The following is a 55401-nucleotide window of genomic DNA, read 5'->3' as shown; positions in this document are numbered from 1 at the left end:
CGCAGGCAGGTGGCGTGGTCCACCCGCAGTGTCATCTCCTCGACCACCACCTCCACGCCGCCGCGCAGGGACGTGCGGACGGGGATCCGCACCTCCAGGTCGCCCTCCGGCACACGCTCCCGGTCCCGTACGGCCTCCTCGATCACCCGGGCCATGCGCGGATCGCCCTTCACGACGGCGGTGGCCGGCCCGTCCTCGGCCTCGGCCCGCACCCCGGGGTGGAGCCCGCCCAGGCTGGTGAGCACCACCTGGGTCTCGCCCAGCGCCGGGAGCACCTGGCCGATGTACCGGGAGAAGGTCGCGTTGGGCGCGACGACGAGGATGCCGCGCCGTTCCAGCGTGTCGCGGTGCGTGTAGAGCAGGTACGCCGCGCGGTGCAGCGCGGCGACGGTCTTGCCGGTGCCCGGCCCGCCCTGCACGACCAGCGCCCCCGCGAGGCCCGAACGGATCACCCGGTCCTGCTCCCGCTGGATCGTCGCGACGACCTCGCCCATGCGTCCGGTGCGCCCCCGCCGCAGCGCCGCGAGCAGGGCGGCCTCGCCGACGAGCGTACGGCGGTCGGCGTCGGCCATCCGGTCGAGGTCGAAGACCTCGTCGTCGATTCCCACGACCCTGCGGTCCCGGGTGTGCAGGTGACGGCGGCGTACGAGACCCCCGGGGTCGCCGGGGGTCGCGACGTAGAAGGGGCGCGCGGCCGGAGCCCGCCAGTCGACGAGCACGGACGTGTGGTCGTCGTCGCGGAGGCCGACGCGCCCGATGTAGAGGGCCTGGCCCTCGCCGTCGTCGACGCGGCCGAAGCAGAGGCCGCGTTCGACGGCCGACAACCGCGCGTGGCGGCGGGCGTGCTCGGCCGCCGTCACCTCCCGCTCCACGAGCGCCTGTCTGTTCCCCGAGGCGCCCCGGGCCAGTACGTCGCGCATCCCGCGGCCCGCCCGGTCGCGGGCGATGTCGAGGCGTTCGTACAGCATGGAGACGTACTCCTGTTCACGCCGCAGGGCCTCGGCGCGAGCGGGGTCTGTTTGACGATCACCCATTCCTGTGATAAACTCCTCACGAGGATATCTGTTTCTCAGATATACGCGAACCTCTCACTATAGGCCACGATCGGCCGTCTCCCCACATGTCTCCGGCTTTTCCGCCTCTTTTTTTCGGCTGCCGCTGAGACGAGTGTCAATTTCTGTGACGGATGTGAGTGAGGCCGGGCCTGTCCTGGGTAGCCGTCCTCCGAGCGGGGGAGTCGCCCGCGTCCCGTCCCGGATTCGTCCGGGCACCCGGTGAACCACCGCGCGCTGCGGGACGTCTTGGAAACAAGGAGGCCCGGATGGACGTCCTCGACAGCCTCGTGGACGAGGAGCTCCGGCTGGAGTTCGTCCTCATCGAGGCGCTGCACCAGGAGGCGGAACGGCTGGCCGCCCCAGCCGTACGCTGAGATCGCGCGCCCGCCGTCCCGTCACGGGGCGGCGGGTCGCTTTCACGCCTGCCCAGGCCGGCGACGGCTCAGATCCAGGGGCGGAACACGGCCCGCACGCAGCCGTCCTTCTTGTTCCTGAACAGGTCGTAGCCCCTGGGCCCCTCGTCGAGGGTCATCGTGTGCGTCGCGAGGTGGGACGGCTTGAGGTCTCCCCGGCCGATCAGTTCGAGCAGCTTCGGGATGTACCGTTGGCCGTGCTGCTGCGCGCCCCGCAGCGTGAGGCCCTTGTTCATCAGCGCGCCGAGCGGGAACCCGTCCACGAACCCGGCGAAGACGCCGAGCACGAAAACCGAGCCGCCCGTGCGGCAGGCGTGGATCGCCTCCCGTACGGCGGCCGGGCGGTCCTGCTCCAGGCGGAGCCGCTGCCTGACCCCGTCGTACACGCGCCGCAGGCCGGTGCTGTCCGCCTCCATGCCGACGGCCTCGATGCACACGTCCGGGCCGCGCCCGCCGGTGCGCTCGCGCAGTTCGGAGACGACGTCGGTGGCCGTGTAGTCGACCACCTCGCAGCCGACGTGGCGGCTGGTCATGGCCAGCCGTTCGGGGTGGCGGTCGATCGCGACGACCCGTTCGGCGCCGAGGAGCATCGCGGCTCTGGCGGCCATCTGGCCGACGCCGCCGCAGCCCCACACCGCGACCACGTCGCCCGGCCGTACGCCGCCGAGGTCGGCGCCCATCCATCCCGTCGGGACGGCGTCGGAGGCGAACACGGCGTCCATGTCGGAGACGCCCTCGGGCACGGCGAACGCGTTGTGGTCGGCGAAGGGCACCCGGACGTACTCGGCGTGGCTGCCCCGGAAGCCTCCCATCGCGTGGGAGTAGCCGAAGATCCCGGCCGTCGACCCGCCCCACATCAGGTCCGTGATGCCCGGGTTGGGGTTGCTGTTCTCGCACAGGGACCAGTCGCCGTGCCGGCACGACCAGCAGCGGCCGCAGCCGATGATCGAGCAGACCACCACCCGGTCGCCCGGCCGGTGCCGGGTCACCTCCGGGCCCGTCTCCACGATCTCGCCGAGGAACTCGTGCCCGATAACGTCACCCGCCCGCATCGCCGGGATGTGGCCGCCGAGCAGGTGCAGGTCGGAGCCGCAGGTGGTGCTGGCCGTCACCTTCACGATCGCGTCCTGGGCGTTGCGGATCGCGGGGTCCGGCACCCGCTCGACCGACAGCTCGTTCACGCCCTGCCAGCACACCGCCTTCACAGCCGTCCCCCTTCCGACGCCCGGCCGAGTGCCAGGTCCAGGACCTTTCCCGGCAGGGTGGGGCGGGTGGTGGCGACCTCCTCGTCCGACCGCAGCACGTCGCCCGTCTCCAGCAGGGACTTCGCCTCGCGCAGCGCCGTACGGACCGCCGTACGCGAGTCCTCGCCGCGCAGCCGGGTCAGGGCGCCCTCGGCGCGCGCCGTACGCTCCCGTGGGCGGGCGTAGAGCTCCGTGCCCCGGCCGCCCGGCGCCCGGTTCATCCGCACCTCCGCGTCCACGCGGGTCAGCGGCTCGGGCAGGCTCTCGCCGGGGGCGACCTCCTCGGGCGGCCGGTTGATCGTGACGCCGAGCCAGCGGCCGGCCCCGAGAGGGTCCTTCGCCGGGACGGGCGTCCGGGCGCGCGCCGCGGCCCAACGCGCCACTCCGAGGCCCGCGGCCGCGAACGCCGCCGCGCCTGCGATGAGACGTTTCATGGCCTCGCCCCCTCCAGGCTCCCGGCCCGGCCGTCCTGCCGGGGTGCTACCCGTGCCCTGCGGCTCTATCCCGCCCCTGGCGGCACGTGAGGAGGAGTTGGGGCTATTGGGGGTCTGCTATTGGGTGGCGTGCGGCGGAGCGGCGGCGAGGGCGGCCTCGACGGTGGGGAAGACCGGGACGTGGGACGCCAGGCCCGTGATCCACAGAGCGCGCGCCGCGCCCTTCTCCACCGCGACGAGAGCCAGCCAGCCCCCTTCGTCGAGTGCGCGCTTCCAGCAGCTCACCAGCAGGCCGGTCGCCCTGGAGTCCAGGAAGTCGAGCCCCAGAAGGTCCATCACCAGGTGCGGCCCGTACTGCGCGAAGGCCTTGTCGAAGAGCTCGGAGGCCGCCTCGTGGGTGATGAAGTCGAGCGTGCCCCGCACCGTCACCACTCCGAGGCTTCCGCTGCTCCCAGCGTCTCCGGCGTCGGGCGTGATCGGCTCTGTCGAGATATGGAGTTCGGACATCAGGACACTTCCAAAGCGTTCGGCATGATGCGCGCGACGAGGATGCAGGTGTCGTCGCCGGTGTTGCTCGGGGCGAGGACCTCCATGACGGCCGCCACCCTCTCGTCCGGAGGCGCTTTCGGCACGACCTCCGATATGGCCGCGCTGAGGATGTCCAAACCCTCGAACAGGTCCCGGCCCGGTCGTTCGATGAGGCCGTCGGTGAACATCAGGAGCAGGTCGTCCGGCTCCAGCCGGACCTGTGCGCACGTGTAGGTCTCGCTCTCGAAGACCCCGAGGAGGACGCCGGGATGCAGCAGCCGGTGCACCTTGTCACCCCGCACTAGCAGCATCGGGGGATGACCCGCGTGGGTCCACGTGAGCGTGCGGTCCGCGACCCGGTAGCGCGCGACCACCGCAGTGGCGAGCACGTCGGGCCGCATCCGCCGCAGCAGCCGGTTCAGCGCGACGAGGATCCGCGCCGGGTCGTGGTCGGCGAAGGCCAGCCCGGTGATCGCGTGCCGCAGCTTCGCCATGGCGGAGGCCGCGGCCAGGCCGTGCCCGGCGACGTCGCCGACGGCCAGCAGCGCCTCCTCGTTGTCGAGGTGGATGGCCTGGTACCAGTCGCCGCCCAGCGGGGCCGTCTCGGCGGGGAAGTACCGTACGCCGAGCTGCAGCCCGGGCACGGCGTCCTGCACCGGCAGGATGATGCTCTGCAGGCGCGCGGTGAGCTGTGACTCCTCCTCAAGCCGCTGGCTGACCTCCGCCAGTTCGTCGGCGGTCCTGCGCCAGTCGGTGACGTCCTGGACCACGCCGTGGATCTCGACGGGCCGCCCCGCGGCGTCTCTCGTGACCTCGGCCGTGGCCCTGATGTGCCGGTACTCCCGGCCGACGCGGATGCGCAGCTCGAACTCGTGCGGCCCGCCGCTCTCGACGAGCGTGGAGAGGGCGTGGTCGACGACGGGCACGTCGTCGGGGTGGGCGATCTCGCGGTAGTGCTCCAGCGGGAACGGGCCGTCGGCCACGTCGCGCCCGTGGATCACGTAGAGCTGGTCGGACCACTCGACCTCGCCGGTCACCAGGCTCCAGTGGCCCCATCCCAGGTGACCGAGGCGCTCGGTGTGCAGCAGCCGGGTGGACAGCCGCTCCTCCCTGTCGTGACGCACCCAGGACAGGAAGACGCCGCCCTGCAGCGCGGCCACGCGGACGCTGTAGGTGGACAGGTAGGGGACGCCGTCGTCGTCCTCCCTGTGGACGTAGGGAGAGACGTCCTCGGCCTCCCCGGTCGCCAGGACCCGCAGGCAGGCCTCCCACAGCGGCGAGCCTGCGACGCTCGGGTATCCCTCCAGCATGCGCAGGCCGACGAGCTCCTTGCCGACGCGGTCCTTGATGTCGCGCGCCTCCGGGCTCGCCGCGAGCACCTCGAAGTCGACCACGGCGCCGGCCGGGTCGCGGATCGGCAGCTGCCAGACGCCCTGGGCCGGCAACGCGTCGAGCGTGGCCTGCACGACGGCGGCGACGGCTTCCCGCGGGGGTTCGCCGGGCCCGTCGGGCGAACTGTTCACAGGGGTCAGCCGCAGAATGCGATCACCTCCGCCCATGAACCCGCCGTCCACCTTCCCCAGGACATGCACAAGAGCGGAATTCCGGAAGGATCGCTCTTGTCTTCCCGCCGAGACTACCCCTGCCTCCCAAGGATAGGCGCCGGACCCCACTTGGTCTCCCCGGGAAGCTCTCAGCACGTCAACCGAGGTGGACAGGGCGAATCCCCGGCGACTCCCGGCGACTCCCGGCGGCTTTCCGGCGGCGGCGCCGGGGCGATAAACGAGATGACGGACGGGTGCGGGAGCGGCACGATGGGCTGTCATCCTTTCGCGGCGTCCGCCCGTCCCCACGTCCCCTTTCTCCACGTCCACGCTTTCTCCACGTCCACGCTTTCTCCACGTCCACCCCGTCTCCCGGAGTTCTCACATGGCCGGTGTGCGCCGAGATCTCGGCCTGCTCGGGGATCGGCGGTTCGCCCTGCTGCTGGCGGCCCGGACGATCTCCGTGCTCGGCACCGCCTTCGCGCCGGTGGCCCTCGCCTTCGGCGTGCTCGGCCTCCCGGGCGCGACCGCCACGACACTGTCGGCCGTGCTCACCGCCGAGGCGCTGCCGATGGTGCTGTTCATCCTCGTCGGCGGCGTGATCGCCGACCGGCTGCCGCGCCACCGGGTCATGATGGTGGGCGAGTCGCTCAACGCGGCGGCGTACTTCTGCCTGGCCGCGATGATGCTCACCGGCTGGACGCCGCTCACCGCCCTCGTGGTCGCGAGCGCGGTGAGCGGCATCGCCGCCGCGGCCCTGTTCCCCGCGCTGACCGGCATCATCCCGGACGTGGTGCCCGCCGACCGGCTGCAGACCGCGAACGCGCTGCTGGGGCTGGGCCAGAACGTCTCCCGCGTCGCCGGCCTGGTGCTGAGCGGCGCCGCCGTGGTCCTGCTGGGGAGCGGCTGGGCGCTGACCGTCAGCGGGGCCATGTTCTCCGTGGCCGCCGTGCTGATCGCGCTGCTGCGGCTCACCCCGGCCGAGCGCGCGGCGGGCGGCGGGCACTCGGTGGCGGCCGAGCTGCGGGACGGCTGGCGCGAGTTCGTCTCCCGCCAGTGGCTGTGGGTGGTCGTCGCCCAGTTCTCGATCCTGGTCATGGCGCTGCAGGCCTCCCACGGCGTGCTCGGGCCGCTCGTCGCCAAGGAGTCGCTCGGCGGCGCGCCCGCCTGGTCGGCCGTCCTCGCGGGCGAGGCCGTCGGCATGATCGTGGGAGTGGTCGTCACGCTGCGCCTGCGCCCCCGGCGGCCCATCCTGGTCGCCACGCTGCTCACGCTGCCGACCGCCGCGCCGTACGTGCTGCTCGGCCTGGACGCGCCGCTGTGGACGGTCGTGGGCGGGGCGTTCGTGATGGGCGTGTGCTTCGACATCTTCGGCGTGCTGTGGCAGACCACGATGCAGCGCGAGATCCCGGCCGAGTCGCTGTCGCGGGTGAGTTCCTACGACGCGCTCGGGTCCCTGATGTTCGGGCCGCTCGGCCTGCTGCTGGCCGGGCCCGTGGCCATCGCGGTGGGTCCGCGGCCGGCGCTGGTCGCCTGCGGCGCGATCACCGTCCTGGTCACGCTGGCCGCCCTGCTGGCCCCCGGCGTACGCGGACTGCGGGTCGCCGACGAGGAGACCCCGGCCGTACCCGCCCCGTCCTGACGACGGGGCGGGCGCCCGGGGGGCCGGCCCTACGGGGCCGGTCTGGTCAGCCGGACCTCGACGCTGATGCCCTCCGTACGGATCTCACAGGTCCCGAACGCGCTCTCGGCGGCGAGGCGGGCGAACAGGTCGCGGGAGTAGGCGCGGCGGCGCAGCGCGAGCAGCGGCACCTTCGTCATGAGGGCGTTCAGCGGCGTGAGCCCCATGCCCCTGATCTCCTCGTCGACGGCGGCCCGGGTCGCCTCCCGGCTCATGTCGTGGATCACCGCCCGGCCGCCGGGGCGCAGCACCCGGTGCATCTCGTCGAGGGCGCGCACGGGCCGTCCGAAGTTCTTGAAGGCGGCCTGGCAGACGACCAGGTCGAAGGAGCGGTCGGGGAACGGGAGGTCGGCGGCATCGCCGTGCCGCACGTCGACGCGCACCCCAGCCCGGCGGGCGTTGCCGGTCGCGATCTCCACGAACGTGCGGCTGAGGTCGAGCCCGGTCACCGCGAACCCGAGCCGGGCCAGCTCGACGGCCAGATGACCCGGGCCGGGGGCCACCTCCAGGACGGCCGCCCCCGCGGGCAGCCCCGCCGTGACCTCGGCCGCGAACCGCCGTACGGCGGCCAGCTGGGGCGCGGAGGCGCGCTGGCGCGCGTACCACCGGGCCATCGCACCCTCCATGCCGGGCGCCTGCTTCTGCGTGATCTTCTCCATCGTCTTCTCCTGTGTCGGTTCGTACGGGTGTCCGAACCGGCCCGTGGAGGGAGCCCGGCTATCCTTGCGGTTGCCAACCTTGCGACCGGATCCGTCCGCGGGTTTCGGTTCGAGGGTCGCGACCCCGGCGGGGTGTTCCCGCACCACGCCGGGGTTCGCATATGGGGTTCAGTCCGAGGTGAGGCCCCTTTCGGCGAGTTCGGCCATCTCGGGCGGCATCCGTCCCGACTCGTGCCAGGCCCGCCACATGGGCAGGTCGGGGAAGGCCCCACTGGTCAGTTCCTCGACGAAGGACCGGATCCACGCCGCCTCCGCCGCACGGACGGCCAGGTCGTACTCCGCCTCGACGAGGAACAGCCGCGGCGTCTCCCGGCGCCACTCGGCGAGGGCCTCCCGCTGCGCGGCGACGTCCTCCTCCAGCAGGGCCAGCCGGCGCCGCAACAGGCCGGTCAGCTCGTCCGGCGGAAGCACTCCGCACACCGAGAGAGCGGCCTCGAACCTCGGCCGTTCGGGCTCGGGGTCCGCGATCAGGTCGCGGACCCAGTCGGCCAGCTCGGCCCGCCCGGCCTCGGTGATGCGGTAGATCGTGCGCTCGGGGTGCGCCCCTTCGCGCACGGTCCCCTCCACCTCCAGGAACCCGTGTTTCTCCAGGTTGCGCACGACTGTGTAGAGCGACCCCCACTTGACGCCCATGTCGCGGTCCTTGCCGCGGGCCCGCATCAGGGTGGCCATCTCGTACGGATGCATGGGGCGCTGGACGACCGTCGAAAGCACCGCCAGACCCAGCAGGTTGTTCACCTTCCGCCGTCCGGCCATCGGCCCTCACCTCACCTTGACTACTCGTCAGCGAGTATACGCACACGAGTAGCTTCCCTGTCGAGGCTCTATAGGTTGCATCCCTAACTAGATCGCCCTATCGTCTAGATCGTCACCTGACGTAGAAAGGGCGGCTGGTCATGACCGTTCCGACTTTCACGGTCCCGAGCCTGTTCCTGGCGGCGCCGCTGACGGCCTATCTGGCCTTCGTCTCCCCCTGGCTCGGCAGACGCCAGTACGACCGGCTGGAGCGACGCCGCGCCGTCGACCCCCGGGCGCTGGTCCGGGCGTACCGGATGTGGATCGGCGAGGAGTGGGCCTGGATCGCCGTGACGGCGCTGATCCTGGTGCTGTCGCCGGGGGCGGGCCTCGGCGACCTCGGCTTCACCCGGCCGGACGACCTCGGGAAGGTCGCGGCGATGGCGGGCGGCCTGGCCTGCGCCCTGGTGGCCGGCTCGGTGGTGCTCCGCCACGCCGCCCGGACCGGCCGCGCCGTACCGGGTCAGGCGGCCGTGGCGGCGCTGCTGCCGCGCACCCCCGCCGAGCGGTGGCACGCCGCCGCGATGGCGGTCACCGCGGGCGTCTGCGAGGAGGTCGTCTACCGCGGCCTGCTCATCGCGCTGGGCATCGGCGTCCTGGGCCTGAACCCGAGCGTGGCCGCGGTCCTCGCCCTGGCGGTGTTCGTGGCGGGCCACTACTACCAGGGCTGGAAGGGCATGGCCGCGGTGGCCCTCCTCGGGTTCTGGCTCACCGCCATGTACCTGGCCACCGGCAGCCTGCTACTGCCGATCGTGGCGCACGTCCTGATCGACCTCCGGGGCCTGGTGCTCGCGCCCGCGCCAGGACAGCAGCAGGTCGGCGAGCCGTCTAGATAGCACCGCTACCGTGCGAGGATGGGCGCATGGCGACCGACCGCCGGGCGAGCTGGCTCAAGGGAGTCCTCGATCTGCTGGTGCTGGCCAGCCTGACCGAGGGCGAGAACTACGGCTACGAGATCGCCAAGACGCTCGCCGCCTCGGGACTCGGCCAGATCAGGGGCGGCACGCTGTATCCCGTGCTCAACCGGCTGGAGGAGGCGGGCCTGGTGTCGGCCGAGTTCCGGGTGACCGAGCGCGGCCCCGGACGGCGCTACTACCGGCTGACGGAGCAGGGCCGGCGGACGCTCGCCGAGCAGGGCCGCCTGTGGCTGGCGTTCGACGAGTCCGTACGCTCCATGCTGGCCTCGGGAGGGCTGAAGTGACCGGCTACCTCGACGAGCTCACCGCGCTGCTGCGCGCGGGCGGCGTGCCGGACGAGCAGGCCGGGGCCATCGTCGCCGACCTCGCGTCGTACGCCGACGAGACCGGCGCGGGCCCGGAGGAGGAGTTCGGGCCGGTCGGCCGGTTCGCGGAGCAGCTGCTGGCGGCGCGCTCGCCCGAGGCGGACGCGGCGGACACGGCGGACACGGCGGACGCGACCGAATGGCGGTGGACCGCCGACGTCTTCGCCGACCGGCGGATGCTGGCCCGGCTCGGCGACCAGGGCTGGGAGGTCGACCGGGTCGACGCCCTCGGCAGGTTCGTCAGCCACCGCGACCCGGAGCGTCCGCAGCGGTGGGAGTACCGCAGGGAGCGGGTGACGCCGGGCGGCGCCCGGGCGCTGGCCGCGCGCCTCGCGCCCGAGGGCTGGGAGCCCTGCGGCACCTGGGTCTGCTTCGAATACTTCAAACGGCCCAGGGCCGCCACCGTGGGACCGGCCGCGCGGATCGACTCCCCGCCCGCGGCCCCGGCGCGGAGCGTCTTCCTCAGCCGTCAGTTCTATGTCGTGACGGCCGCGATCCTGATCGTCCTCGTCGCGCTGTGGCTTCTGGTGGGACGGTCCGAAGGCGAGGGGGCGGACTTCTTCGCGGGGCTGGCCGCCGGAGGCTGCGTCACGATCGCGATCCTGGCGCTCGTGCTGTGGTGGAACGCCCGCCGCCGCGGCTGAGCGGGGCACTAGCCTGGGGCGCGATGGAGCGCCTGACGACAGCGCGCGGGGACTTCGGCCTCGCCCGCTTCCCCGAGGATCCCCGCGACCCGCTGCGCGCGTGGGACGCCGCCGACGAATACCTGCTGCGTCATCTCGACGAACGCGAGGACGGGCCGGTGGACCTGTCGGGGAGCGTGGTCGTGCTGGGCGACCGGTGGGGCGCCCTGGTCACCGTGCTCGCCGGGCACCACCCGATCCAGATCAGTGACTCCTTCCTCGGCAGGCGGGCGACCCTCGCCAACCTGGAACGCAACGGCCTGCCCACCGACGCCGTACGGCTGCGCACGACCAGGGAGGCGCCGCCGGAGCGGATCGACGTGCTGCTGGTCCGGGTACCGAAGAGCCTCGCGCTCCTGGAGGACCAGTTGCACCGTCTCGCCCCGGCCGTGCGTCCCGGCACCGTGGTCCTCGGCGCGGGGATGGCCACCGAGATCCACACCTCGACGCTGCGGCTGTTCGAACGCCTCCTCGGGCCGACCAGGACCTCCCTGGCCGTGAAGAAGGCCCGGCTGATCTTCTGCGCACCGGAGCCCGGGCCGCTCCGGAAGGACGGTCCATGGCCGCGGAGCCTCCGCCTGCCCGCCGACGCCGGGGTGGTCTCCGGCCTGACCGTCGTCAGCCACGCCGGGGTCTTCAGCGCCGACCGTCTCGACGCGGGCACCGGCCTGCTCCTCCGCAACCTGCCCACGCGTACGGGGGCGGAGCACGTCGTCGACCTAGGCTGCGGCAACGGGGTGATCGGGCTCGCCGCGGCGCTGTCCAACCAGGATGCCGAGGTGACGTTCGTCGACGAGTCGTACCAGGCGCTGGCCTCGGCGGAGGCGACGTTCCTGGCGAACGCCCCGGCGGGCGTGGTCGCGCGGTTCACGGCGGCCGACGGCATGGCGGGCTTCCCGCCGGGCACGGCGGACCTGGTGCTCAACAACCCGCCGTTCCACAGCCACCGCGGCCGGACCGACGCGACCGCCTGGCGGATGTTCAACGGCGCCCGCGCGGGGTTGCGGCGGGGCGGCGAACTGTGGGTGGTGGGCAACCGCCACCTCGGCTATCACGTCAAGCTACGCCGGCTCTTCGGCAACTGCGAGGTCGTCGCGAGCGACCCGAAATTCGTCCTGCTGCGCGCCGTCAAGAAGTGATGCGGGGCGTCAGAAGTGATGCACGGCCGTCGGGAACGTGATGCGGCCGTCAGGAACGTGATGCGGCCGTCGAGAAATGATCAGAACAGGGTGAGCGGCTCGTCCTGAGCCGGCTCGCCGATTCGCCCGGCCAGCGGTTCCGGCAGTGGCTCGACGCCGGGCACCTCGGCCCGTACCTCGTCGTGGAACAGGCGGGCGAGCGCCGGCGCGTCGGCGTTGTCGGGGGTGTGCACGAACACCGTCGGCGAGCGGCCCTCGCGCAGCCACCCGGCGACGGTGTCCACCCAGTGGCGCCAGCCCTCGACCGTACGCGCCCGGTCGTCGCGGCCGAGATAGCGGACGACCGGCCGGTCGGTGAGGGCCGCGGCGCGCAGGGACACGCGTGGCTTCTTCGTCCAGGCGTCGCGCTCGGCGTCGCTGGTCGGCGGGCTCCTGAACAGCACGGTCGTGTCGAACGGGATCCACTCCGCGCCGGCGCCCGCCAGGACGGCCTCCAGTAGCCGTACGGCCCGGGGGTCGTCGAAGAACGCGCGGTGCCGCACCTCCACGCCGTACCGGTGGGAACGGGGAAGCCGGGCGAGGAAGGTCCCGAGGACCCCGGTGTCAGCGGGCCCGAACGAGCCGGGAAGCTGGATCCACAGGGTGTGGGCGCGCGGACCCAGCGGCTCGATCGCGTCGAAGAACGCGCGCACCTCGTCCTCGGCGCCGGTGAGGCGGCGTTCGTGGGTGATCGACCTGGGCAGCTTGACCACGAAGCGGAAGTCCGGGCCGGTCTGCCCGGCCCAGGTCTCCACCGTGGCCCGCGTGGGCGTCGCGTAGAAGGTGGTGTTGCCCTCGACCGCGTTGCACCAGGTCGCGTAGGCCCGCAGGCGCTCTCCGGGCGGGAGCGGATGCGGCAGGAGGCGCCCCTGCCACGGCTTGTGCGTCCACATCGCGCATCCCACATGAAGCCGCATGCCCCGACGCTATCCGAACACGACCATGACGGCGCGTGCGCCTGCAGACGGTGCGTGCGCGTGAGCCGATCAGCCGGCGTCGGGGACGTAGGACAGGTGCAGCACCCCGGTCGTGAACGTCTCGGACCTGACCAGCTTCAGCTTGTGCGCCGGGGCGTCCTCGAACAGCCGCCGGCCGCGGCCGACGACGATCGGGTGCACCAGCAGGTTCAACTCGTCGAGCAGTCCGTTGGCCAGCAGCCATCGCACGGTCGTCGCGCTGCCGGACATCTGGATGTCGCCTTCGGTGATCTGTTCCTTGAGTTCGCGCAGCCTGCCCGCGACGTCACCGGAGACGAGGGTGGTGTTGGACCAGTCGGCCCTCTCCAGGCTGTTCGACACGACCCACTTGCGGGCGTTGTTGAAGGTCGCCGCCACCTCGGGGTCCTGGTCGGTCGTCGTCCAGTAGGCCGACCACTCGTCGTACAACGCGCGGCCCATCAGGAAACCCGCGGCGTTCCGCATGCCCGTCTCGACGGCGGCGCCCATCTCGTCGCTCCAGTACGGGAAGTGCCACTGGTCCGGCGACTCGACCACGCCGTCCAGCGAGATGAAGAAACTCGAAACGATCTTCGCCATTGCTCCGTTCCCCTTTTCCTCGGCGGCGCCCGGTTCGCGCCGCTCGCCGTATCGACGGCGGCGAAGGGAAGGCTAGGAGGACGGCGGTGCTCAGGTCTTGTACAGAAGCGACAGCGGCTCCGCCGGATCCCGCTCACTCAACCGCGTGGCGGTCTGCCCGACGTAACGGGCCAGCGACCTCGCCAGATGCGGCTGGTCGAAGTAACCGAGCCGGTGGACCACCTCGACAGCGGGCACGCCGTCCCGGATCAGCACGGCCGCCCGCCGGGCACGGTCGATCTGCCGCACCGCGCCGCGGGTGAGGCCGGTCGCCGCGAGGAAGCGCCGCTGGAGGGTGCGCTCCGACAGGTCCGGGGACGCGCCGCCGAGCACCGCGGCGACGACCGGGTCACGTGCCAGAATGTCCTCGCGCACCATGCGGCGGACGAACATCTCGGCGTTGTCGTAGCTCGGAAGACACCAGGCGGACCCCTTGAGGTGGAACGTCCTGCGGGTCGCGTCGGGTATCTCCGCCATGGCGTCGACGAGGCGGTTCGCCGGAAGATGCGGCATCGAGGTGCCGAGCGCGAAGACGATCCCGAAGAACGTCGCGTCCTCGGGCACGGAGGCCCTGGCTGCCCTCGACTCCGGGCCCTGCACCGACACGCTGACCTGTCCGCGGTGCTCCCAGACGACCAGGTCCCAGTGCGCCGTCGCCACGGACGTCATCCGGCTGACGTCCTGGCTGGTGCTCCGCCACACCCGCTCGATGTACGGCGAGTCGGACGGCCGGCTCTCGATCTCCAGAGCCATCTCGCCTGTCCCCCTTGTCCTGTTCTGTCGCCGACGGCGCCGGGAGCCTACCGCAGATGAACGTTTCACCCCCGGCGGGACGGCGGGGACGCCGCAGCAGGGAGTCGGGCGGGACGGGTGGCCGGCCACTTGACGGTGCCCGAGATGTCATATTCGCTCCCTTCGGCGCCACCACCACCTGCCTCTCCACCGGGGAGGGTGCCGACACTGCGTGATGTTAACGCTAACACCGGACCCCGCTCCGGCTCGGCCGGGCACCCGCGCAGTGCGTGGAACGCCGCGCTTTCTCCAACTCGGTGAACCCCACCGACACGAGCACCTCAGAGACGAGGAGGCACGATGCGACTACGCGGACCCGTACGGCGACGCCGTTCCGACGACGCCGGGAGTGGTCACCCGGCCCCGGCGCCATCCCTCACCCGGCCCCTGTCGCGGCTGGTCGTCGCCGTACAGGTCGTGGTCCTCGCCCTGGCGTCGGTGGCGTGGGCCGTCCCGGCCGGCGCGGTGCGAACGGTCGCCGTGCCGGCCGCGGCCGTCGCGGCCGTCGCGACACCTCCCATGGGCTGGGCCTCCTGGAACACCTTCGCCGCCCAGATCAACTACAACGTGATCAAGAACCAGGTGGACGCGATGGTGTCCTCGGGGATGAAGGACGCCGGCTACGAGTACGTCAACATCGACGAGGGCTGGTGGCAGGGGACGCGGGACTCCTCCGGCAACATCACGGTCGACACCGCCGAGTGGCCCGGCGGAATGCAGGCCATCGCCGACTACATCCACAGCAAGGGCCTCAAGGCGGGTATCTACACCGACGCCGGACGTAACGGCTGCGGCTACTACTACCCGACCGGCCGGCCGGCGGCCCCGAACAGCGGCAGCGAGGGCCACTACGACCAGGACTTCCTGCAGTTCTCCCGCTGGGGCTTCGACTTCGTGAAGGTCGACTGGTGCGGCGGGCAGGCCGAGGGGCTCAACGCCCGCACCGCCTACCAGGCGATCAGCGCCGCGATCGACCGCGCCACCGCGCAGACCGGACGGCCGATGGTGCTGTCGGTCTGCAACTGGGGCGCGCAGAACCCGTGGGACTGGGCGCCGGCCATCTCCACCATGTGGCGCACCAGCGGGGACATCATCTACTGGGGCGAGAACGCCTCGATGGACCGGATGCTGGCCAACTTCGACTCCGCCCAGCACCCGAACGCGCAGACCCCCGGTCACTACAACGACCCCGACATGCTCATCGTCGGCATGAACGGCTTCTCCGCCGCGCAGAACCGTACGCACATGGGCCTGTGGGCGATCTCCGGGGCGCCGTTGCTGGCCGGGAACAACATCGCCACGATGAGCGCGGAGACCCGGGCGATCCTGACGAACCGGGAAGTGCTCGCGGTCGACCAGGATCCGCTCGGACGGCAGGGCGTGAAGGTCGCCGAGGACCAGAGCGGACGCCAGGTCTACAGCAAGGTGCTCTCCGGCACCGGCCGCCGGGCCGTGCTCCTGCTCAACCGGACCACCTCGTCCGCGTCCATGACCGTCCGCTGGTCGGACCTCGGCCTGAGCGGCGCGGCCACCGTACGGAATCTGTGGACGGGGACCGACGCCGGGACCTTCACCAACAGCTACGCCACCACCGTGCCCGCGCGGGAGGCGATCCTGATCACCGTCGCCGGGACCACCGCCTCACCCACGGCGACGCCCACGGCTACCCCCACCTCCACCCCCACGTCCACTCCTCCGGCCACGGGCGCGCTCAGAGGGGTCGCCTCGGGCCGGTGCCTGGATGTGAACGGCGCCTCCCAGTCCAACGGCGCGCAGGTGCTGATCTGGGACTGCAACGGGCAGAACAACCAGAAATGGGCCTCGACCAGCGCGTCTGAGTTGCGGGTGTACGGCAACAAGTGCCTGGACGTCAACAACGCCGGCACCGCCGACGGCAGCTCGGTGATCATCTGGGACTGCAACGGGCAGAACAACCAGAAATGGCGCCTCAACTCCGACGGCACGATCACCGCGGTCGGGGCGAACAAGTGCCTGGACGTGTCCGGGAGCGGCACCGCCAATGGCACGAAGGTGCAGATCTGGTCGTGCAACGGCCAGAACAACCAGAAGTGGACCCGCGTCTGAGCGACGCGGCGACGCGGCCGAGACGCCGACGCGCCACGCGCCTTCGCCGGAGACGACCACGTCCCGGCGAAGGCGTACGGGGGCCTGGGCTCACCGGTCTCCACGAGCCCGCAGGGCCCCGGTGTTCGGCGAGCCGATCGGCACCCGCGCGGCTTCCTGGGCCGGCGATGCCCCGGAAACTGTCGTAGGGGTTGCGTACTGTCGTCTCCCAGCGGCGGAGTGGACGTCGCGGAGGGAGCCGTCAATGCCGGAACTGCGTACGTGGCTTACGGGCCTCGGGCTGGTCGAGTCGCCACGCTGGCACGACGGCCGCCTCTACTTCTCCGACTGGACTGCCGGTGAGGTGATCGCGCTCGACCTGGACGGCAGGCACGAAGTGGTGGCCCGGGTGGACTCGCTACCGCTCTGCACGGACTGGCGGGCCGACGGACGGCTGATGATCGTCGACTCCGCGCGGGGGCTGCTGCTGCGACGGGAACCCGACGGCTCTCTAGTGACCGAGGCGGACCTCACCGGTCTCGGCCGCGGCTGGAACGAGATCGTCGTCGACGGCCGCGGCAACATCTATGTCAACCGGATCGGCTTCGACATGCTCGGCGGTGGCGCGTTCGCGCCGGGATACATCGTGCACGTCAGCCCCGACGGTTCGGCCCGCCAGGTGGCCGGCGACATCGCCTTCCCCAACGGCATGGCCGTGACGCGGGACGACTCGACGCTGATCGTCGCCGACTCGTACGGCAACAGCCTCACCGCCTTCGACATCGAGGCCGACGGCAGCCTGGCGGGCCGCCGGGTCTGGGCCGACAGCGGCGAGGACCACCCCGACGGCATCTGCGTCGACGCCGAGGGCGCCGTCTGGTACGCCGACGTCGGCAACAGGCGCTGCGTGCGGATCCGGGAGGGCGGAGAGATCCTGCAGACCGTCGAAGTCGACCGGGGATGCTTCGCCTGCACGCTCGGCGGCACTGACGGAAAGACGCTGTTCATCCTGGCGGCCGAGTGGCGCATGCCCGAGATGGTGCCGCCCGGAACCGGCCAGGTGCTCTCGACCCAGGTCGCGGTCCCCGGCGCAGCCTGGCGGTGAACGCCCCGGCAGCGCATGGTGCTCTTGTGGCACATTTTTTCCTAGCATGCTCGCCGCACCGCCGGGCGGGCAAGCGTACCCACCGGTTGATCGGTCGCGGCCGGTCGTCCTGGTCTGTGGGAGCCGGGAGGCGAGACTTCTCCCGGCCGCCCTGTAGGGGGTGACATGTCCCACCCTCATGCCGAGCTGATCGTTCGCAGGAGGCCGTTCGGCGTCAACCCTCTTGCTCGTTCACTCCGAGGCCCGCGTCCCGTGCTCGGGCGATCGCTTCGGCTCGGCTGGTGAGCTGAAGCTTGGTGAGGATGCTCGAGACGTTGTTGCGCACGGTCTTCTCGCTCAGCACGAGGTTGGCCGCGATCACTGCGTTGCCCGCACCGGCCGCCATCAAATCGAGCACCTCAAGCTCCCGGGCCGAAAGCTGCGGGAAGGCCGCACTCTTACCCGCGCCTTGGCCCGGCCGTGAGAAGTACCTGTTCATTCGCGCCGCGATCGAGGCTCCGAAGACGGCCTTACCCGCCGCCACCACACGGATGGACTCCACGATGTCCGCACCGGCGGAGCCCTTGAGGGCGTAGCCCCGCGCGCCGGCGCGCATGGCAGCGAAGACGGCCGCGTCATCGTCGACCATGGTGAGGACGAGAACGGCGCCAGCCGTTGCGGCGTTCACGATGCGGCGGGTGGCCTCGACGCCGTCCACCTCTCCTGGCATGCGCAGGTCCATGACCACGACGTCCGGTAGCAGGCGCGCGCACACATCGACCGCTTCCTCGCCGGATGAAGCTTCAGCGAGCAGGGTCAAGCCGCTCGTGTCCGCGATGAGCCGTCCCAGCCCGTCTCGGAAGAGTGGGTGATCGTCAGCGATCACGACGCGGAGCGGCTCCGCGGGATCGTCGACCGTCACGGCGACTCCTCTCCATGTGCTTCGTCTGACCTCTCACTCCGGGACGCCGACGGTCAAGGGCAGCAGCAAGCGAACCAGGGTTCCTCGTGGATTCCGATCAGTGATGCACAGACTCCCGCCGAGTTCGGCGGCCCGTTCACGCATGGACTGGATTCCGACACCGGGCCGGTACCCGGCGGGCAGGCCAGGTCCATCGTCGGCTACCTCAAGTTCAAGTGCCTCTCCCGCAGCCAGATGCACCCTGAACGGCCCGTGGCGGGCGTGGGTAGCGGCGTTCGTCATCGCTTCAAGCGCTATCAGATACGTCGCGTTCTCGACAGCGGCGGGCAGGGGCGGGAGCAGCTCGTCGGTCTCGAACCCACTGGCTCCGAGCCGCTCCGCCTGTTCGCGGATGGCGCCCGCCAGGCCCAAGGCATCGATAGCCGGCGGACGAAGTGCGTAGACAAGGCGGCGGACGTCAGTGACCGCTTCCTGAGCCGTAGTGTGCAACCGGGTCAATGCCCGCTCCGCCACGCCCGGGTCCTCGGTCAGGTGTCGGCTGGCGTGCTCGATATCCAGCACCATGCCGGCGAGCGTGGGACCGAGCCCATCATGGAGGTCGCGTCTGATGCGGCGACGTTCCTCGTCACGAGCGACGATCAGCCGGTCCCGAGACTCCCGCAGCGCGCGGGCCAGCAGCGCGGACCGCGCGGTGACGCCGAGTTGCGGCGCGAGGCGGTCGAGCAGCGCTCGGTCACTGCGTCCGATGGGATCGTCCGCCGCACCACCTTCAATGACAAGGTGTCCGATCACCTCGCTCGCGAACGGCAGGGACACCCGCTCAAGGCCTTCACCGCCCGGAGCGCCATAGGAAACAATCGTCGCGCCGGCGACCTCCACGGCCGCATACCGAAGGCCGAAAACCTCTGCCAGCGTGCGCAACGCGGCCGGGAGGGCGTCGTCCGGGCTGGCCGCGTCTCCGAGTCGTTGCGCCAGCCTGGTCAGCACAGAGGCGGGATCGCTCCGCATACCGTAGACCAGCAGGTTCACCCGTCGTTGCACGAGGTCCCGCAGGGGCAGTGTGGCGAAGACGGCGACGACGATCGTGATGTCGACACGCGCCCAACCCGCTACGAAGACTCCCAACAGCCACACCACTGCGGCGTACGCGATCAGAGCGATCGCCGTCAGCACCCCGTAGGCGAGGGCGCGGCTCAGGACGAACTTGATGTCCAACAGGCCGTACCGCACGATGCCCACCCACGTCGCCACGGCGAACAGGACCAGGAGGATGTCGGCCAGTGAACCAAGCCATGGCGCCCAATCCCCGGCCGCCGCGAGTGGAAGGCACACGAGCCACGAGCCCGCCCAGAGCCAGGCGACGACGATGACAAGCCGCAGGGCGCGACGTACCCGCTCATCGGATGTGCCGCGGTACCGCACCGTGACCGCCACTGCGGCCAGGGTCGTCGCCGGCGGACAAAGGAGGACTCCGGCGAGGAGGAGCAGGTCGAAAACCTGACCACTGCCCGCAGGCGAGAGCGGGTTGGACACGTCGACGGGCCCGTCCAGCTTGGAGGCGAACAGGTCGGAGACGACCAGGACTGCCACGAGGACGATCATCGACCAACTGATCGGACGCCACCGGGCCGATGGCGGACGACCCGTGGGGAACAGCAGTATTCCGAGCGTCCCCATGCCGATCAGCGCGCCGGAGCCGACCGCAGAGATGACGGCGACGAGCGCGACCGACTGCACCGACGCCGCTTCCTCGGCGAGGGCTCTGGTGATCCATACCTGGCCGAACGCGGTGGCGGAGTCGCCGAGCGAGCCCGCGAGCATCAGCCATCCGGAGGCGTTGCGCGGGTCGGCGTGGACGACGAAGCTACCGACCACACCGACCCCGAGCAACAGCAGCGCCTCCACGGCGCGGACCCACTCCGTCCACGCCAGGCCGCCTCCGACTACGCCGACCAGGGCTCCGCACGCCAGCACGACGGACGCGGCGAGCAGTAGGTTGCCGATCCGCCTGCCGGCGCCGGTCCTCGTGGCGGTCACGGCAACCATGATGCCTGTCGGTGCAGGGTTTGTCCCTCCGGCGATCAGGCGGAGATCAGGCACTGCCCGGCTTCCGGGACCGCAGCAGCACGACCCCGAGCACCAGGAGAAGAATCGCCGCGAACAAGGGCACTGGTATGACGATGGTCAGCACCGTGAACACGCCCCCCAGCACGGCTATCACCAGCGCTGACCGGCCCAGCACCTTCTCACGCCACACGATCGCGGCGACGACGGCGACCGTAGCGGTGAACAGGCCGCAGATTAGCGGGTTGGCCCACGCCTTCGAACTCTCGACGCCCAGAGCGAACTGTTCGATCAGCGGCGGATACGATGGCGGGTCAGAGAGCTTGAGGCCTATCGTCACATAAATCGTCACGATGCTGTCGAGCACGCCGGCCACCACCGCCGCAGTGCCCAGCCACGCCGCGATCCCGCCGCCACGAAGGCCACGCACCGCCCACCCGAGCCACAGAGCCGCGACCGAGGTCAGCACCAGGATCCCGCTCGCGAACAGCGTCCACGCGATCCAACCGGGCGTCGATACATCCGCATACTGAGCCACGGCTTCTTCTACGGTCTTGGGGGTGGGCGGCGGTCCATCCGTCCCAGCCACCAGTTGGAGCGATATGAAGGCCACTATCCAGAGTGGAAAGATCGACACCAGTATCCACGCGCGGCTCCGGGGTAAGTGCCAGCCCCGCTCCGCCCTCGTCGGCGCTGAGACAGCCTCGACCTGATCTGTCATCTCATCCGTTCCTTTCGGTACACAACGGCCCGCGGCCGTTTCCCGAAATTGTCGGCTGGCCCGTATCCCGCCAGGCAGGGACGCCGGTCCCGATGCGCGGGAACCTGACCTCGCCCCGGAGGAGCCTCTACGACCAAGTCGTGCCGTCCGCTTCGCCCGGTCACGGATCGGCACTTGGGCGGCGCGCCCGACCGCGGCGGTCTCCTCCTGAACCACTCCGGAAGCGGGTCGACGCCTGGATCGAGCTGGCCGACCTGGTGTCGGCACCGCTGTCTCCGGCAGCCCTGGGTTCCGCCGCAGGACAGGACACGCGCGCCAGGTAATTGATCAGTGACGATGAGTAGTGGGATGGTGCTTTGCGACCCGATCAACCTTCTCAGGGAGACAAGCATGCTCGCTCGCCGTCTGCTGGCCGTCGCCGTCATCTCCGCCGCTGTGGGCGCGGTCACCACCCTGCCCGCCGTGGCCTCTGATCACCCGCACGACGGCCGTACGGCCCGGGTCGGCACCCCGGCGTGCGTCGACCTCAGCAACAACCGCGGCAACGGTACGCAGATGTACCTCTGGCAGTGTCAGGACAACAACCCCAACCAGAAGTTCGTCTTCCAGGACGGCCTCATCAAGGTGGAGGACACCATCGGCACGGGACGGGAGATGTGCCTGGACGCCTCCAACAACCGCGCCAACGGAACCCGGGTGTACCAGTGGCAGTGCCTCGGAAACGCGAACCAGCTCTGGGCCGTCCAGAAGGGCCTGATCATCCTCAGGTCCACCCTCAACTCGGGCAACCGCATCTGCCTGGACGTCACCAACGGCCGCGCGAACGGCGCACCGGTCTACCTGTGGCAGTGCGTGCCCAACGCCAACCAGACATTCGTGATCGACAACGGTCAGATCGCGGTCAAGGACACCATCCTCTGAGCGTGGCCTCCCCTGGCACCCTGCCGGCGTACCGCGGCACGACCTGAGGAGTACCGCATCGGTGTGGCGGCGCTCGGCGCCGCCGCACCGCCTCAGCCCTTGAAGGCGCCGTCCATGATTCCGGCCACCATGCGCCGCCCGACGAAGACGAACAGGACGAGCAGCGGGAGGGTGGCGAGGAAGGAGCCGGACATGGCGAGCCCGAGGTCGATGTTGAAGCTGTTCTGCAGCGCCTTGATCGCGATCTGAACGGTGTACATCTCCGGCGACTTCAGCACCACGAACGGCCACAGGAAGTCGTTCCAGGCGGTGACAAAGCCCAGCAGGCCGAGCACGAAGGCGGCGGGACGTACCAGCGGGAACGCGACGCGCCAGAAGATCTGCCAGGTCGACGCCCCGTCGATGCGGGCCGCCTGGAGGATCTCGTCACTGATGGTGGACGATATGTGCTGACGCATCCAGAAGATCCCGAAGGCGTTCGCCAGGCCGGGGACGATCAGCGCCTGGAGCGTGTCCACCCAGCCCAGCCACGAGGTGATCATGTACTGGGGGACGATCGCGAGCTGGGTCGGCACGGTCATCGTCAGGACGACGAGCAGGAACAATGCGTCGCGGCCACGGAAGCGCAGTTTGGCGAACGCGAAGCCCGCCAGCGCGCACAGCACCGCCTGGCCCACCCCGATCGTCCCGGCCACGACCAGGCTGTTGACGACCGACCGGACGAACGGCACGGTCGAGAACACCAGACCGGCGAGGTGGAAGAAGTTGCCGCCCGGCACGATCTCGGGCGGCAGCGTCGTCGCCGTCGCGGTGTCGGTGGTGGCGACGACGAACATCCAGTACAGAGGGAACAGGCAGGCGAAGGCGGCGAGCGCGAGCAGCGCGTAGGTCCACCATCGGACACGATCGCCGGAGCGTGGTCTCGTCATGCTCATGATCGCCCCCTCAGCCCTTGACCGGGCGGATCCGGGTGGACAGGAAGTAGTTGAGGCCGGCGAACCCGACGACCATCACGAACAGCGCCACGCCGATCGCCGCGGCGTAACCGAACTTGAACTGGATGAACCCCTGCTCGAACAGGAAGAGAGTGAGCGTCTGGCACTGACGGATCGGCCCACAGGTGTTGGCCGCGCCGCGGTTCACGAGCAGGGCCTCGGTGAAGATCTGCAGCCCGCCGATCGTCGAGGTCACGATCGTGAACACGATGACCGGCCGCAACGCGGGGAGGGAGATGTGCAGGAACTGCCGCACATTTCCGGCCCCGTCGACGGCGGCCGCCTCGTAGATCGCCCGGGGAACGGCCTGCAGGGAAGCCAGGTAGAGCAGCGTCGTGTAGCCGAACCACCGCCAGGCCACCATGACGGCGATCAGCACATGGCTGCCCGCCACCGACTGGGTGAAGTCGATGTGCTCGACGCCCACCAGGCCGAGCAGCCAGTTCAGCAACCCGTAGTCGCGGTCGAACATCTGGACGAACACGATGGCGGTGGCGGCCACCGAGGTGACGTACGGCACGAGCATCGTCATGCGGAAGAACACCGCGAGGCGCAGCCGCACGTGGTTGAGCAGGTGCGCGAGCAGCAGCGCGACCAGCAACTGCGGCACGGTGGACAGCAGCCAGATGCTGACGGTGTTGCGCGCCGCGTTCCAGAACCGCACGTCCCCGAACAGCCGGTCGAAGTTGTCCAGGCCGACGAACACGTGCTCGCCGATCGGGTTCCAGTCGAACAGCGCCACGTAGAAGGTGAACAGCAGCGGGATGAGGCCGAACACCGCGAAGAGCACGAAGAACGGGGCGATGTAGGCGTAGGGGGCGATGATCTCGGTGAAACCGCGCCGCGCCGCCTCCACCGGCGGGGCGGGGGGCAAGCCCGCCGTGGTGGGGGTGATGCTCGTCGTCACGGTCTGCTCGCTTCCCCGCCGCCGGCGCCGTGTCGGGAGGACGACCCGCGCCGGCGGCGCTCGTGAGGGGTTCTAGCTGCCGATCGCGTTCTTGATGTTGGTCACCGCCGCGTCCCACGCCTTCGCGGGATCACCCTTGCCCTGCTCGACGTTGGTGATGGCGTTCGTGAACTCCGTACCGATCGTGGTGCTGTCCGGTCCGATGAGGAACGGCTTCAGGCCGAGCAGAGAGTCGGTGTAAATCGTGCCGATCGGTGCGCCGGAGAAGAATTCGTCCTTGGCGGAGGTGAGCTTCGGGTCCTTGTAGACCGACGGGGTCGCCGGCAGCGACCTGGCCTTCGAGAAGTGGTCGAGCTGGCCCTGCGGCGACTGTGTGGCGGCGATGTAGTCCCAGGCGGCCTTCGGGTTCTTGGCGCCCTTGGGGATGGCGAGGAAGCTGCCGCCCCAGTTGCCCGAGCCGCCGGGGATCGTGGCGATGTTCCACTCGCCCTTGGTGTCGGGGGCGTTGTCGCGGATGGAGCCGAGCATCCAGACCGGTGCGGCGATGACGGCGAATTCCCCCTTCTTCATCGCGGCGCTCCAGCCCTCGGTGAAGGTGCTCTGCTTGGCGGTGATCCCGGCGGCCACGGCCTTGAGCGCCAGGTCGAAGGCGGCCTTGACCTGGGGGCTCCGTTCGTACACCAGGTTGCCCGCGGGGTCGTAGTACTTCTCCTGCCCCTGGTTGACCACCTGCGAGTACACACTCCCGCCGGCGTTGTCGACGAACGCCTTGCCGGTGGCCGCCGTGTACTTCTTGCCGGTCTCGATGAAGGCGTCCCAGGTGGGCCAGAGCTTGCTGACCTCCTCACGGTCCGTCGGCAGCCCGGCCTTCTTGAACAGGTCGGCGCGGTAGGCGATGGCCATGCCGCCGACGTCGGTCGGGATGCCGATGATCGAACCGTCCTTGGTCGTGGGCTGGCTGATCACCCAGTCGAGGTAGTCACCCTTGATCTTGTCTGCGCCCATCGTGCGCAGGTCGACGAAGTTCTGCGGCTGCTGGACGAACTTGGGCAGGTCGTCGCCCTGGATCAGCACCAGGTCGGGCACCTTGCCGCCGGCCAGCGCCGTCGTGAGCGCCTGCGCCGTCTCCTGCGCGTTCCCCACCTCGGTCAGCTTGATCTGGATGTCCGGCCTCTTCGCCTTGTACTCGGCGGCGGACCCCTTCGCGTCGATCCCGGTGAACGACCAGAACTCGAACGACGAGCCGTCCGACCCGCCGGAGGAAGTCCCGGACGACGAGCCTGAGCAGGCTGCCATGCTGAGGGCCGCGGTAGCGGCGAACACGACCGCTGAGACCTTGCGGAACTTCACGGCGACCTCTTTTCGCTTGCTGTGGTCAGGATGTGAGGTGTGGCCCGGCACCGAGAGACTGCGCTGCGCTCGCCGGACACCCCTCGCGTTTCGGTCCCGGTGCTTTCCCGGAACGTAGGACGGCGACGGTGCCGTGCTCCTTCAGCTCCGGACCGCGAGCGCCGGACAGGTTCGGCACCGCCATGCCGACCTGGTGTTTCATCTGCAGAGCCTTCTGACCTCACTCTTGGCGGCTTGAAACTTTCGGCGCCGCCACGTCGATCGTTTCTCCGGGACAGTAGGCCCCTGCCAACCTGACCGTCAATATTCTGATGGTCAGGTGTCTGAAACTATCGGCCTGACCGTTTTATGTTTCGGCCACGCATCCCGGCGAGGTGCCGCCGCCGCTGCTGCTGTACGCGCACGGTCTGCCCTCGGGGGAGATCACGGCGGCGCTGGGCCGGTCCATCGGTTCGACGGCGGGGCCCGTCGCCCTCGGTGATCACTAGTCGTCGCCGGTGCCGGAGTCGACCACGTCTGGGTGAAATGAAATTCTCACCCGTCACGCCGGTATTACGGCTCCGCAGGACTGATCCCCGACCAGGTGGCATGCCTGGCCCACCCTCACGAGAACCACAATGGCAACAGGTTAAGGCCGGGCCGAATCGGTGGGTCTCAATCGTCTGTCTGGACGCCTGGAGGCCCCGACAATAACGTCCGGTGTGCTCCGCCGACATCATGAAGAGGGTGAGGTTGGAAGTGACACGTTCCAAAGCACGTAATGCGGTCAGCTCTTTCGCCATCGTCATCGCGACACTCGTGGCGATCCTGATGCCGGTCACTCCCGCGCATGCCGCCTACGGCCCAGACCAGACCGTATCCCTTACGGTGACCTCGAATTCCGGACCGTCGATCACACTCGCCCAGCTGACCGGCACGCTGGCCTTCGACGACGGAAACACGAAGTTCAGGTACTCGCTCAAGCTGTGCTGGGGGAGCGGGTCCTACCCCAGGCCGAACTTCTACGTCGCCGTCAACGGCAGCACCTACCTCTATCCGGCCCAGACAGGCACGGCGACCGCTCCCTCCGGCTGCCAGCAGTACCTGTTCCTCTACGACGGTGAATACACCCACTCCACCACCCTCGCGAACGTCACCCTGTATGTGACGGGCGGCTGGTTCTATCCCGGCAACACCTACAACAGCCGCACCAAATCCGTGACCTACGACAACCCCTACAACTGAGCCGTCCGGAAAGCCGCAGGCACACCGCCCCCTGCGTACGCGACTGGGACACAACCCCGTCCGCACACAGTCCTGCACCCTGATGGCGTGCCGGACCTCGTTCGCGCAGACGCCGTGGCCATGTCCTCCCTGCCGCGGAACGGCCTCCGCCGCGGGCAGCCGGGCTACCCTGCCCCGGCGACCCCGGCGGAGGGCGATCCGCCGAAACTTGATCAGTCGACGCACATCGCGGTGTGGGTGGCTTGGAAGACCCAGGTTCCGCCACCCGGAGAGGAATAGGTCAGCAGCGCGCTGTAGGTTCCAGGGGTGCAGTCGTGGCCGACCGCGAGGACGGCCTGCCGGGCCCGCTGTTCGGCCGCCGCCAACCCGGCCGCATAGGTGTTGCCCGCCCCCACCGCAGTGGCACTGCGGGGAGTGTCATAGCCGTCGGCGTGCGCGGCCACGGACGTGGTCGCCAGGCCGGCCGCCACCACCGCTGAGACGAGACCGAACCGGTGAAGCCAGGTGACTTTTCGCATGCTTCTCCTTACCAGGGACGGACATTGATCGATCAATAGAGATCTAGCGCAGATCGATGTAGCGGCGATATTAACCACTTGGTCACAGTAATATGGCGGCCGTTGTCCTCATGATGGAGCACATGAATAAAGCCCTGGGGGAATCATCTATTGCGTTGATGTTCGATTGTTGGTACGGGCGGTTTCCGCGCCCGTCCGTTCGTCCTCCCTGCCGGAGGTGAACAACACCTTCGGCCCAGAAAGCACCGCCTGTTTTCAGGCCGGCGAAGCCGAATCCAGATAGTCGGGCTTCAGGGAATTTGCGATTCCTCGGATGTGCCCGATTCGAGGAGGAGGCCGGCCCGCACGGTCCCGCCGCCGCCTACGATCTGGCCGGTCTCGCCTCGGCCCTACGTGAATTTCATCGCGCAGTACTCGGATTTGCGAGTGGCTGTGCGCGACGGGGAGAGACCCGTTCCGCTCTCGGCGCGCTCGCCGAGGCGCGGCTCATCGAGGTGGTGACACCGTACCGGCCGGACGCCGCGTCCTGGATCGCCCACTTCCGGGCGTCGAGAACGGCGTTTCGGCCCCGGCCGCCGGGAAGGGTCGCAAGAAACTTTCACCACCCGAACACCTGCCGGTCTGCCGGGGCGCGTCTCGTGACCCCGCACCGCGTCGGCTTCCCGGCCGGCCGCCGCGCGCTAAGGATCCCACCCGAGCACCAGGTCGGCCAGGCATCGTGACCTGCACCGCAGCCACCGCACCGGCCCGTGCGGCGGGCGGACGCTGTTCGACGGTTCGCGTGATCGGGCGGCCACCGTACGGATCCGACGGGGTAGGGGCGTTTGCGGTCTGTGTGCGTACCGGCCCGGCGCGATAAGTGCGGTCGGTTGACACTTTTTGTGACCGCGGTGATATTAACTGCACATTGCTCTCATCGGCTTGTTCCGCCTGACAGGAGCGCATTTTTGCAGTCGATGGCCCGCCATGTTCATCTCTGGATTCGGCCGGCGCCGACCAGCCCGGCCGCGGTGGAAGTGGCCGAGCCGTCGCCGGGCTCCGTCGGCGTGCGCCGCGCATGCCGCATCCGACACAGAGCGCCGTCGTGACACCTTCGGAGGGCGAAATGAGAAAACGCTCGATCATCAGCGCGGCACTGGCGGCCGCGGTCGCCCCGCTCTGCGCCGCAATGGTGACACTCACCACGACGCCGGCCGCAGCCGCGGTCGGCGGCTCCGGCCCCTACCCGGCCGACTACGAGACCTCCACCAGCCTGTCCAATCACACCATCTACCGGCCCGGAACCCTTCCCTCCGAGAAGATGCCCATCTTCGTATGGGGCAACGGAGGTTGCTCCGCCAATGGGACGGGGCAGCTGAACTTCCTCCGCGAGATCGCCTCACACGGGTTCCTGGTCATCGCCAGCGGCAGCCCGAACGGCTCCGGTTCGACGACGTCCCAGATGCTCACCCAGTCCATCGACTGGGCGGTCGCGGAGAACAGCCGCCAGGGCAGCAAGTACAACGGCAGGCTCGACACCAGCAAGATCGCTGTAGCGGGCTGGTCCTGCGGCGGGCTGGAGGCCTACGCCGTCTCCAACGACTCGCGTATCACCACGACCATGATCTTCAGCAGCGGCCTGCTGAACGACTCGGACGACTACCAGCTCCGCCGGCTGACGAAGCCGATCGCCTACTTCATCGGCGGGCCGAGTGACATCGCCTACCCGAACGCCATCGACGACTGGGGCAAGTTGCCGACGGGGCTGCCCGCGTTCATGGGCAATCTGAACGTCGGACACGGGGGCACCTACGACCAGACCAACGGCGGCGAGTTCGGACGCGTGGCGGTGCTGTACGTCAAGTGGCGGCTGAAGGGCGACACGACGGCCGGCACGAACTTCGTCGGCCCCAACTGCGGCCTGTGCAACACCCAGTGGCAGGTCCAGCAGAAGAACCTCACCCTCGGTGGCAGCCCGTCCCCCTCCCCGTCGCCCAGCGGCAGTCCGTCCCCCAGCCCGACCGTGACTCCGACCTCCGGGGGCGGTAGTGGGGCGGTCAAGGGTGTGGCCTCCGGCCGCTGCGTGGACGTGCCCGGCGCCACCCAGAGCGACGGCACGCAGGTGCAGCTGTGGGACTGCAACGGCCAGAACAACCAGACCTGGTCGTCCACCTCCGCCGGTGAGATCCGGGTCTACGGCAACAAGTGCCTCGACGCCGCCGGCACCGGCAACGGCACCAAGGTCCAGATCTACTCCTGCTGGGGCGGCGACAACCAGAAGTGGCGAGTCAACGCCGACGGCAGCATCACCGGCGTCCAGTCCGGCCTGTGCCTCGACGCCACCGGAAACGGCACCGGCAACGGCACCAAGCTCCAGCTCTACAGCTGCCACGGCGGCACCAACCAGAAGTGGACCTGGAACAGCTAGCCCGTACCTGTGGCCTGCGGCGCGGAACACTCAGCCGCACCGCAGGCCACTTCCGGCAGTCCCTCTCCCCGCCTGAGCATCCTGATGTGATGCACGGGTGCGACGCCTGGGCTCGGGGCTGGCCGGGGATGATCCTCTGCATATCCCGCAGACCTTCGGATCTGTTCGACGCATGACTCTTATCGTCGCGACTGCTGGTCAGCGTCGCGCTTCGTCGGCTGTGGCGCGGAGTCCTCCACGAAGCGAGGACGGCAAGCGAACCAGCCGGCGATCACCCCTGGGACGGCGGTCGCAGCGAGCACCAGGAGCGAGATCGACCATGATCCGGTCGCCTCGCGCAGCAGGCCCAAACCGATCGGGCCGAAGCACGCCAGCCCATAGCCGATGCCTTGAACGAAGCCCGACACGGCAGAGGCTGTCTGCGGGCTCCTGGTTCGACGGTTTATGAGGGTCATGCAGAGCGGGAAGGTGCTCACCCCGATTCCCAGCGCACACATCCACACCAGCGTGCCGTCGAGCGGGGACAGGAGCAGGCCCAGGTATCCCGTTACCAGGAAGACCGCGCACCCGGCAACCACGATGAACGGGTTCATCATGCGGGTGGCCAGGTGGGGAACCACCAAGGCCGCGAGCATGCCCCATGCCGAGTAGAGCGCGACCATGGAGCCGCCCAGGGCCGCGCTGCCTCCTGCGTCGGTGAGCACTGCCGGGACCCAGGTGATGATCCCGTAGTTGGACAGCGAAATCATCGCGAAGAGGATCACCAGCCCCCAGACGGTTGATGATCGACTGATCCTCGGTCCCGCATCGGTCGCCGTCACGGCCGCGGGCGCGTGGTGATCGGCGGGCAGCCTGAGTGCCAGGACGAGCCAGACCACACCAGCCACAGCAGCTGGTCCCGCCCAGATACCCACCGAGAGCCGCCACGTCGCCGCTTCCGCTACCGGGACCGCGAGGAGCGGGGCGATGAACTGGCCCGCCTGCATGAGGATCAGGTAGAGCGAGGTCCCCAGGGCCAGCCGATCGGCGAACCATGCCTTCACCAACGGAACGATCACGACGTTCGCGGCTCCGATTCCGGCCAGGGCCAGCACGGTCGAAAGCACCAGCAACGAGGGCGTTGGAGAGAAGGCGCGCACCAGGAGTGACAGAGCCGTCAGGCCCAGCGCCACAGTGGCCGTGCGCTCGAGTCCGAACTTCCTCGTCACCGCTGGGGCGAGAAACCCGAAGATGCCGAAGGACACCGCCGGCACCGTGCCGAGCAGGCCGGACAGCGTCACCCCGAAGCCGAGATCGGATCCGATGATCTCCAGGAGCGGAGTGAACCCGGTCACGGCCGTTCGCAGATTGACCGCTGTCAGGGCGATGGCGAGCCAGGCCCACAAGGTCAGACGCCCACGGTGCGACGGAACGAGCGGTGGGGAGAGCGATGTCACGTTATACTCCGGTGTAAGGTCAGCAGATGATGGGATTATGGGATGAGTTCCGAAGATTCTGGCACGCGACAGCCGATGCGTCGAGTGGGACTCATCGACCAGGCCGCCGAGCGATTCCGCGAGGAGGTGGTCTCCGGACGCTGGCCGGTCGGTGAGCAGATACCGACCGAGGCCGCACTGGTGTCGGAGTTCGGGATCGGCCGGAACACGGTGCGCGAGGCGCTGCAGTCGCTGGTGCACGCAGGTCTGCTGCGCCGCGAGCAGGGCCGCGGCACCTTCGTCATCTCCAGCTCCGAGCTGACAGGCACTCTTGAACGTCAGCTCGCCGGTGGCACCCGTCGCCACTACCTGGAACTACGCCGCGCCCTTGACAGCGCCGCAGCGTCACTGGCCGCCTTGAACCGCTCAGATGCCGACGTCGAGCTGCTGCGCGAGCTGCGCGACCGTCGCGAAGCGAGCTGGTCGACCGATGATCTCGACCTGCGAGCGAGCGCGGATCTCGCCCTGCACCGCGCGATCGTGGCAGCGACGCACAACCCTCTCTACGTCAAGCTGTACACCAGCATGCTCGACATCTTCGCCGCCCACATGCGCGACGAGAAGAGCGAGGACGAGGACGCGGCACACCGCCACCACCACGAGCTGGTCGAGGCGATCGTGGACGGGGACGCCGACCGCGCTGCCACGAAGGTGATTTCCATCTTCGAACCCTTCATGCGCTGAACCACGCAACTGCGTCCCCGCTCGGGCGAGGCGTCTCTGACGATGCCCCGCAACGCGAAGCGCTGCAGGCCGGTGATGGTGCCGGCATAGCCGAGGTGGGCGAGAGACAGTCCGCGAGTGACCGTGAGTGCCCCCTGTTGACCGCCCTTAATGGCACGCTAATGGCACGGCGAGCATCTCCCCGAGTTACCGGCGCCGTACTGCGCACGGCTGCTACAGCGAAGATCGATACGTACATAACCGCAGGTTACGGAAACGATCAGTCTCGACACGTACACTCGGAGACGTGACAGCGCCACTCGAAGAGTACGAAGATCTTCACCGACTGGTCGATCAGCTCCGGCCGGATCAGGTGCGGGAGGAGCGTGCGCGGCTCCTCCAACTGGTCCACTCGCGTTCAGAGGAGCCAGAACTCGGTCCTGATGGTCTGCCCACACTCTTCGGTGCCTTCCGCGCTGGCAGGAGCGACGCATCCGAACAGGTAGAAGAGATCCTCACCGAGGGCTACGGGCGCGAAACGTGATCGTAGTCGACACGGGCCCCATCGTGGCCGCGACTTTTCAGGACGACAAGCACCACGAACGCTGCATACGGGAGTTCATCCGGGTCCGCGATGCCAACCGGCCGTTGCTCGTCCCCAGCTTCGTTGCCGGCGAGAGTTGCTACATGCTCGGCAAGCTCGGTGGAGTCAAGGCAGAAGCAGCGTTCCTGGCCAGTGGCCCTGTTGTCCGATCGGGTCCCCAGTCACCGTGCCTGCTATGAGGTGACAAAGCAGCTCGACAACTCGCGTGAGGACGGCTCAAGAGTGGATCGCGCACGGGAGAACGCGAAGGCCGACTAACGATCAAAGCCCAGGTGGGGAAAAGAGTCCCTGGCCTGGGCTTTGAGTGGGTGGAGCCTAGGGGATTCGAACCCCTGACTTCCTGCTTGCAAACGGGAGCCAGTCACGACGTAGGGGGATCCTCGCCCTGCTCAAGAGGTAGTTACGGGCCGGTCGCGTGTGATGATGTGAGGCGGCGTTGCTGTACCCCGCTGCTGTACCGGTGCCGGCTCACACCGCGCTCACATGGTGAATCCGCCTGGCGGGCGGGGGCTGCCGGTGCGGGTGTTCGTCGGGTACGGCGGGGCTTATTACTCCTGGCAGTCGGTTGAGCAGCGGCACCCGGTCTCCGACATGGAGCGCTGGTCTCAGCGCCGCACGTAGGCGGCCAACACCTGCGCCGCGCCGCAGGACGATCTGGTTGGTCCGACGTCAGTCGGTGAGATCGGCGATGGCTCGCAGCGCCGCGACGTGCCTCGCGTACGCCGCCTTCCCTTCGTCCGAGAGTGACAGCCACGTACGCGATCGCCGGCCGACGCGCCCCTTTTCGACGTGGACGTAACCCGCCTTCTCCAGCAGCGCCACCTGTTTGGAGAGCATCGCGTCGCTGATCTCCACACTGTCTCGCACTGCCGCGAACTCAGCGTTCGCGAGGCCAGCGAGCGCGGCGACGATCGAGAACCGGACCGCGTGGGTCAGCAGGTCGTCCAGATCATGGCGCGGGTGGCTGAGGCCTCCCGCGTGCCCGCGATCGCTGTCTTGCCCGTAGCTCATGCGTGCCGCTCCCGGAACGCTCCGATGAGCATGGGCAGTGGGACGATCACGCTGGCGGGCAGCCAGTACGCCAGGTCTCCGATTGTCTCGCCGGTGCCCACAGCCAGCGCCACGCCGTAGAGCGCGAAGCTGCCGCCCCAGTAGGGGCTGATGCGCCGACGCGTTCCGGCAAGGTGGACCAGGCGGCCCCGCTCCCACACCGTCATAACCACGACCAACGCCCCCCACGCGGCGAAGACGGCGGCTTTCAACAGCTTCGACTCGATCAGTCCGACGCCAGCCGTGACTAAGCCGATGCTGACACCGAATACGACAAGTTTGGTGCTGGCCCAGCGCGCCCGTGCGCGCAGCCGTTGAGACGCGTTGGCGGCGGAGCGTAGCGCGTCACGAGCCGCCTCAGGTGTCATCCCGTCATCCATGCATGCCACTCTGGCATCTAGTTACCAAAATGGCAAGTACATGTCGCTCTGGTTAGCCTGGCCTCGCGTGTTCCATGTTCCCGGTGACCTTCCTCGCGCGCGGAGGACCCCCTGAGCTGGAGCCGCCTCGGGGATCGAAGCCAGACCTTCTGTTTACAAGGAGGATCGGCGATGTCCACGGGTGTCCACCGCTGGCCTGGAGCCCTGGTCACGGGCGGCTCTGGCAAGGCACTCAGTCCACCGGCTTCCACAGTCGTCCAGGGCCGTTGTTAGCATCGGCGTTAGCATGATCGTTTCTTTGGCAATCGGGGCACCTGTGAGCCATCTGGCTGATATAACCCCTGCATGACCTACCGATTCACTGCCCGCGCGGCTACCGGGGACGAAGAGTTCGATGAGGATTACCGCCAAGCCGGGGTGGCGGAATTTGAGGATGGCAGCGGTTTCATCCTGCTCTTCATGAGCGGCATCGAAGAGGCTGACGAGCAGGACGTGGATCTTGCCCAGGACACCCACTGTCTGGTTACGGCCAATCAGGGAACCGCCTACGGTTGCGTTCGAGAAGTCGCTGTTCGCGATGGCAGATTGCGCGTTGTGCTCGACCCGGCTGCTCTAGACGATCTCGGCTTGGAGGACCCGGTGATCGAAGCCGTGTTGGACGCCCCCGAGACCGACGTGAACCGCATGTGTGATGTGCTCCGCCGCATACTCACCTATGGAAGAGCCGATGCCAGACCGGCGCTTGTCGACCTGTAGGGATCGTCCGATGTGCTGGTCAGGCGGGCGGACGCGTGACCGTGGGGGCGGACAGCTCAGTACATCGATATCTAATCCGTCCCTATGGCTGACCTTCGGCGACTGTCCAGCTCATGCGCTGAGCTGGGCTTTCAGTGTTCGCCGCTTCTCGTCGTTTCGCGCTGCTTTTCGCGCTCATGTGCCCTGGCTGTGCCCTGCCCTAGCTTCCTTCGCTTGGTCGTCCGCCATGTCGTCGGGTAAAAATGCACGGTGATCCCCAACGGTGTTCTTGATCCGCTGGCGTTGAGCCAACTTTGGGACCGACAGTGGCCTGAGTGCCCGCCGTTCGCCTACTGGCTACGCGGCCACTATCCGGACCGCTGGGTTAGGTTTCACAGCCTGCCGGAGTCTAAGCGCTACCCGGATAATGAGGCGGAATACGCGATCGTGCTCGGCCGCCACTACACCGTGCTGTCCGATCTCGATCCGGGCCCAGACCTTCTGGTCATCACGGCCGAATGGACGGACACGCCGGCGACCACACCCCAGCAGTGGCCGAGGCGATCCGAAGTCGCGCCAGCAGCGCAGCACTGGCAGACCCTCATCGAAGAGCCCGACGAGGACCCCGACTTCCGCAGCTATACGCAGCTCTATACCGAGACACGACCGTGGCAGCCCGGCATCATCGACACCCTGCTACGAGCGGTCGCAGACGACGAAATCCGCGGCGTAATCCTCGGCCCCTCGGACCTCCGCTGGCTATATCACCCATACGACGGCGGCGCCGACGTAATACTGCCCACGCGCGCCGAACGTGATGCTCTCAAGGAGCGGCATCGTGCCTGGCTGTCCGACCATCCAGCGGGCCTCTAGGACATACGGCATCGCCGATACCCATGACCAGCGGCGCAACTGCCAGAGTCCTCGGCCCGTCCCTGATTTTTCGTCTGCCGTCGACCCATCGCGTATGGGCAGGGGGCCGGCCGCAGTTAGGTCTAGGGTCTGCAAGGTGCTTCCCTATCAGGCAACGACAAGACGTGCTCGAACTTGCCGTATGTACTCTCTAGCTGCTGGGTCCGTCCGCTGTTGTCCACCAGTATTACATTCGCAGATCTTGGGGTAGTGGGTCGCCTCGGCGGCGGTAGTGGCTGATCAATGCCCGGGTCTGATGGACCGCCCGGAACAGCGACCAGGCCAGGATGTGCTCGATGTCGTTGATCGCGGCGAGGAAGGTGCGGGACAGCACCCGGCGGATCTCGGCGAGGGAGGGACGGATCAGGCGTGGCGGGGTCAGCAGGCCGCCGTCACTTCCCGGCGCTGGGGATCTTTTCCCAGGCCCGCGCGCATGACCGCGAGGAAGGCCTGGGCGAGCATGCAGGTGGTGACGTGTCGATGCCAGGGCGTCCATTTGCGGACCTGGTACTGGTCCATGCCGAGCAGGTCCTTGCCCTGACCGTTCCGTCGTGATGCTCGGACATGGCGTAGCCGAGCAGCCGCCGGGAGAACAGGTCCTCGACCGTGGCCAGGTAAAGCGGACCCTCGTCGGTGTCGATCTGTGTGCCGTCGCCGACCCACAGCACGTCCGGCGCCACCGCGGTGAACTTCCTCCCGACCAGGTCCGGCGCGGCCTTGCGCTTACCCTGCCGGGTCAGCGACCTGCGCTTCTTCGGCGCGCGTCCGGCCAGGCCCAGCTCGGCCATCCGCGCGGCGACCGTGTTCTCCGACACGCGCCAGCCCAACTCGTGCAGGTCACGGGTGACGCGGGGCGAGCCGTAGGTGCTGCCCGACGCGGCGAACAGGCGCTTGATCTCCGTGTCCAGCCGGGCTCGTCGCTGCTCACGACCGGTCGGCGCCTCGACGCCGATACGGCCCTTCCACTTGTAGAACCACGCCTGCGACACCCCCAGCGCCCGGCAGGAGGTGGCGTGGTCGACACCGAACTCGGTCTTCTGGGAACAGATGAAGGCCGCCACGCTCACCGGCCCATCGCCTCCTTCACCCACAAGACCACCGAGCGCTTGAGGACTGTGAGACTGGACAGGCACCGCCCGGAGCGCCCAGGTCTGACCCGGCTTGAGACTGGCCCCGTTGCCTTCGTGATGACCTGTCGCCTGGGCCTGGGCGGTGCCGCCGACCAGGCGGGGATGTGTCCCCATAGGGGCCTTGCGAGCGCATCGTCACAGTCCTGACCTCCTCCGCCCGGCCGGTGACCCCCGAGCTCGTGAGGAGAACCATGACCCGCGCCGTTGCCGAGACCACCCACGTCGATGATGAAGAGATCGTCTTGGGGGTGGACACCCACACCGACACCCACGTCGCCGCGGTCGTCACCGCGCTTGGAAGGCTCGTTGCCACCGAGTCGTTCCCGACGACCGCAGCAGGGTATACCGCCCTACTCACCTGGGCTCGCGGACACGGCCGGCTGCGCCGGGCCGGCGTCGAGGGCACCAGTTCCCACGGAGTGGCGCTCAACCGCTACCTGCACGGCCAGGAGATCCAGGTCCTCGAGGTCAACCGGCCCAACCGGGCGGCACGGCGCCGACGCGGCAAGAGCGACGCCGTTGACGCCGAGAACGCTGCGCGGGCCGTCCTGGCCGGGCAGGCCACGGCGATCGCCAAGACCGGCGACGGCGCGGTCGAGGTGATCCGGCTGTTCAAGATGGCCAAGGACTCCGCGATCAAGGCGCGAACCCAGACCATGAACCAGCTCAAAGCCGTACTCACGCGAACCGATCCGAGTCTGCGCGACTCGCTCAAGGAGCTGGGACAGGCCGCGCTGCTACGCACATGCGCCGCGCTCCAGCCCCGGCTCCCTTGGCGGGATCGAGGACGCGGCCATCACCATCCTGCGCATCCTGGCCGTGCGGATCCTCACGCTCACCGAGGAGATCCGCACCCACGAGAACGCCCTGACCCAGATCATCACCGGCTGCGCCCCACGGCTGCTCGAACGGCACGGAGTCGGCCCGGACACCGCTGCTTGTCTCCTTATCACCGCAGGTGACAATCCTGATCGGCTGAACAGCGAGGCCGCCTTCGCCGCGCTGTGCGGTGTCAATCCGATCGAAGCGTCCTCTGGAAAGACGGCCCGGCACCGTCTCAACCGCGGCGGCGACCGGCGCAGCAACAGCGCCCTCTACACCGTCGTGCTGACCAGACTCGGACGCGATCAACGCACCCGCGACTACGCGCAGCGGCGTACCGCCGAGGGCAAGTCCAAGAAGGAGATCATCCGCTGCCTCAAACGGTACGTCGCCCGAGAAGTCTTCCCGATCATCAGGGAAGCGCTCTCACCAGCGCAAACCTCCTCAGCGACGACTTGACAAACATAGGGGCGTCATCACGCTCGTCTTCCAGCTCAGCGCGGTCCTTCTCCCAGGCCGCCTTCTCGCGCGCGTGCTGCTTGACCAGCTCGGCCTTCTCTCGCCGTAGCCGTGCCAGCTCCTCTTCGGCCGACTCCTTCAGCGTCCCGCCTCCGCCGTTCCCGCCGGCCTGCCCACCGGCGAGCCGGTCCATCTGCACCCAGTTGTGCAGCGTGTACTCGTTGATACCAAGGTCTCGCGCCACGTGCGAGACGGGTTTGCCGGTTTCCTTGACGATCCTTACCGCTCCGGCCCGGAACTCCGGATCAAAGCGACGCCTCGTGGTTCCTGCCACGACCAAACCTCTTCCGGTTCGGTCTCCACGCTAGGAGGGGGTGACAAGCCCAGGAAGATGACCACTCCATACCAGAGTCAAGATCCACAGAGCAGCTACACAGAGCCATCGGTCGCCCCCTCACAGCATGCACGCCAGGCCGATCAGAAAGGGTTCATGGCCCGCGTCTTCGACTTCAGCTTCGAGCACTTCGTGACAACGAGCATCATCAAGGTCATCTTCGTGGTCCTTCTGATAGCCGAAGGGCTCTATGCCCTGGTGGCGGCAAGGGCCGGCACGGGCATGGTCCTGGTGGCGCTCATCCTCGTACCTGCGGGGTGGTTCGTCGCTGCCCTCGTTACACGGATCTGGATGGAACTCCTCATCGTGATCTTTAAGATCAAGGAAGACCTGGGTGCCATTCGCAGCCGCGGCGGATTCTGAGCTGCGGTTCGCCAGGGCGACAAGACCTAGAGCCAGCGTGCCGTTGCTGTACTTTGCTGCTGTATGAGATCGAAAAGGCCACTTCCCGATCATGGGAGGTGGCCTTTGACGTGGGGTGGAGCCTAGGGGATTCGAACCCCTGACTTCCTGCTTGCAAAGCAGGCGCTCTGCCAGCTGAGCTAAGGCCCCTGGGTGGGCGCGAATCGCGAAGACAGGCAGATCTTCGAGCCCTCCGGTGCGTACACCGTAGCAACAGCGCGTGTGCGAGCGCCACTCGGCAACGCGCGGGACACAGCTACGGGGAACTGCCCCGCGGGTCAGGAGGCCGAGGTGACCACCGAGGGCGCGCCGACCTCGTTGGGCAGGACGAGTCCGGGGAAGTCGGCGATGGAGTCGAGGATGTGGGTGGCGCCACCGCCGAGCAGGCGCTCCCTGCTGTGGACGCCGGTGAGCACCCCGGCGACGATGGAGGCGCCCGCGCGCCGGCCGCAGAGCATGTCGCTCTCGGAGTCGCCCGCCACGGCCACCTGCCGTACGTCGTCGACGCCGGAGCGCAGGACGGCGGTGAGCACCATGTCCGGGTACGGACGGCCACGTCCGGCGTCCTCCGGGCACAACGCGAGGTCCAGCATGCCGACCCAGCTGAGGGAGCTCAGCACCCGTCCCAGGGTGGCCCGGCTGAAGCCGGTGATCAGGGCGATCTTCAGCCCGGCGTCGCGCAGCTTTTCGATCGCCTCGATGGTGCCGGGGATCGGGACGAGACCGGCCCGCTCGATGGCTCCTTCGTACGAACGCTCGAAGGTGAGGTTGGCGGCCTGCGCCTGGGCCTCGTTGCCGGGGAAGATGCCGCGGAAGACTTCGATCTTCGGGCATCCCCGGGACCTGTGCACATGCACCATCGCGCGGGCATAGGCGCTGGTCCCGGGGACGATGCCCTGCGTGGCGATCGCCTCGGCGAACGCCCGTTCCACCATGTCGGTGTCACCGATCGTGGTCCCGGCCAGGTCCAGACAGGCCAGCTTCACGGGAGCCATTCCCGCACCTCTGCCACGATCAAGCACCATCCCCGGTGGTCAGTTCTCGCTGCCGGTGGCCTCGGTCCACAGATCGAGCTCGGCCCGGTCGGCCTGCACCTTGCGCCAGACAAGGAGCCCGCCGACGGCGACCAGAGCGAGAACAAGCAGCTTCTTCACGGTGTGACCCCACTTCTCGACGGTCTCACCTGCCGGGTGAGACAACGCCCGGTTCTACGGTTCCCTGCAGCCTAGCAAGGCTTCGGCGTCCGGCTCGGATTACTCTTAGTTTCGGTGAACCTGAATTCTGGTTTCGGATTTCCTGCCGAGCCTGTCGCACGATCGTCACGGCAGGACGACGAGATCAGAACTGCCCAGCTCGCACCGGCGCTAACCCTGACGGCCGGGGCTACGGGCTGTTGGACGACGCGTGGTTTCGGACAGGCGGGAGGCGCTCCGCTCTCAGCGGAAGCCGCTCAAACCGCTCAGGGAAGGGTCACGCAGAGACGGATCGTCGTTCCGTCGGTCCCGGTGCGAACGGCGAGATCGGACAGGCGGTCCATCAGCCACAGCCCCCGCCCGCCGAAGTCGAACCTCGTCGCGGGCTCCTCACGCTCCAGGACCTCGGCCGGGATGCCGGGCCCCTTGTCCGTAATCTCGCACACGAGGGAGCCGGCCTCGCTCCACATGGCGATTCCGCGCGGCGGTGAACCGTAACGGACGGCGTTGGCGACCGCCTCGTGCACCGCGAGGACGAAGTCCTCCAGTGCGATGCCCTCCAGGCCGGCCTCCTGCGCGGACACCATGACCAGATGCCGCACGCGGGTGACCGAACTTCGGTCGAACTCCAGGCTGAGCAGGCTGCCCGCCACGGTTCTCACCACCCTTCTGCTTCCCCCGCGCTACTCCACCACTTACCGCCCATACGGACCTGACACGCATTTTCGGGTACGGCTTGCGCCACCGTTCCAACGGACCGCGGGCAGCGGAGGTCGCGCACGTGACGCTAGCGCATCGTCACAGCTCCGTCAGGAGCCGGCTCAGGATCCGCTGGGTGTCGGCAAGCGGTCTGGCCTGGATGCACAGGCGTTCCATGACCGCGAGATAGCGGTCGATGTCTTCGCGTTTCTCCAGGTAGATGGCGCTTGTCAGCTGTTCGAGATAGACGACGTCGGGCAGGCCGACCCCCGCGAAGCGCAGGATGCTGAACGGCCCGCCCGCGGCCGCGTGCCCTCCGGCGCTGAACGGGATGACCTGGAGCGTCACCCGGGGCAGGTCGACCATCTCGATCAGGTGCTGGATCTGGGCCCGCATCACCTCGAGGCCCCCGGCCGGGCGGCGCAGCACGGCCTCGTCGATCACCGCCCACAGGTTCGGGGAGTCCGGCCGGGCCAGCAGTTCCTGGCGGTCCATCCGCAGCCGTACGCGGCGCTCGACCTCCTCCGGCGGGGCGTCCGGGTGCCCGAGCCGCACCACCGCCGCGGCGTACTCGGGGGTCTGCAGCAGCCCGGGGACGAACTGCACCTCGTAGCAGCGGATGGTGCTCGCGGCCTGCTCCAGGCCGACGTACGCCTCGAACCAGGAGGGCAGGACGTCGTCGTACTTGTGCCACCAGCCCGGCACGTTGGCCTGGGCGACGAGGGACAGCAACGCCTCTCGCTCCGCCTCGTCGCCGACGCCGTAAAGAGTGAGGAGATCGGCGACGTCGCGCCGGCGGAAACCGACGCGCCCGAGCTCCATCCGGCTGATCTTCGAGTGCGAGGCGCGGATGGCGTGCCCGGCCTCCTCCAGCCGGATGTGCTTGCTCTCGCGCAGGCGGCGCAACTGGGTGCCGAGGAGAAGGCGCAGAACGGTGGGACTACGGCGTGACTGTGACGCCAGGTCAGGGAGTTGAGGCACACCCTCCGCAGGGGCCACAGTCATATGAGGTCCTTAGAGGTGCACCGATGTTTACGCCCTGTTAACGATACTCTCCCCGTCGTCTGGCGCAAGCGGTGTGATCAGTTCTGTAGCAGATCGTCGAATTCGCCCTCTTTGACAGAGCGGACGAAAGCGGCCATGTCCTGGACGGGCACAATCAGCGCGGGGCCGGACGGGTGCCGGGAGTTACGCAACGCCACCCGGCCCTCGGGGAGCACGGCGATCTCGACGCAGTTCCCGCTCGGATTGCTTTGCCGGCTCTTGCGCCAGCCCACCCGGCCCAGATGAGATGAGGGCATCCCGTTGTAGATCACGGACATGTGGGGCCTCGTTTCGGATTCCCCCGCCCATGCAAGGACTTTCAAGCGCTTGCACGTGCATCTGTACTTGCACAGGAGCACCAATGGGAGCAGTATGACGTACTGAGTCATCCCGCCACACGGTCGACATCAACCTCATAAGGCTCTCAATGACTGGTTATCGGACAGACCGCGCTTCACTCGCAGAAGCCGATAGCAGTGCCCATGATCCCTGGCTGGGCACGCTTGAGCAGGTCTTTCCGGATGGTGTGCGGTGGCCGTGGACCAACGGATCCGAGCCCGACGACGTGCCCCAGGTGGCGGTGCACGAATTCCACCGCGAGAGTCTCGCCGCGCGCACCGCGCGCCATTTCACCGCGGGTGTGCTGCGCACCTGGTCGATGGACGACGTCTCCGACGACGCCGCGCTCGCGGTCTGCGAACTGGTCACGAACGCCCTGCGGCACGGTCTGCGCCACCAGGCGATCCACCCCGTCCCGGTACGGCTGCTGATGTTCCGTTCGACCCGGGCGCTGCTGTGCATGGTCACCGACCCCAGCAGCGCCGCCCCGGTGCTGCGTGAGCCCGACTACGTGTCGGAGACGGGACGCGGCCTCCAGGTCGTGGCGGGGGTCAGCCGCATGTGGGGCTGGGCGCCCCTGCGTCCCATGGGCAAGGCGGTGTGGGCCGGCTTCACGGCCGAGCGCTCCCTCCGCTGACGCACCCGGGCCTGCCCGCCCCGTCAGGTCCTCACCCGGATCTTTCCCTCTGTTCCGCCCGATTTTCCCCGGTAGTATCGCGGTCTGGGCTGAACGGAGGATCATGCCGGGTTTCCCCCCGGTCGAGCCGGTGGGTTTCGACCCGTCCATCCCGAACGAGGCCCGGGTCTACGACTACTGGCTCGGCGGGAAGAACAACTTCGCCGCGGACCGCGGCGCGGCGGAGATGGCGTTGCGGATCGCGCCCGAGCTGCCGATGATGTGCCGCGAGGGACGCAAGTTCATGCGCAGGGCCGTACGGTTCCTGGCCGAGGCCGGAATACGGCAGTTCGTCGACATCGGGTGCGGCCTGCCGACCCAGGGCAACGTCCATGAGATCGCGCAGCGGTACGCCCCCGACGCCCGGGTGGTGTACGTCGACAACGACCCCGTCGTGGTGAACCACGGGCAGGCGCTGATCGAGGACGACGAGCGCGTTGTGGTGATCCACGGCGACGTGCGCGACCCCGACGGGCTGTTCGCGCACCCGCGGCTACGCGGCCTCGTGGATCTTGATGAGCCCGTGGCCGTCCTGCTCGTCTCCGTCCTCTGGGCCATCAACGATGACGATCTGACGCTCGCCCTCACCTGGCGGGTACGCGAGAAGATCGCCCCCGGCAGTTACGTGGTCATCAGCCACGCCGTCTCCGACATCCGGCCGGAGGTGACGGACCGGCTGTCCCTGCTGTTCGCCGACGAGTGGGCCGTCAAGGACGACGGCCGCATGCGCCTGCCCACTCGGGCGGAGATCCTCCCGCTGTTCGGGGACCTTGAGCTGGTGGAGCCCGGCCTCGTCCTGCTGCCGGACTGGCGCCCCGATCCCGGCGGGCTGCGGCCGCCGAAGAACACGGTGTGGTCGGTCGGCGCGGTCGGCCGCAAGCGCTGACGCGCCGCCGCCTGTTAGATCTTCGTTGATTATTAACGAGGCTGACCATTGACAGAAGTAGCGTCAGACGACGACGCTCAGTGAATACTCCAGCTTCCCCAGGGAGGTGGGACAGCGGTGATCATCGTCATGTCCTGCTCCATGACCGCCCGCCCGTACGCGGCGAGCGGTGGATCGACCACCGGCGTTCTCAGCCGGTGCACCCCGTGACCTCCGCCGCCGATCAGTGCGGAGTTCTCTACACAGACACCTATGTCAGCGTCAGGTGGTCCCCGGCGGACTCGTCGGTGATCATCGATGGCGAGGTCGACGTCTCCAACAGTGAGGCCTTGGCGGGCGCGCTCGCCGCGGCGCGGAAGGCGCGCGGCGAGATCGTCATCGACGCGAGCGACCTGCGGTTCATCGATCTCGCGGGGCTGCGGGCCCTGCTGGCTCCCGCCTCCTTCGTCACGCACGACGCCGTACGGCTGCGGAACGTGCCGCCGTACCTGCGCCGTCTGCTGAGGATACTCGACTACTGACGACATACGGCGCCTCGGGGCCGTTCCCGGGTTCAGCCGACCAGATCGCGCGCCAGCGTCTCTATCCGGTCCCGCCACGCCTCCAGCACGGAGGCGTGGCCGGTCGCGCCGGTGTCCGTGACGACCAGCCGCGCGCCGTGCCCGGTGCCCCGGGACAGCTCCCAGCGCACCCGTCGCCCGTCCCCTTCCGCGGCGTGGCCGGCCCCGTCCGGTCCCGCGTCCGGCCGCGCCGGTGCGACCGTGAACTCCACGAACGCCGACGCCTCCGCGCCGGGCGCGGCGCCCTGAGCTCCCGGAGCTCCCGGAGCTCCCGGCGTACGGACGGCCGTGACGGTCCCCTCGCCGAGACGGGCCGGCACCGGGGCGCCGATCCTCGCCCCGGCGGCCCCCACGGCGTTCCAGACCTCCTCGACCGGCCGCGTGAGCTGCCGCTCGAACCGCACCCGCCAGTCGCCCGTCCCGTCTACTCCCCTGGCCACTCCCTCGGTGAGGCCGAACGTCTCCACGTACGCCTGATGGAGCTCCGGGAAGTTCCCCTCCGGCCACTCGGGTGCCCGTCCGGCGGCGACCGCCTCCATGGCGTCGAGACACACCTGCCATCCGGAGGCGTAGCTCGCGGCGGCCGGGCGGTCGTCGAAGACCTGCGTGAAGACGAGCAGGCAGCCGCCGTCCTCCTCGGGCGACAGCTCGAAGCGCAGCAGGTTGTCACCCTCGCGCGGCACCTCCGGCGCGGAGCGCTGGACGAAGGCGAACACGCGGGGCGGGTCCAGCTCGGTGATCTCCGCGTCCAGCGTCATGCCGCCGCCGAATCTGATCTTCCCGCCCACCCGCGGGTCCATCTCGTCGACCGTGAACGGGAACCACCGGCCGAGCCGCTCGGGCTCGATGATCGCCCGCCAGACCTTCTCCCTCGGGTGGGACAGCCTGCGCTCCATCCGCAGCACCGGCCGTCCGTCGATCTCGTCGAGCGTCGCCTTCACGTCATCTCCTCCGGGTCGTCGTCGGGCGTCTCGTCCAGATGTCTCTCCAGCGCGTCGAAGCTCACCGACCACAGCCTCCGGTACGGCGCGAGCCACGCGTCGATCTCGGCGAGCGGCTCGGGGCGGAGCTCGTACCACCGGCGCTGGGCGTCCCTGCGCACGCGGACCAGCCCGGCCTCACGCAGCACCTTGAGGTGCTTGGAGGTGCCGGGCTGGGTCAGGCCGAGCCGCTCGGTGAGCTCCCCGACGAGACGGGGGCGTTCGAGCAGCAGGTCGAGGATCCGCCGCCGCACGGGCTCGGCGAGCACGTCGAATGTCGCTGGCACACCCCCGAACATACCTGTTCGGCTATATTCCCGCAAGGTTATGTAACGACGTCACGCCCCCGAGAGGATTTCGTCGAGCTCCTTCAACGCCGTCTCGTCCGGCCGCCATCCGGCCGCCGCCGCGTTGGCCTCGACCTGCTCCGGCCGGGTCGCGCCCGCGATGACCGACGACACGGCGGGCCGCGCGAGCAGCCCTCCGATCGCCACGTCGAGCAGGGTCACGCCCTGCCGTCCGGCGAACTCCCGCAGCCGCTCCACCACGTCGAACCGTTCATCGGTCAGATACTGCGGGCGCCCGGCGAGGCGGCTGCCCTCCGGCGGCTGCTCCCCGCGCCGGTACTTGCCGGTCAGCAGGCCGTTGGCGAGCGGGAAGTACGGCAGCAGGCCGATGCCGTGGTGGGCCAGCGCCGGGACGAGCTCCTGCTCCACCCGGCGGTCCAGCAGGCTGTACTCGTTCTGGGCGCTGACGAAGCGCTCCAGACCCCCGGTGCGGGCGATCCAGTCGGCGTCGGTGACCTGCCAGGCCGCGAAGTTGGACGAGCCCAGGTAGCGGACCTTCCCCTCCCGCACCAGGTCCGTCAACACCGACAGGGTCTCCTCGACCGGCGTGGACGGATCGGGGAAGTGCAACTGGTAGAGGTCGATCCAGTCGGTCCTGAGCCGCCGCAGCGACCGTTCGACCGCCAGGCGGACGTAGCGCCGCGAGGCCCGCGCGCCCCAGTCGGGCCCGTTGGCGCCCTGCACGTCCCCGCCGAACTTGGTCGCGAGGACGACCTGGTCGCGCCGCCCCTTCAGCACCTCGCCGAGCAGGGCCTCCGACTCGCCGTAGATGTCGGCGGTGTCGATCAGCGTGACGCCCGCGTCGAGCGCCGCGCCGACCACGGCGCGCGTGGCGTCGAGGTCGATCCTGCGGCCGAAGTTGTTGCCGCCGAGGCCGACGGCCGAGACGACGAGCCCCGAGTCGCCCAGCCGCCGATAGGTCATCTCTGTCATGGTTCCCTCACATTCGTCGGCAGCGGAAGCGTCACCTCACCGTATTTCGCGCCGTCCGGAAGGCGGTCCGGGGGGCGGGCGGCGGACGCCCGCGAGAGGATGCCGGGCATGACCACCGTGCGGCACGCTGTCCGGGCCATCCTGTTCGACGGCGACGACGTCGTCCTGTTCCGCCGGGTGCGCCCCGAGCGTGAGCCGTACTGGATCACGCCGGGCGGCGGGGTGGAGCCGGGCGACGCCTCCCTGGAGGCGGCGCTGCGCCGCGAGCTCGACGAGGAGCTGGGCGCCACCGCGGGGCCGGCGCTGCACGTGTTCACCCTCGTCGAGCCGGGCCGCCTGAGCACCGTCTTCGCCTGCCGGCTCGTCTCGCTCGACCTGTCGCGCCGCAGCGGCCCCGAGTTCCTCGAACCCGACATCGGCCTGCACCAGATCCGGCGGGTCCGCCCCGAGGACGTGCGCACGCTGAACGTGGTGCCTCCGGAGCTGGGGGAGTTCATCTCGGCGAGCGCCGCCACGCTGCCCGCGCTGCTCGACGCCGCGACGTACGCGCCGGGCCGGTACCGGCCGGTCGTGGACGTGCATCTGCTGGTGACGGACGGAGACAGGGTGCTGCTCGGCCGCCGCCACGGCACCGGGTACGCCGACGGGGAGTGGCAGATCATGCCGTCCGGGCACCTGGAGGAGGGGGAGACCGCCGTGGACGCCACGGTCCGCGAGGCGCGCGAGGAGCTGGGCATCGAGCCGTACGGCTGCGAGGTGGTCCACGTGCTGCACCATCGCAACCCGGGCGGCACGGCCCGCGTCGGGCTGTTCCTCGTGCCCGGGGGATACACCGGCACGCCGGTCAACGCCGAACCGCACAAGTGCGCGGAGCTGGGCTGGTTCCCGATGGACCGGCTGCCCGAGCGGACGGTGCCGTACGCGCGGGCCGGTGTCGAGGCCGTGCGCCGCGCGCTCGCCCACGGCGGGACGGCCGCCCGCTCGAACGGGTCCGGCCCGCCGGTCTTCTCCCTGCACGGGTGGGAGACGCCGGGCGCGGCGGAGGCGGTGGCCGAGGCGGCGCGGTCCGGGTTCGAGGAGGTCACGGTCTGTCTCGTCGGCTGGCTCGACGGCACGCCGCTCGTGCGGTCCGACGAGGAGACCGACCGTCTGCCCGCGACGGTCGTACGGCCGGGGGAGGACGTCCAGGCGGCGCTGGCGCGGATCGCGGCGGCCGGGGAGGTCGGGGAGGTCGGGGTGGTCGGGGAGACGTGGTTCGCGGGCGCGGACGACTACGTCTCCCCGGACGGACGCCCCGGGCGCCGGCTGGCCTTCGCCGCCCGCCTGACCACCGCGCCCGAGGGCGTGGTGCCGCTGCCGGCGGGATCGCTCGGCCGTCTTCCGTCCGCCGAGGGGGTGTTCGTCCGCTCTTCGGGGCTTCTGTACGGCATGTCCGACCGATAGCCTGGCCTGGGGCGTGCCGGGAAGTCTGGTCGGCGAAGGGGTCTCTCATGCCCGGGAGGCCGGACCGCCGACCGGAAGGCAGACGTGAGCACAGCCGTACGTCGTGGGCAGGTGAGATCATGCGCGCCCGGGATCTCCTAGTGCCGTTCCCCACGGTGGGGCTCGACTCCCCCGTGGCCGAGGCCGCGCGCCTCATGGCCGAACGCGAACTGCCGGGGCTGATCGTGCTGGACGAGCGCGGCACGCCGGTGTCGATCCTGCCCGGCACGCAGGTGCTGCGCCTGGCCGTGCCCCGCTACTGCCAGGACGACCCCGCGCTGGCCCGGGTGATCGACGAGGCGCACGCCGACGCGTTCGTGCGCGCGCTGGGCGATCGCACGGTCCGCCAGGCCCTGCCGGAGCGTCCGCGCGAGCTGCCGGTCACCGACCCGGACGCCACCCTTCTGGAGATCGGCGCGCTGATGGCTCGCACCCGCAGTCCCCTGGTCGCGGTGCTGGACGGCGGCCGCCTGCTGGGCGCGGTGACACTCTCCGCGCTGCTCAAGCGGCTCGCTTGACATCCCCCCTCCCTGAAGGGAGGGGATTCCAACCCTCACAGGTTGGTCTTCCTGCTTCGCTGCCGGTCGCCTCGTCCGAGAGGACTCCGTTGAGGTCTTACACCAGCTCCACAGGCGTTTCACCTCTCCGCCAGCCCGGCGGCGAGGACGTTCCTGGCGGCGTTGACGTCCCGGTCATGGACCGCGCCGCAGGCGCACTCCCAGGCCCGGACGTTCAGCGGCATCGACTTCCGCAGTGCCCCGCAGGCCGAGCACAGCTTCGAGCTGGGAAACCACCGGTCGATCACCACGAGTTCCCGCCCGTACCACGTGGCTTTGTACGCCAGCATCGACCGCAGTTGCCGCCAGGAGGCGTCGGAGACGGCGCGGGCCAGCGAGTGGTTCTTGACCATGGCGCGGACGGTCAGGTCCTCGATCACGACCGTTTGGTTCTCGCGGACGAGTCGAGTCGACAGCTTGTGCAGGAAGTCCCGGCGCCGGTCGGCGATCCGCGCGTGCAGGCGGGCGACTTTCACCCTGGCCCTGGCCCGGTTGCTGCTGCCCGCGGTTTTGCGGGCCAGGGCCCGCTGCGCCTTGGCCAGCTTGCGCCGGTCGGCCCGCTCATGCCGGGGGTTGGGGATCTTCTCACCGGTCGAGAGAGTCACCAGGGCGGTGATCCCCGCATCCACGCCAACCGTGTTCCCCACCGGGTCGAGCGGGTCGATGGTCTGCTCCACCAGGAGAGACACGAACCACCGCCCCGCCGCGTCCTTGCTCACCGTCACCGTGGACGGCTGCGCCCCCTGCGGGAGTGGACGCGACCACACGATGTCCAGCGGGCCGTCCATCTTCGCCAGCGTGAGCCGGCCATCGCGGTAGCGGAACGCCGAGCGGGTGTACTCGGCCGACGCCCGCGACTTCTTCCGCGACTTGAAGGTGGGGTACCTGGCCCGCTTGGCGAAGAAGTGGGCGAAGGCGGCCTGCAGGTGCCGCAGCGCCTGCTGCAACGGCACGGACGACACCTCGGCCAGGAACGCCAGCTCTTCGGTCCGCTTCCACGCCGTCAACGCGGCCGAGGACTCCGCGTAGGAGACGCGGCGGCCCTCCAGGGTGTAGGCGCGGGTGCGTTCTTCCAACGCCTTGTTGTAGACCAGGCGCACGCACCCGAACGTCCGGGCAAGCCCGGACGCCTGCTCGGGGGTGGGATAGAAGCGGTACTTGTAGGCCCGCTTCACCGTCTGCGCCACCCCGCACATCATGCCACCCGATCAGCTGACGCTCGCGTGAATTCGCACAGCGGTTCGCCTTCCGGGGAAACGCCTACCCCCGCCCCGCTCCGCAAGGAGTCCGATTCCTCCCCGCCTGAAGGCGGGGGTTTCCACGGAGGATCTTGATGACGGTGACCGCCTGGGTGGCGTCGATCGTCTTCGCCGCCACCTACGTCCTCATCGCGAGCGAGAAGATCCACCGGGTCAAGGCCGCCCTGGGCGGCGCCGCGATCATGCTGCTGGTCCACGCGACGGCGGCCGGCTCCGCGTTCTTCTCGCAGGAGTCGGGCGTGGACTGGAACGTCGTCTTCCTGCTGCTCGGCATGATGATCATCGTCGGTGTGCTGCGGCAGACCGGCGTGTTCGAATACCTGGCGATCTGGGCCGCCAAACGCGCCAGGGGACGGCCGTTCCGGCTCATGGTGCTGCTCCTGGTGATCACGGCCCTGGCGTCGGCGCTGCTGGACAACGTCACGACCGTGCTGCTGATCGCGCCGGTGACGTTCCTCGTCTGCGAGCGCCTCGCCCTGCCGGTCGCGCCGTTCCTGATCGCCGAGGCGATGGCGTCCAACATCGGCGGCACCGCGACGCTCGTCGGCGACCCGCCGAACATCATCATCGCCTCCCGCGCCGGCCTGACCTTCAACGACTTCCTCGTCCACCTGGCGCCGCTGGTGATCGTGCTGACGGCGGTGTTCATCGGGCTGTGCCGGGTGCTGTTCCGCAGCGCCTTCCGGTACGACCCGGAACGGGCGGCCGAGATCATGCAGCTCGACGAGAAGGCGGCCATCGAGGACCGGGTCATGCTCGTGCAGAGCCTGTCCGTGCTCGGGGTGGTCATCGCCGCGTTCGTGCTGCACCCGGTGCTGCACTACGAGCCGTCCGTCGTGGCGCTGCTCGGCGCAGGGCTGCTCGTGCTGGTCACCAAGGTCACCACGGACGACGCCCTGCGCGAGGTTGAGTGGCCGACGCTGGTGTTCTTCGCCGGGCTCTTCGTGATGGTCGGCGCGCTCGTCGAGACCGGCGTGATCGCCCAGGTGTCGCAGGCGGCGGCGGAGGCGACGGCCGGGCGGCCGGGCGTGACGGCCATGGTCCTGCTCTGGGCCTCGGCCGGGCTGTCGGCGATCGTGGACAACATCCCCTACGTCGCCACGATGAGCCCGATCGTGGCCGACCTCGCCCAGCACGTGCCCGGCGACCACAACGTCCTGTGGTGGGCTCTCGCGCTGGGCGCGGACCTCGGCGGGAACGCCACCGCCGTCGGCGCCTCCGCCAACGTCGTCATCCTCGGCATCGCCGAGCGCAACGGCGCGCGCATCAGCTTCTGGGAGTTCACCAAGTACGGCCTGGTGGTCACCGTCGTCACCGTGGCCCTGGCCACGCCGTACCTCTGGCTGCGATACCTGCTCTGAGCCCGGCCCAGCGGAAAAGCGCGTCCCCGGTCCGCTCACCGGACCGGGGCCTGCGCTCGCGCATATGAGTCGGGAGATACTCGGGCGAGGTGACCGCGATTCTTCGTGACGTTTCTTCGAGAAGCCCGCCACCGTTCCGGAGACGATGATGCCGGTACGTCTGACCGTGGCCCTCGCCCTGGCCGCCGCCGCGTTCTGGGCCACGCCGGCGCAGGCCACGAGCTGCCCGCCCCCGCCCGACGTGAGCGGTCAGACGTACGAGCAGGCGGTCGAGGCGCTCCACAGCCGTTTCGGCTACGGGGTCGTGACCGTGCCCGATCCCGTGCCTCCCGGGACGAGTTTCGTGAGCAGCGCGGAGACGGTGTCGTGCAACGAATTCAAAATCACGAGGGTCCAGGTTTACCTGGAAGGACAGGTGCCCGACCTGACCGGGATGACGCTGACCGCCGCCACCGCCGAAGCGGAGAAGGCCGGGTTCGGCGTGACCACCCAGCAGCCGGAGGCCACCGGCGATTGGAAGGTCGCCCAGCAGACTCCCGCGCCCGGCGGGCGGCTCGCCTACGGGCAGGCCGTCAGCCTGCTCCTCGACGGCTCGACCGAGGTGCCGTACCTCATCGGCCGTACGGTCGCGGAGGCGCGGCGGATGGCGGCGGACCGGGGGCTGACGCTCAGAGGGGCGGATGACGCGCGCGACGACCAGATCGTCGAGGACCAGGACCCACCACCCGGCGAAGACGAGCTGACCATCGGCGACGCCGTCGACGTCGTCCTGAGCGAGGTGTCCCCCGTGAGCCCGTCCGTGAGCCCCACGGTAAGCCCACCTGTGAGTCCACCGGCGAGCCCCGACGACAGTCCCTCACCGAGTCGACCGGAGTCGCCGCAGTCGGAGGAGTCGCCCGAGGCGAGCCCCGAGGCGGTGCCGACGGTCGCGTTCTCCGGCGAGGAGACGGGCTCGCGGACCCGGGCCGGCAGGAGATCTGGGAAGGCCTGTCATGAACCTGACCATCGACCCGAATCCGGGCACGGCCGCCCTCGCGCTCTATGACGGCGCACGCGGCGCGGTGGCGGCGGCGGCGAGCGTCGTCCGCGACCCCCAGGTGATCAGCACGATCTGCCGCGACGCCCCGGGCCTCGCCGGGCGACTCGTCGCTCAGCTGCCCGAGACCGGCGCCGGCCTGCTCCACGGGATCACTCTCGGGACGGTCCTGGCGGCCGGGTGGCAGAAGTCCCGCGTGCTGCGGGCCGCCGCGGTGCGCAGTCACGAGAAGGGCCTCCGTGGGAAGACCGAGCCGGTCCAACTGGCCGCGCACTCGATCACCTCGGAGCACCGCCCGTACGTCGAGGTCTACGCCGACGAGCGCAAGGTGCTCACGATCACATTCTCCGTCGACCTGACGTTCACGATCGGGCTGCTGGACGCGGAAATCCGCGACGGGCGGCTGGTGACCCTCCGTCTCGGCGGGGGCTTCGAGGTCACGGTGAGCTGGGGGATGGAGGGTTTCAAGATCGGCGAGAAGCAGGTGCCGATCCACGTCCCCGCCGTCGCCTTTCCCCTCGGCGCCGGAATCCCGCTGGCCCGGCCACCCGCCTGACCGTGTTCGCCAACATCCAGACCCCGGGCTACGTCTTCGCGATCACCGGTCCCTGGACCCAGAAGCACGACGAGCACGGCCACGGCTACGAGCACGGGCACGGGCACGGGCACGGGCACCACTGACCTGCCTGAGGCGGTCCACCCCACCCCCGGTGGGGTGGACGTGTCTCCGGGGCCGTGTTTCCGGGGCCGTTCTTCCGGGGGCAGGCGCGCGGCGGGACGGCTCAGGCGAGCAGGTGGGCGAGGCCGAGCCCGGCGGCGGCGGCGAGGACGCCGAGGAGCAGGCTGCCCAGCGCGTTGAGCGCGGCGGCCGCGGCCGAGCCCTCCTCCAGCAGGCGCACGGTCTCGAAGCCGAACGTGCTGAACGTCGTGAGCGCCCCGCAGACACCGGTGCCCAGCAGGGCGACCGCGGGGTCGGGCAGGCCGAGGCCGTCCCGCGCGCCGAGCAGCAGCCCGAGCACGAGCGACCCCACCAGGTTCACCGTCAGCGTCCCCCAGGGGAACACGCTGTCGTGCAGACGCTGCACCAGCCGGTCGGTCAGATAGCGGGCGGGGGCGCCGATCGCGCCGCCGAGGAAGACGAGCAGCAGGGTCACCGCTCCGCACGCCCCACGTAGCGGTAGACCTCCACGGGATCGACGATCACGAGGCCCTCGGTGACCAGTTCGTCCAGCTCCGTCATGAACGCGGCGATCCGGTCCGGGGCGTCCACGACGACGACGGCGACGGGCAGGTCCTCGCTGAGCGACAGCAGGCGGCTGGTGTGGATGAGCGAGGACGCGCCGAAGCCCTCGATGCCGCGGAACACGCTCGCCCCGGCCAGCCCACTCCTGTGCGCCCGGTGCACGATCTCGCTGTAGAGCGGCCGATGACGATACTGGTCGGATTCGCCGACGAAGATCGTCAGGCGTTGCGCCGGGCCGTGCAGCCTCAATGTCTCGTCTCCTTGCCGTGCCGTACGGGGAGGCCGGCCACGGCGCGGGCCAGCGCGGCCCCGCACCAGACCGCGGCCAGACCGGCGACCAGGCTGCCCGCCGCGTACGCGACGGCGGTCGTCCAGCCACCGGCTGACATCCTTCCCACGATCTCGGTGGTGAAGGTGGAGAACGTGGTGAACCCGCCGAGGAAGCCGACCCCGAGGAACGGCCGGACGTAGCGGCGCGGGGGCCAGTCGGACAGCACGAAGACCATCAGCGCCCCCAGCGCGAGGCAGCCGGTGACGTTGACGAGGAACGTCGCCCAGGGGAACCCGGAGGGCGGCGCGGGCAGGGCCTGGCCGGCCAGGTAGCGGGCCACGCTGCCGGCCCCGCCGCCGAGCGCGATCATCGCGAGCACGTCCCATGCACGGCGGTGCGCGGGGGCCGCCAGGCGGAAGACGTCCCGGTCGCGCCGGAGGTCCACGTCGGGGTCGATCGGCAGGCCGGCCTCTTCCCGATCGCCGCGTACGCGCCGGCTCACGCCGTCCTCCTCGTCCTGGTCATCCGGCCTTCGCACCGGTTCGTCGCCCCGTCCGCCCATGGATCCCGTGACGGTCGCGAGGGGCGCGACGGGGGCGCGACGGGGTCCGGTCCGCACGAGTGGGTCCCAGTCTACGTACCGGGCCGGTACGGCCGCCGTGGCCGCCCGCGAAGGGCCCGATCAGCAAGCCGTGTCCCTAATCAGGAATTTCTTCAGACCACAAATCTCATGTTACAGAGAGCCGGTGAGTGGGACATCCGAAAGCCGCCACTTTCCGGAAACCGATCCCCTCTGAACTGGGAATACCAAGGAATCCGACATACAGCAATTACTTAAACAATCGGCCATATAAGGTTCTATTGACATTAAACCGCAGCCACCGTTGACTGGTTAAGTATGGGCGGGATCACGAGGACGAGGCCGGTGGAGGCGTCACCGGAAGGACCTTACGAATCCGGGCCGCGCACGACCGCGGTCACGCCTTGCTGAGCGCCGCCGGCGTCCCAGGCACGGCCGGCCCTCCCCTCACCGTCGACCTGCGCGGAACGCCGGGATCGGTGTCGTGGAGGCTGCTGGACCCCGAGCCGGATCCCGGGCCGGACGCGGGGCCGGACGCGGGGCCGGACACGGAGGTCCTGCCCTGCGTCGTGCTGGCCGACCGGGCGGGCTGCGCCGAGTTCGCCGTCCTGCAGGACACCCTGCACCAGCTCGGCGTGCCGAGCGTGCGCGTCGACGCCGAGACCATCGCCTCGCTGCGGCTGACCACCACGGTGGCCCCCGGTGACCCGGGCGGCGGGATCGGCGGCGGGATCGGCGGCGTGCTCGACCTGGACGGCCGCCGCATCACGCCGACCGTCGTGTGGGCGCGCCACTTCTCGCCCCGGGCCATTCCCGCGACGGCGGACGCCGTCGAGACCCTTCTGCGGGCCGAGTCCTGGCACGCGCTGGTCCGCCAGCTCAGCTCCCTGGCCCCGGCGAGCCTGCCGGGCAACCGGCCCGGCCGCCTGGAACAGCTCGCCGGAGCGGCGAGGGCCGGGGTCCGCGTCCCCCGTACGGTCGTCACCACCAGCCCGGCGGAGGCGGCGGCCCGCCTGCCGGGGCCCAGGGTCGTCGTCAAGGTCGTCGAGGAGCACTTCGTCGAGACCGAGCCCGGGCTCCTGACCGGGGTCCTCCCCGAGATCGCGGCCCGCGAGGAGGTGCTGCGCCGGCCCGCCCTCGGCTATCCCGTCATCGTGCAGGAGCACGTCGAGCACGACGCCGAGCTGCGGGTCTACCACGTCGCCGGCGCCCTGCACGCGTACGCCGTCGGCAAGCGCTCCCCCGACTCGCCGTGGCGCGAGGAGGGCGAGGTGACGGTCACCCCGGTCGCCGTCCCGCCCGCGGCCGCCGACGCCGTACGCGGGCTCGCGGGCCTGTGGGGGATGACGTACGGCGCCTTCGACCTGCTGCTCAGAAAGGACGAGGTGGTGTTTCTCGAAGTGAACGCGGACGGCGACTGGCGCTGGTTCGAGGCGAAGGCCGGGGGACACGCGGTCTCCACGGCCGTCGCGCTCGCGACAAGAACGCTCCATCTGGCGGCCCTGGGCAACGCCGTGCCCCCGGCGCCGCTCGACCTCGTCGACTTCCTCCTGCTGGGCACCCGGACAGCCGGCTCCGTCCGGTGACCGGGGTCGCCGCGGAGACCCGGACCAAGGACTGCACCATGGGTGACGCGATCTCACCGCGACTGCACTGTTCGATTCTCGGTCCGCTGGAGGTCCGCGTGGCGGACCACAGGGCCGTCATCGGCGCGCCGAAACAACGGCTGCTCCTGGCGATACTGCTGTGCCACGCGAACGCGGTCATCCCGTCGGAGCAGTTGATCGACTCGCTGTGGGGCGAGACGCCGCCGCGCACGGCCCGCAAGAA

61 protein-coding genes, 1 tRNA gene and 2 pseudogenes (2 of these 64 running past the window's edge) are annotated in these 55401 nt (G+C 69.5%); 29 read left to right on the top strand and 35 right to left on the bottom strand.

The features are described from left to right. The 5 genes from OG344_RS09505 to OG344_RS09485 form a co-directional block, all read right to left on the bottom strand. On the bottom strand, positions 1 to 1034 hold the start of the coding sequence (locus tag OG344_RS09505) for a HelD family protein (RefSeq protein WP_405087906.1). The gene continues 1276 nt to the left of window position 1, outside the view; the window shows 1034 of its 2310 coding nt (coding positions 1–1034); it begins with the start codon at positions 1032 to 1034; its stop codon lies off the left edge, out of view. Positions 1035 to 1497: 463 nt separating this feature from the next. Further along, entirely contained in the window at positions 1498 to 2673 is a 1176-nt protein-coding gene (locus OG344_RS09500; RefSeq protein WP_405087905.1) for a zinc-dependent alcohol dehydrogenase, read from the bottom strand. Further along, complete coding sequence (locus OG344_RS09495) at positions 2670 to 3146, bottom strand: hypothetical protein (RefSeq protein WP_405087904.1); 477 nt, start codon at positions 3144 to 3146, stop codon at positions 2670 to 2672. The genes OG344_RS09500 and OG344_RS09495 overlap by 4 nt, the downstream gene beginning before the upstream one ends. A gap of 117 nt (positions 3147 to 3263) precedes the next feature. Next, positions 3264 to 3653, bottom strand: coding sequence for an STAS domain-containing protein (locus OG344_RS09490; protein WP_405087903.1), 390 nt, complete (start codon positions 3651 to 3653; stop codon positions 3264 to 3266). After that, on the bottom strand, positions 3653 to 5197 hold the full coding sequence (locus OG344_RS09485) for a PP2C family protein-serine/threonine phosphatase (protein ID WP_405087902.1): 1545 nt from the start codon (positions 5195 to 5197) through the stop codon (positions 3653 to 3655). Before OG344_RS09485 ends, OG344_RS09490 begins: the two co-directional genes overlap by 1 nt. A gap of 406 nt (positions 5198 to 5603) precedes the next feature. Between OG344_RS09485 and OG344_RS09480 the strand changes: the two genes are divergently transcribed. Continuing rightward, positions 5604 to 6860: an MFS transporter gene (locus tag OG344_RS09480; protein WP_405087901.1), complete on the top strand. Its 1257-nt coding sequence runs from the start codon at positions 5604 to 5606 to the stop codon at positions 6858 to 6860. Between the two features lie 29 nt (positions 6861 to 6889). Here the strand turns inward: OG344_RS09480 and OG344_RS09475 are convergent, their stop codons facing one another. Together OG344_RS09475 and OG344_RS09470 are read right to left on the bottom strand one after the other, a co-directional pair. Then, on the bottom strand, positions 6890 to 7558 hold the full coding sequence (locus OG344_RS09475) for a class I SAM-dependent methyltransferase (RefSeq protein ID WP_405087900.1): 669 nt from the start codon (positions 7556 to 7558) through the stop codon (positions 6890 to 6892). A gap of 168 nt (positions 7559 to 7726) precedes the next feature. After that, positions 7727 to 8374, bottom strand: a complete 648-nt coding sequence (locus OG344_RS09470; RefSeq protein ID WP_405087899.1) for a PadR family transcriptional regulator — start codon at positions 8372 to 8374, stop codon at positions 7727 to 7729. Positions 8375 to 8514: 140 nt separating this feature from the next. Between OG344_RS09470 and OG344_RS09465 the strand changes: the two genes are divergently transcribed. From OG344_RS09465 to OG344_RS09450, 4 genes are read left to right on the top strand one after another with little or no spacing between them, the layout of a single operon-like run. After that, on the top strand, positions 8515 to 9249 hold the full coding sequence (locus OG344_RS09465) for a CPBP family intramembrane glutamic endopeptidase (protein WP_405087898.1): 735 nt from the start codon (positions 8515 to 8517) through the stop codon (positions 9247 to 9249). 26 nt (positions 9250 to 9275) lie between these two features. Further along, the gene (locus OG344_RS09460) at positions 9276 to 9614 is read left to right on the top strand and encodes a PadR family transcriptional regulator (protein ID WP_327048853.1); all 339 of its coding nucleotides are present in this window, start codon (positions 9276 to 9278) and stop codon (positions 9612 to 9614) included. Beyond that, positions 9611 to 10339, top strand: coding sequence for a hypothetical protein (locus OG344_RS09455; RefSeq protein ID WP_405087897.1), 729 nt, complete (start codon positions 9611 to 9613; stop codon positions 10337 to 10339). Before OG344_RS09460 ends, OG344_RS09455 begins: the two co-directional genes overlap by 4 nt. Positions 10340 to 10362: 23 nt before the next feature. Next, positions 10363 to 11517, top strand: a complete 1155-nt coding sequence (locus tag OG344_RS09450) for a methyltransferase (protein ID WP_405087896.1) — start codon at positions 10363 to 10365, stop codon at positions 11515 to 11517. An 80-nt stretch (positions 11518 to 11597) separates the two neighbouring features. Here the strand turns inward: OG344_RS09450 and OG344_RS09445 are convergent, their stop codons facing one another. The 3 genes from OG344_RS09445 to OG344_RS09435 all read right to left on the bottom strand — a co-directional run bounded on the left by OG344_RS09445 (position 11598) and on the right by OG344_RS09435 (position 13883). Then, positions 11598 to 12473 carry a DUF72 domain-containing protein gene (locus OG344_RS09445; RefSeq protein ID WP_405087895.1) on the bottom strand — a complete coding sequence of 292 codons (876 nt, stop codon included), beginning with the start codon at positions 12471 to 12473 and terminating at the stop codon, positions 11598 to 11600. A gap of 69 nt (positions 12474 to 12542) precedes the next feature. Further along, on the bottom strand, positions 12543 to 13091 hold the full coding sequence (locus OG344_RS09440) for a dihydrofolate reductase family protein (protein ID WP_405087894.1): 549 nt from the start codon (positions 13089 to 13091) through the stop codon (positions 12543 to 12545). A 90-nt stretch (positions 13092 to 13181) separates the two neighbouring features. Continuing rightward, positions 13182 to 13883 carry a helix-turn-helix domain-containing protein gene (locus OG344_RS09435; RefSeq protein WP_405087893.1) on the bottom strand — a complete coding sequence of 234 codons (702 nt, stop codon included), beginning with the start codon at positions 13881 to 13883 and terminating at the stop codon, positions 13182 to 13184. Positions 13884 to 14222: 339 nt separating this feature from the next. On the opposite strand from OG344_RS09435, the gene OG344_RS09430 reads away from it, so the two are divergent. Then, complete coding sequence (locus OG344_RS09430) at positions 14223 to 16007, top strand: glycoside hydrolase family 27 protein (protein WP_405087891.1); 1785 nt, start codon at positions 14223 to 14225, stop codon at positions 16005 to 16007. Between the two features lie 244 nt (positions 16008 to 16251). After that, a complete protein-coding gene (locus OG344_RS09425) occupies positions 16252 to 17091 on the top strand; it encodes an SMP-30/gluconolactonase/LRE family protein (protein ID WP_405087890.1) in 840 nt (279 codons plus the stop codon). Positions 17092 to 17305: 214 nt separating this feature from the next. On the opposite strand, the gene OG344_RS09420 is transcribed toward OG344_RS09425, so the two are convergent. From OG344_RS09420 to OG344_RS09410, 3 genes are read right to left on the bottom strand one after another with little or no spacing between them, the layout of a single operon-like run. Beyond that, positions 17306 to 17992, bottom strand: coding sequence for a response regulator (locus OG344_RS09420; protein ID WP_405087889.1), 687 nt, complete (start codon positions 17990 to 17992; stop codon positions 17306 to 17308). 33 nt (positions 17993 to 18025) lie between these two features. Continuing rightward, positions 18026 to 20029, bottom strand: a complete 2004-nt coding sequence (locus OG344_RS09415; RefSeq protein WP_405087888.1) for a sensor histidine kinase — start codon at positions 20027 to 20029, stop codon at positions 18026 to 18028. Positions 20030 to 20084: 55 nt separating this feature from the next. Further along, positions 20085 to 20693: a hypothetical protein gene (locus OG344_RS09410; protein WP_405087887.1), complete on the bottom strand. Its 609-nt coding sequence runs from the start codon at positions 20691 to 20693 to the stop codon at positions 20085 to 20087. A gap of 474 nt (positions 20694 to 21167) precedes the next feature. On the opposite strand from OG344_RS09410, the gene OG344_RS09405 reads away from it, so the two are divergent. Further along, complete coding sequence (locus OG344_RS09405; RefSeq protein ID WP_405087886.1) at positions 21168 to 21698, top strand: ricin-type beta-trefoil lectin domain protein; 531 nt, start codon at positions 21168 to 21170, stop codon at positions 21696 to 21698. 92 nt (positions 21699 to 21790) lie between these two features. Here the strand turns inward: OG344_RS09405 and OG344_RS09400 are convergent, their stop codons facing one another. From OG344_RS09400 to OG344_RS09390, 3 genes are all read right to left on the bottom strand, one after another. Further along, positions 21791 to 22633, bottom strand: a complete 843-nt coding sequence (locus OG344_RS09400; protein WP_405087885.1) for a carbohydrate ABC transporter permease — start codon at positions 22631 to 22633, stop codon at positions 21791 to 21793. Positions 22634 to 22643: 10 nt separating this feature from the next. Next, positions 22644 to 23600, bottom strand: coding sequence for a carbohydrate ABC transporter permease (locus OG344_RS09395; protein ID WP_405087884.1), 957 nt, complete (start codon positions 23598 to 23600; stop codon positions 22644 to 22646). Positions 23601 to 23672: 72 nt separating this feature from the next. After that, positions 23673 to 24950 (bottom strand): ABC transporter substrate-binding protein, encoded by a 1278-nt coding sequence (locus OG344_RS09390; RefSeq protein ID WP_405087883.1) that lies wholly within the window; start codon positions 24948 to 24950, stop codon positions 23673 to 23675. Between the two features lie 867 nt (positions 24951 to 25817). On the opposite strand from OG344_RS09390, the gene OG344_RS09385 reads away from it, so the two are divergent. Then, a complete protein-coding gene (locus OG344_RS09385; protein WP_327048841.1) occupies positions 25818 to 26174 on the top strand; it encodes a hypothetical protein in 357 nt (118 codons plus the stop codon). A gap of 212 nt (positions 26175 to 26386) precedes the next feature. On the opposite strand, the gene OG344_RS09380 is transcribed toward OG344_RS09385, so the two are convergent. Further along, a complete protein-coding gene (locus OG344_RS09380; RefSeq protein WP_405087882.1) occupies positions 26387 to 26692 on the bottom strand; it encodes a hypothetical protein in 306 nt (101 codons plus the stop codon). A gap of 1105 nt (positions 26693 to 27797) precedes the next feature. Between OG344_RS09380 and OG344_RS09375 the strand changes: the two genes are divergently transcribed. Next, positions 27798 to 29099, top strand: coding sequence for a ricin-type beta-trefoil lectin domain protein (locus OG344_RS09375; RefSeq protein WP_405087881.1), 1302 nt, complete (start codon positions 27798 to 27800; stop codon positions 29097 to 29099). 179 nt (positions 29100 to 29278) lie between these two features. On the opposite strand, the gene OG344_RS09370 is transcribed toward OG344_RS09375, so the two are convergent. After that, positions 29279 to 30535, bottom strand: a complete 1257-nt coding sequence (locus tag OG344_RS09370; RefSeq protein ID WP_405087880.1) for a CynX/NimT family MFS transporter — start codon at positions 30533 to 30535, stop codon at positions 29279 to 29281. 84 nt (positions 30536 to 30619) lie between these two features. Here OG344_RS09370 and OG344_RS09365 point away from each other — a divergent pair, with 84 nt between their 5' ends. From OG344_RS09365 to OG344_RS09355, 3 genes are all read left to right on the top strand, one after another. Then, positions 30620 to 31258 carry a FadR/GntR family transcriptional regulator gene (locus tag OG344_RS09365; protein ID WP_405087879.1) on the top strand — a complete coding sequence of 213 codons (639 nt, stop codon included), beginning with the start codon at positions 30620 to 30622 and terminating at the stop codon, positions 31256 to 31258. Positions 31259 to 31544: 286 nt separating this feature from the next. Next, positions 31545 to 31781 (top strand): hypothetical protein, encoded by a 237-nt coding sequence (locus tag OG344_RS09360; RefSeq protein WP_405087878.1) that lies wholly within the window; start codon positions 31545 to 31547, stop codon positions 31779 to 31781. Between the two features lie 543 nt (positions 31782 to 32324). Continuing rightward, a complete protein-coding gene (locus tag OG344_RS09355) occupies positions 32325 to 32462 on the top strand; it encodes a hypothetical protein (RefSeq protein WP_405087877.1) in 138 nt (45 codons plus the stop codon). 48 nt (positions 32463 to 32510) lie between these two features. On the opposite strand, the gene OG344_RS09350 is transcribed toward OG344_RS09355, so the two are convergent. Further along, the gene (locus tag OG344_RS09350; RefSeq protein ID WP_405087876.1) at positions 32511 to 32852 is read right to left on the bottom strand and encodes a winged helix-turn-helix domain-containing protein; all 342 of its coding nucleotides are present in this window, start codon (positions 32850 to 32852) and stop codon (positions 32511 to 32513) included. After that, positions 32849 to 33271, bottom strand: a complete 423-nt coding sequence (locus OG344_RS09345) for a hypothetical protein (protein ID WP_405087875.1) — start codon at positions 33269 to 33271, stop codon at positions 32849 to 32851. Before OG344_RS09345 ends, OG344_RS09350 begins: the two co-directional genes overlap by 4 nt. A gap of 345 nt (positions 33272 to 33616) precedes the next feature. On the opposite strand from OG344_RS09345, the gene OG344_RS09340 reads away from it, so the two are divergent. Together OG344_RS09340 and OG344_RS09335 are read left to right on the top strand one after the other, a co-directional pair. Further along, positions 33617 to 34027 carry an Imm10 family immunity protein gene (locus OG344_RS09340; protein WP_405087874.1) on the top strand — a complete coding sequence of 137 codons (411 nt, stop codon included), beginning with the start codon at positions 33617 to 33619 and terminating at the stop codon, positions 34025 to 34027. A gap of 249 nt (positions 34028 to 34276) precedes the next feature. After that, positions 34277 to 34879, top strand: coding sequence for a hypothetical protein (locus OG344_RS09335; protein WP_405087873.1), 603 nt, complete (start codon positions 34277 to 34279; stop codon positions 34877 to 34879). A 431-nt stretch (positions 34880 to 35310) separates the two neighbouring features. Here OG344_RS09335 and OG344_RS09330 read toward each other — a convergent pair whose 3' ends face one another. After that, a complete protein-coding gene (locus OG344_RS09330; protein WP_405087872.1) occupies positions 35311 to 35985 on the bottom strand; it encodes an IS3 family transposase in 675 nt (224 codons plus the stop codon). A gap of 254 nt (positions 35986 to 36239) precedes the next feature. Between OG344_RS09330 and OG344_RS09325 the strand changes: the two are divergent. Then, positions 36240 to 36677: pseudogene (locus tag OG344_RS09325) on the top strand (transposase); the annotation flags it as partial. A 190-nt stretch (positions 36678 to 36867) separates the two neighbouring features. Then, positions 36868 to 37329, top strand: coding sequence for a transposase (locus OG344_RS09320; protein WP_405087871.1), 462 nt, complete (start codon positions 36868 to 36870; stop codon positions 37327 to 37329). Here OG344_RS09320 and OG344_RS09315 read toward each other — a convergent pair. Further along, entirely contained in the window at positions 37283 to 37663 is a 381-nt protein-coding gene (locus OG344_RS09315; protein ID WP_405087870.1) for a transposase, read from the bottom strand. The two genes, OG344_RS09320 and OG344_RS09315, sit on opposite strands and share 47 nt — an antisense overlap. 156 nt (positions 37664 to 37819) lie before the next feature. On the opposite strand from OG344_RS09315, the gene OG344_RS09310 reads away from it, so the two are divergent. Beyond that, on the top strand, positions 37820 to 38086 hold the full coding sequence (locus OG344_RS09310; protein WP_405087869.1) for a DUF4282 domain-containing protein: 267 nt from the start codon (positions 37820 to 37822) through the stop codon (positions 38084 to 38086). A 116-nt stretch (positions 38087 to 38202) separates the two neighbouring features. On the opposite strand, the gene OG344_RS09305 is transcribed toward OG344_RS09310, so the two are convergent. The 6 genes from OG344_RS09305 to OG344_RS09280 form a co-directional block, all read right to left on the bottom strand. Next, positions 38203 to 38275: transfer RNA gene (locus OG344_RS09305), tRNA-Ala, on the bottom strand. Between the two features lie 128 nt (positions 38276 to 38403). After that, entirely contained in the window at positions 38404 to 39120 is a 717-nt protein-coding gene (locus OG344_RS09300; protein WP_405087868.1) for an HAD family hydrolase, read from the bottom strand. 39 nt (positions 39121 to 39159) lie between these two features. Continuing rightward, positions 39160 to 39279, bottom strand: coding sequence for a DLW-39 family protein (locus OG344_RS09295; protein WP_208802288.1), 120 nt, complete (start codon positions 39277 to 39279; stop codon positions 39160 to 39162). A 305-nt stretch (positions 39280 to 39584) separates the two neighbouring features. After that, a complete protein-coding gene (locus OG344_RS09290; protein ID WP_405087867.1) occupies positions 39585 to 39980 on the bottom strand; it encodes an ATP-binding protein in 396 nt (131 codons plus the stop codon). A gap of 136 nt (positions 39981 to 40116) precedes the next feature. Continuing rightward, on the bottom strand, positions 40117 to 41022 hold the full coding sequence (locus tag OG344_RS09285) for a helix-turn-helix domain-containing protein (protein ID WP_405087866.1): 906 nt from the start codon (positions 41020 to 41022) through the stop codon (positions 40117 to 40119). A gap of 77 nt (positions 41023 to 41099) precedes the next feature. Continuing rightward, entirely contained in the window at positions 41100 to 41339 is a 240-nt protein-coding gene (locus tag OG344_RS09280) for a DUF397 domain-containing protein (protein ID WP_405087865.1), read from the bottom strand. A 296-nt stretch (positions 41340 to 41635) separates the two neighbouring features. On the opposite strand from OG344_RS09280, the gene OG344_RS09275 reads away from it, so the two are divergent. The 3 genes from OG344_RS09275 to OG344_RS09265 all read left to right on the top strand — a co-directional run bounded on the left by OG344_RS09275 (position 41636) and on the right by OG344_RS09265 (position 43483). Continuing rightward, positions 41636 to 42037, top strand: a complete 402-nt coding sequence (locus OG344_RS09275) for an ATP-binding protein (RefSeq protein WP_327048814.1) — start codon at positions 41636 to 41638, stop codon at positions 42035 to 42037. Between the two features lie 103 nt (positions 42038 to 42140). Next, positions 42141 to 42962 carry an SAM-dependent methyltransferase gene (locus tag OG344_RS09270; protein WP_405087864.1) on the top strand — a complete coding sequence of 274 codons (822 nt, stop codon included), beginning with the start codon at positions 42141 to 42143 and terminating at the stop codon, positions 42960 to 42962. 287 nt (positions 42963 to 43249) lie between these two features. Beyond that, the gene (locus OG344_RS09265) at positions 43250 to 43483 is read left to right on the top strand and encodes an STAS domain-containing protein (RefSeq protein WP_405087863.1); all 234 of its coding nucleotides are present in this window, start codon (positions 43250 to 43252) and stop codon (positions 43481 to 43483) included. 32 nt (positions 43484 to 43515) lie between these two features. On the opposite strand, the gene OG344_RS09260 is transcribed toward OG344_RS09265, so the two are convergent. Genes OG344_RS09260 through OG344_RS09250 form a run of 3 tightly spaced genes read right to left on the bottom strand, consistent with a single transcriptional unit; the run spans position 43516 to position 45782 of the window. After that, a complete protein-coding gene (locus OG344_RS09260) occupies positions 43516 to 44463 on the bottom strand; it encodes an SRPBCC family protein (protein WP_405087862.1) in 948 nt (315 codons plus the stop codon). Then, positions 44460 to 44789 (bottom strand): ArsR/SmtB family transcription factor, encoded by a 330-nt coding sequence (locus OG344_RS09255; RefSeq protein WP_405087861.1) that lies wholly within the window; start codon positions 44787 to 44789, stop codon positions 44460 to 44462. The genes OG344_RS09260 and OG344_RS09255 overlap by 4 nt, the downstream gene beginning before the upstream one ends. Positions 44790 to 44840: 51 nt before the next feature. Continuing rightward, entirely contained in the window at positions 44841 to 45782 is a 942-nt protein-coding gene (locus OG344_RS09250) for an aldo/keto reductase (RefSeq protein WP_327048809.1), read from the bottom strand. Positions 45783 to 45890: 108 nt separating this feature from the next. On the opposite strand from OG344_RS09250, the gene OG344_RS09245 reads away from it, so the two are divergent. Beyond that, positions 45891 to 47225, top strand: coding sequence for an NUDIX domain-containing protein (locus OG344_RS09245; protein ID WP_405087860.1), 1335 nt, complete (start codon positions 45891 to 45893; stop codon positions 47223 to 47225). A 119-nt stretch (positions 47226 to 47344) separates the two neighbouring features. Further along, entirely contained in the window at positions 47345 to 47782 is a 438-nt protein-coding gene (locus OG344_RS09240; protein ID WP_204284959.1) for a CBS domain-containing protein, read from the top strand. A 36-nt stretch (positions 47783 to 47818) separates the two neighbouring features. On the opposite strand, the pseudogene OG344_RS09235 reads toward OG344_RS09240, so the two are convergent. Next, a pseudogene (locus OG344_RS09235) lies at positions 47819 to 49017 on the bottom strand (RNA-guided endonuclease InsQ/TnpB family protein); the annotation flags it as partial. Between the two features lie 137 nt (positions 49018 to 49154). Between OG344_RS09235 and OG344_RS09230 the strand changes: the two are divergent. The 4 genes from OG344_RS09230 to OG344_RS09215 all read left to right on the top strand — a co-directional run bounded on the left by OG344_RS09230 (position 49155) and on the right by OG344_RS09215 (position 52158). Next, positions 49155 to 50441: an ArsB/NhaD family transporter gene (locus tag OG344_RS09230; protein WP_405087859.1), complete on the top strand. Its 1287-nt coding sequence runs from the start codon at positions 49155 to 49157 to the stop codon at positions 50439 to 50441. A gap of 145 nt (positions 50442 to 50586) precedes the next feature. Next, positions 50587 to 51486 carry a PASTA domain-containing protein gene (locus OG344_RS09225; protein ID WP_405087858.1) on the top strand — a complete coding sequence of 300 codons (900 nt, stop codon included), beginning with the start codon at positions 50587 to 50589 and terminating at the stop codon, positions 51484 to 51486. Next, positions 51434 to 52033, top strand: a complete 600-nt coding sequence (locus tag OG344_RS09220; protein ID WP_405087857.1) for a hypothetical protein — start codon at positions 51434 to 51436, stop codon at positions 52031 to 52033. The genes OG344_RS09225 and OG344_RS09220 overlap by 53 nt, the downstream gene beginning before the upstream one ends. Before the next feature lie 2 nt (positions 52034 to 52035). Next, positions 52036 to 52158, top strand: coding sequence for a hypothetical protein (locus OG344_RS09215; RefSeq protein ID WP_405087856.1), 123 nt, complete (start codon positions 52036 to 52038; stop codon positions 52156 to 52158). A gap of 101 nt (positions 52159 to 52259) precedes the next feature. Here the strand turns inward: OG344_RS09215 and crcB (OG344_RS09210) are convergent, their stop codons facing one another. From crcB (OG344_RS09210) to crcB (OG344_RS09200), 3 genes are read right to left on the bottom strand one after another with little or no spacing between them, the layout of a single operon-like run. Next, positions 52260 to 52631 (bottom strand): fluoride efflux transporter CrcB, encoded by a 372-nt coding sequence (gene crcB / locus OG344_RS09210; RefSeq protein ID WP_405087855.1) that lies wholly within the window; start codon positions 52629 to 52631, stop codon positions 52260 to 52262. After that, on the bottom strand, positions 52628 to 52969 hold the full coding sequence (locus tag OG344_RS09205) for a DUF190 domain-containing protein (RefSeq protein ID WP_327048803.1): 342 nt from the start codon (positions 52967 to 52969) through the stop codon (positions 52628 to 52630). Before OG344_RS09205 ends, crcB (OG344_RS09210) begins: the two co-directional genes overlap by 4 nt. Continuing rightward, complete coding sequence (gene crcB, locus OG344_RS09200; RefSeq protein ID WP_405087854.1) at positions 52966 to 53529, bottom strand: fluoride efflux transporter CrcB; 564 nt, start codon at positions 53527 to 53529, stop codon at positions 52966 to 52968. Before crcB (OG344_RS09200) ends, OG344_RS09205 begins: the two co-directional genes overlap by 4 nt. Before the next feature lie 446 nt (positions 53530 to 53975). On the opposite strand from crcB (OG344_RS09200), the gene OG344_RS09195 reads away from it, so the two are divergent. Continuing rightward, positions 53976 to 55157: a hypothetical protein gene (locus tag OG344_RS09195; protein ID WP_405087853.1), complete on the top strand. Its 1182-nt coding sequence runs from the start codon at positions 53976 to 53978 to the stop codon at positions 55155 to 55157. Between the two features lie 98 nt (positions 55158 to 55255). Beyond that, positions 55256 to 55401, top strand: partial view of a BTAD domain-containing putative transcriptional regulator gene (locus tag OG344_RS09190; RefSeq protein WP_327048800.1) — the 5' portion only. Its footprint extends 1609 nt past the window's final position; 146 of the gene's 1755 nt are visible here — the first part of the coding sequence; the start codon lies at positions 55256 to 55258; its stop codon lies beyond the right edge, outside the window.

It is taken from the genome of Microbispora sp. NBC_01389 (genome assembly GCF_045040095.1).
GTDB lineage: Bacteria > Actinomycetota > Actinomycetes > Streptosporangiales > Streptosporangiaceae > Microbispora.
This window is presented reverse-complemented; position numbering and strand designations above follow the sequence as displayed.

Coding starts and splice junctions, on each gene's coding strand:
- OG344_RS09400 (WP_405087885.1), bottom strand. CDS start 22,633: ATGAGCATGACGAGACCACGCTCCGGCGATCGTGTCCGATGGTGGACC.
- OG344_RS09245 (WP_405087860.1), top strand. CDS start 45,891: ATGACCACCGTGCGGCACGCTGTCCGGGCCATCCTGTTCGACGGCGAC.
- OG344_RS09380 (WP_405087882.1), bottom strand. CDS start 26,692: ATGCGAAAAGTCACCTGGCTTCACCGGTTCGGTCTCGTCTCAGCGGTG.
- OG344_RS09250 (WP_327048809.1), bottom strand. CDS start 45,782: ATGACAGAGATGACCTATCGGCGGCTGGGCGACTCGGGGCTCGTCGTC.
- OG344_RS09405 (WP_405087886.1), top strand. CDS start 21,168: ATGCTCGCTCGCCGTCTGCTGGCCGTCGCCGTCATCTCCGCCGCTGTG.
- OG344_RS09355 (WP_405087877.1), top strand. CDS start 32,325: ATGGTGAATCCGCCTGGCGGGCGGGGGCTGCCGGTGCGGGTGTTCGTC.
- OG344_RS09450 (WP_405087896.1), top strand. CDS start 10,363: ATGGAGCGCCTGACGACAGCGCGCGGGGACTTCGGCCTCGCCCGCTTC.
- OG344_RS09470 (WP_405087899.1), bottom strand. CDS start 8,374: ATGGCCGGACGGCGGAAGGTGAACAACCTGCTGGGTCTGGCGGTGCTT.
- OG344_RS09430 (WP_405087891.1), top strand. CDS start 14,223: ATGCGACTACGCGGACCCGTACGGCGACGCCGTTCCGACGACGCCGGG.
- OG344_RS09440 (WP_405087894.1), bottom strand. CDS start 13,091: ATGGCGAAGATCGTTTCGAGTTTCTTCATCTCGCTGGACGGCGTGGTC.
- OG344_RS09475 (WP_405087900.1), bottom strand. CDS start 7,558: ATGGAGAAGATCACGCAGAAGCAGGCGCCCGGCATGGAGGGTGCGATG.
- OG344_RS09300 (WP_405087868.1), bottom strand. CDS start 39,120: ATGGCTCCCGTGAAGCTGGCCTGTCTGGACCTGGCCGGGACCACGATC.
- OG344_RS09345 (WP_405087875.1), bottom strand. CDS start 33,271: ATGGATGACGGGATGACACCTGAGGCGGCTCGTGACGCGCTACGCTCC.
- OG344_RS09425 (WP_405087890.1), top strand. CDS start 16,252: ATGCCGGAACTGCGTACGTGGCTTACGGGCCTCGGGCTGGTCGAGTCG.
- OG344_RS09285 (WP_405087866.1), bottom strand. CDS start 41,022: ATGACTGTGGCCCCTGCGGAGGGTGTGCCTCAACTCCCTGACCTGGCG.
- OG344_RS09280 (WP_405087865.1), bottom strand. CDS start 41,339: ATGTCCGTGATCTACAACGGGATGCCCTCATCTCATCTGGGCCGGGTG.
- OG344_RS09230 (WP_405087859.1), top strand. CDS start 49,155: ATGACGGTGACCGCCTGGGTGGCGTCGATCGTCTTCGCCGCCACCTAC.
- OG344_RS09480 (WP_405087901.1), top strand. CDS start 5,604: ATGGCCGGTGTGCGCCGAGATCTCGGCCTGCTCGGGGATCGGCGGTTC.
- OG344_RS09445 (WP_405087895.1), bottom strand. CDS start 12,473: ATGCGGCTTCATGTGGGATGCGCGATGTGGACGCACAAGCCGTGGCAG.
- OG344_RS09240 (WP_204284959.1), top strand. CDS start 47,345: ATGCGCGCCCGGGATCTCCTAGTGCCGTTCCCCACGGTGGGGCTCGAC.
- OG344_RS09460 (WP_327048853.1), top strand. CDS start 9,276: ATGGCGACCGACCGCCGGGCGAGCTGGCTCAAGGGAGTCCTCGATCTG.
- OG344_RS09435 (WP_405087893.1), bottom strand. CDS start 13,883: ATGGCTCTGGAGATCGAGAGCCGGCCGTCCGACTCGCCGTACATCGAG.
- OG344_RS09220 (WP_405087857.1), top strand. CDS start 51,434: ATGAACCTGACCATCGACCCGAATCCGGGCACGGCCGCCCTCGCGCTC.
- OG344_RS09225 (WP_405087858.1), top strand. CDS start 50,587: ATGATGCCGGTACGTCTGACCGTGGCCCTCGCCCTGGCCGCCGCCGCG.
- OG344_RS09310 (WP_405087869.1), top strand. CDS start 37,820: ATGGCCCGCGTCTTCGACTTCAGCTTCGAGCACTTCGTGACAACGAGC.
- OG344_RS09375 (WP_405087881.1), top strand. CDS start 27,798: ATGAGAAAACGCTCGATCATCAGCGCGGCACTGGCGGCCGCGGTCGCC.
- OG344_RS09495 (WP_405087904.1), bottom strand. CDS start 3,146: ATGAAACGTCTCATCGCAGGCGCGGCGGCGTTCGCGGCCGCGGGCCTC.
- OG344_RS09350 (WP_405087876.1), bottom strand. CDS start 32,852: ATGAGCTACGGGCAAGACAGCGATCGCGGGCACGCGGGAGGCCTCAGC.
- OG344_RS09340 (WP_405087874.1), top strand. CDS start 33,617: ATGACCTACCGATTCACTGCCCGCGCGGCTACCGGGGACGAAGAGTTC.
- OG344_RS09270 (WP_405087864.1), top strand. CDS start 42,141: ATGCCGGGTTTCCCCCCGGTCGAGCCGGTGGGTTTCGACCCGTCCATC.
- OG344_RS09490 (WP_405087903.1), bottom strand. CDS start 3,653: ATGTCCGAACTCCATATCTCGACAGAGCCGATCACGCCCGACGCCGGA.
- OG344_RS09465 (WP_405087898.1), top strand. CDS start 8,515: ATGACCGTTCCGACTTTCACGGTCCCGAGCCTGTTCCTGGCGGCGCCG.